Origin of the sequence: Rhodoferax sp. (assembly GCF_023700745.1) — a bacterium.
In the GTDB taxonomy this organism is placed as follows: domain Bacteria; phylum Pseudomonadota; class Gammaproteobacteria; order Burkholderiales; family Burkholderiaceae_C; genus Rhodoferax.
Map to the genome: position 1 here is coordinate 57,387 of NZ_JAMPYG010000009.1, position 56,350 is coordinate 113,736.

Annotated in this window: 53 protein-coding genes, 1 tRNA gene and 1 pseudogene (2 of these 55 only partly in view); 26 read left to right on the forward strand and 29 right to left on the reverse strand. The window is 59.4% G+C overall.

Features of this window, described 5'->3' with window-relative positions; all coding sequences use genetic code 11:
* Both NDJ10_RS08965 and NDJ10_RS08970 read right to left on the reverse strand, forming a co-directional pair.
* A protein-coding gene (locus NDJ10_RS08965; protein ID WP_296161302.1) for a response regulator transcription factor crosses the window boundary here: on the reverse strand, positions 1 to 35 show its beginning. It extends 616 nt beyond the left edge of the window; the window shows 35 of its 651 coding nt (coding positions 1–35); the start codon lies at positions 33 to 35; its stop codon lies beyond the left edge, outside the window.
* On the reverse strand, positions 32 to 1,141 hold the full coding sequence (locus tag NDJ10_RS08970) for a PAS domain S-box protein (protein WP_296161303.1): 1,110 nt from the start codon (positions 1,139 to 1,141) through the stop codon (positions 32 to 34). The genes NDJ10_RS08965 and NDJ10_RS08970 overlap by 4 nt, the downstream gene beginning before the upstream one ends.
* A gap of 262 nt (positions 1,142 to 1,403) precedes the next feature.
* On the opposite strand from NDJ10_RS08970, the gene NDJ10_RS08975 reads away from it, so the two are divergent.
* Positions 1,404 to 1,832, forward strand: a complete 429-nt coding sequence (locus NDJ10_RS08975) for an Hsp20/alpha crystallin family protein (RefSeq protein WP_296161304.1) — start codon at positions 1,404 to 1,406, stop codon at positions 1,830 to 1,832.
* A gap of 13 nt (positions 1,833 to 1,845) precedes the next feature.
* Here the strand turns inward: NDJ10_RS08975 and NDJ10_RS08980 are convergent, their stop codons facing one another.
* The 7 genes from NDJ10_RS08980 to hrpA form a co-directional block, all read right to left on the reverse strand.
* Entirely contained in the window at positions 1,846 to 2,097 is a 252-nt protein-coding gene (locus tag NDJ10_RS08980; protein WP_296161305.1) for an acyl carrier protein, read from the reverse strand.
* A complete protein-coding gene (locus tag NDJ10_RS08985) occupies positions 2,094 to 3,125 on the reverse strand; it encodes a dihydrolipoamide acetyltransferase family protein (RefSeq protein WP_296161306.1) in 1,032 nt (343 codons plus the stop codon). The genes NDJ10_RS08980 and NDJ10_RS08985 overlap by 4 nt, the downstream gene beginning before the upstream one ends.
* Positions 3,122 to 4,105, reverse strand: coding sequence for an alpha-ketoacid dehydrogenase subunit beta (locus tag NDJ10_RS08990; protein WP_363318700.1), 984 nt, complete (start codon positions 4,103 to 4,105; stop codon positions 3,122 to 3,124). The genes NDJ10_RS08985 and NDJ10_RS08990 overlap by 4 nt, the downstream gene beginning before the upstream one ends.
* On the reverse strand, positions 4,105 to 5,130 hold the full coding sequence (pdhA, locus tag NDJ10_RS08995; RefSeq protein WP_296161308.1) for a pyruvate dehydrogenase (acetyl-transferring) E1 component subunit alpha: 1,026 nt from the start codon (positions 5,128 to 5,130) through the stop codon (positions 4,105 to 4,107). Before pdhA ends, NDJ10_RS08990 begins: the two co-directional genes overlap by 1 nt.
* Complete coding sequence (acsA, locus tag NDJ10_RS09000) at positions 5,127 to 6,905, reverse strand: acetate--CoA ligase (RefSeq protein WP_296161310.1); 1,779 nt, start codon at positions 6,903 to 6,905, stop codon at positions 5,127 to 5,129. Before acsA ends, pdhA begins: the two co-directional genes overlap by 4 nt.
* A gap of 14 nt (positions 6,906 to 6,919) precedes the next feature.
* Positions 6,920 to 7,384 (reverse strand): CBS domain-containing protein, encoded by a 465-nt coding sequence (locus tag NDJ10_RS09005; protein ID WP_296161311.1) that lies wholly within the window; start codon positions 7,382 to 7,384, stop codon positions 6,920 to 6,922.
* A gap of 141 nt (positions 7,385 to 7,525) precedes the next feature.
* A complete protein-coding gene (gene hrpA, locus NDJ10_RS09010; protein WP_296161312.1) occupies positions 7,526 to 11,518 on the reverse strand; it encodes an ATP-dependent RNA helicase HrpA in 3,993 nt (1,330 codons plus the stop codon).
* A 60-nt stretch (positions 11,519 to 11,578) separates the two neighbouring features.
* Here hrpA and argA point away from each other — a divergent pair, with 60 nt between their 5' ends.
* Complete coding sequence (gene argA / locus NDJ10_RS09015) at positions 11,579 to 12,928, forward strand: amino-acid N-acetyltransferase (protein WP_296161313.1); 1,350 nt, start codon at positions 11,579 to 11,581, stop codon at positions 12,926 to 12,928.
* Positions 12,929 to 13,023: 95 nt separating this feature from the next.
* On the opposite strand, the gene NDJ10_RS09020 is transcribed toward argA, so the two are convergent.
* Positions 13,024 to 13,536, reverse strand: a complete 513-nt coding sequence (locus NDJ10_RS09020; RefSeq protein WP_296161314.1) for a disulfide bond formation protein B — start codon at positions 13,534 to 13,536, stop codon at positions 13,024 to 13,026.
* 14 nt (positions 13,537 to 13,550) lie between these two features.
* Complete coding sequence (locus NDJ10_RS09025) at positions 13,551 to 13,781, reverse strand: hypothetical protein (RefSeq protein WP_296161316.1); 231 nt, start codon at positions 13,779 to 13,781, stop codon at positions 13,551 to 13,553.
* A gap of 83 nt (positions 13,782 to 13,864) precedes the next feature.
* Between NDJ10_RS09025 and NDJ10_RS09030 the strand changes: the two genes are divergently transcribed.
* Positions 13,865 to 14,137 carry an oxidative damage protection protein gene (locus NDJ10_RS09030; protein ID WP_296161317.1) on the forward strand — a complete coding sequence of 91 codons (273 nt, stop codon included), beginning with the start codon at positions 13,865 to 13,867 and terminating at the stop codon, positions 14,135 to 14,137.
* 93 nt (positions 14,138 to 14,230) lie between these two features.
* A complete protein-coding gene (locus NDJ10_RS09035) occupies positions 14,231 to 15,886 on the forward strand; it encodes an FAD-dependent oxidoreductase (RefSeq protein WP_296161319.1) in 1,656 nt (551 codons plus the stop codon).
* Positions 15,887 to 15,891: 5 nt separating this feature from the next.
* On the opposite strand, the gene ppdK is transcribed toward NDJ10_RS09035, so the two are convergent.
* The 6 genes from ppdK to lptF all read right to left on the reverse strand — a co-directional run bounded on the left by ppdK (position 15,892) and on the right by lptF (position 23,594).
* Complete coding sequence (gene ppdK, locus NDJ10_RS09040) at positions 15,892 to 18,618, reverse strand: pyruvate, phosphate dikinase (protein WP_296161322.1); 2,727 nt, start codon at positions 18,616 to 18,618, stop codon at positions 15,892 to 15,894.
* Between the two features lie 162 nt (positions 18,619 to 18,780).
* A complete protein-coding gene (locus tag NDJ10_RS09045; protein WP_296161325.1) occupies positions 18,781 to 19,932 on the reverse strand; it encodes a pyridoxal phosphate-dependent aminotransferase in 1,152 nt (383 codons plus the stop codon).
* A 63-nt stretch (positions 19,933 to 19,995) separates the two neighbouring features.
* Positions 19,996 to 20,949: a CysB family HTH-type transcriptional regulator gene (locus NDJ10_RS09050; RefSeq protein ID WP_296161329.1), complete on the reverse strand. Its 954-nt coding sequence runs from the start codon at positions 20,947 to 20,949 to the stop codon at positions 19,996 to 19,998.
* Positions 20,946 to 21,332 (reverse strand): CbiX/SirB N-terminal domain-containing protein, encoded by a 387-nt coding sequence (locus tag NDJ10_RS09055; protein ID WP_296161332.1) that lies wholly within the window; start codon positions 21,330 to 21,332, stop codon positions 20,946 to 20,948. The genes NDJ10_RS09050 and NDJ10_RS09055 overlap by 4 nt, the downstream gene beginning before the upstream one ends.
* Positions 21,333 to 21,378: 46 nt before the next feature.
* The gene (gene lptG / locus NDJ10_RS09060) at positions 21,379 to 22,485 is read right to left on the reverse strand and encodes an LPS export ABC transporter permease LptG (protein WP_296161336.1); all 1,107 of its coding nucleotides are present in this window, start codon (positions 22,483 to 22,485) and stop codon (positions 21,379 to 21,381) included.
* Positions 22,482 to 23,594, reverse strand: a complete 1,113-nt coding sequence (lptF, locus tag NDJ10_RS09065) for an LPS export ABC transporter permease LptF (protein WP_296161339.1) — start codon at positions 23,592 to 23,594, stop codon at positions 22,482 to 22,484. The genes lptG and lptF overlap by 4 nt, the downstream gene beginning before the upstream one ends.
* A gap of 24 nt (positions 23,595 to 23,618) precedes the next feature.
* Between lptF and NDJ10_RS09070 the strand changes: the two genes are divergently transcribed.
* The 5 genes from NDJ10_RS09070 (at position 23,619) to NDJ10_RS09090 (ending at position 27,338) form a co-directional block, all read left to right on the forward strand.
* Positions 23,619 to 25,067: a leucyl aminopeptidase gene (locus tag NDJ10_RS09070; RefSeq protein ID WP_296161342.1), complete on the forward strand. Its 1,449-nt coding sequence runs from the start codon at positions 23,619 to 23,621 to the stop codon at positions 25,065 to 25,067.
* Complete coding sequence (locus tag NDJ10_RS09075; protein ID WP_296161344.1) at positions 25,067 to 25,504, forward strand: DNA polymerase III subunit chi; 438 nt, start codon at positions 25,067 to 25,069, stop codon at positions 25,502 to 25,504. Before NDJ10_RS09070 ends, NDJ10_RS09075 begins: the two co-directional genes overlap by 1 nt.
* Positions 25,501 to 25,779, forward strand: a complete 279-nt coding sequence (locus tag NDJ10_RS09080; protein WP_296161345.1) for a hypothetical protein — start codon at positions 25,501 to 25,503, stop codon at positions 25,777 to 25,779. The genes NDJ10_RS09075 and NDJ10_RS09080 overlap by 4 nt, the downstream gene beginning before the upstream one ends.
* 109 nt (positions 25,780 to 25,888) lie before the next feature.
* Positions 25,889 to 27,088: a branched-chain amino acid ABC transporter substrate-binding protein gene (locus NDJ10_RS09085; protein WP_296161348.1), complete on the forward strand. Its 1,200-nt coding sequence runs from the start codon at positions 25,889 to 25,891 to the stop codon at positions 27,086 to 27,088.
* A gap of 160 nt (positions 27,089 to 27,248) precedes the next feature.
* Positions 27,249 to 27,338, forward strand: a tRNA-Ser gene (locus tag NDJ10_RS09090).
* A gap of 36 nt (positions 27,339 to 27,374) precedes the next feature.
* Here NDJ10_RS09090 and NDJ10_RS09095 read toward each other — a convergent pair.
* On the reverse strand, positions 27,375 to 27,662 hold the full coding sequence (locus NDJ10_RS09095) for a DUF1653 domain-containing protein (protein ID WP_296161350.1): 288 nt from the start codon (positions 27,660 to 27,662) through the stop codon (positions 27,375 to 27,377).
* A 129-nt stretch (positions 27,663 to 27,791) separates the two neighbouring features.
* Between NDJ10_RS09095 and NDJ10_RS09100 the strand changes: the two genes are divergently transcribed.
* From NDJ10_RS09100 to NDJ10_RS09130, 7 genes are all read left to right on the forward strand, one after another.
* Positions 27,792 to 29,618 carry a glutamine--tRNA ligase/YqeY domain fusion protein gene (locus NDJ10_RS09100; RefSeq protein ID WP_296161354.1) on the forward strand — a complete coding sequence of 609 codons (1,827 nt, stop codon included), beginning with the start codon at positions 27,792 to 27,794 and terminating at the stop codon, positions 29,616 to 29,618.
* Positions 29,619 to 29,639: 21 nt separating this feature from the next.
* Complete coding sequence (locus NDJ10_RS09105; RefSeq protein WP_296161356.1) at positions 29,640 to 30,437, forward strand: Dam family site-specific DNA-(adenine-N6)-methyltransferase; 798 nt, start codon at positions 29,640 to 29,642, stop codon at positions 30,435 to 30,437.
* Positions 30,438 to 30,447: 10 nt separating this feature from the next.
* Complete coding sequence (locus NDJ10_RS09110; RefSeq protein WP_296161358.1) at positions 30,448 to 31,692, forward strand: metallophosphoesterase; 1,245 nt, start codon at positions 30,448 to 30,450, stop codon at positions 31,690 to 31,692.
* Positions 31,689 to 33,578, forward strand: a complete 1,890-nt coding sequence (locus tag NDJ10_RS09115; protein ID WP_296161360.1) for a hypothetical protein — start codon at positions 31,689 to 31,691, stop codon at positions 33,576 to 33,578. The genes NDJ10_RS09110 and NDJ10_RS09115 overlap by 4 nt, the downstream gene beginning before the upstream one ends.
* The gene (locus tag NDJ10_RS09120; protein WP_296161362.1) at positions 33,575 to 34,510 is read left to right on the forward strand and encodes a hypothetical protein; all 936 of its coding nucleotides are present in this window, start codon (positions 33,575 to 33,577) and stop codon (positions 34,508 to 34,510) included. Before NDJ10_RS09115 ends, NDJ10_RS09120 begins: the two co-directional genes overlap by 4 nt.
* Positions 34,511 to 34,642: 132 nt before the next feature.
* Positions 34,643 to 37,573, forward strand: a complete 2,931-nt coding sequence (locus NDJ10_RS09125) for a DNA methyltransferase (protein ID WP_296161364.1) — start codon at positions 34,643 to 34,645, stop codon at positions 37,571 to 37,573.
* Positions 37,570 to 38,349, forward strand: a complete 780-nt coding sequence (locus NDJ10_RS09130; RefSeq protein WP_296161366.1) for a nuclease-related domain-containing protein — start codon at positions 37,570 to 37,572, stop codon at positions 38,347 to 38,349. Before NDJ10_RS09125 ends, NDJ10_RS09130 begins: the two co-directional genes overlap by 4 nt.
* Before the next feature lie 133 nt (positions 38,350 to 38,482).
* Here NDJ10_RS09130 and NDJ10_RS09135 read toward each other — a convergent pair whose 3' ends face one another.
* Positions 38,483 to 38,947 carry an NYN domain-containing protein gene (locus NDJ10_RS09135; protein ID WP_296161368.1) on the reverse strand — a complete coding sequence of 155 codons (465 nt, stop codon included), beginning with the start codon at positions 38,945 to 38,947 and terminating at the stop codon, positions 38,483 to 38,485.
* 92 nt (positions 38,948 to 39,039) lie between these two features.
* Here NDJ10_RS09135 and NDJ10_RS09140 point away from each other — a divergent pair, with 92 nt between their 5' ends.
* From NDJ10_RS09140 to NDJ10_RS09175, 8 genes and pseudogenes are all read left to right on the forward strand, one after another.
* Complete coding sequence (locus tag NDJ10_RS09140) at positions 39,040 to 39,408, forward strand: YciI family protein (protein ID WP_296161371.1); 369 nt, start codon at positions 39,040 to 39,042, stop codon at positions 39,406 to 39,408.
* 143 nt (positions 39,409 to 39,551) lie between these two features.
* Positions 39,552 to 39,995, forward strand: coding sequence for an SRPBCC domain-containing protein (locus NDJ10_RS09145; protein ID WP_296161373.1), 444 nt, complete (start codon positions 39,552 to 39,554; stop codon positions 39,993 to 39,995).
* A 10-nt stretch (positions 39,996 to 40,005) separates the two neighbouring features.
* Positions 40,006 to 40,443: a VOC family protein gene (locus tag NDJ10_RS09150; protein ID WP_296161375.1), complete on the forward strand. Its 438-nt coding sequence runs from the start codon at positions 40,006 to 40,008 to the stop codon at positions 40,441 to 40,443.
* Between the two features lie 19 nt (positions 40,444 to 40,462).
* Positions 40,463 to 40,885 (forward strand): YciI family protein, encoded by a 423-nt coding sequence (locus NDJ10_RS09155; RefSeq protein ID WP_296161377.1) that lies wholly within the window; start codon positions 40,463 to 40,465, stop codon positions 40,883 to 40,885.
* Between the two features lie 36 nt (positions 40,886 to 40,921).
* Positions 40,922 to 41,332, forward strand: coding sequence for a VOC family protein (locus tag NDJ10_RS09160; RefSeq protein ID WP_296161379.1), 411 nt, complete (start codon positions 40,922 to 40,924; stop codon positions 41,330 to 41,332).
* Positions 41,333 to 41,341: 9 nt separating this feature from the next.
* A pseudogene (locus NDJ10_RS09165) lies at positions 41,342 to 42,598 on the forward strand (RNA polymerase sigma factor); the annotation flags it as partial.
* Between the two features lie 99 nt (positions 42,599 to 42,697).
* On the forward strand, positions 42,698 to 42,967 hold the full coding sequence (locus NDJ10_RS09170) for a MoaD/ThiS family protein (protein WP_296161449.1): 270 nt from the start codon (positions 42,698 to 42,700) through the stop codon (positions 42,965 to 42,967).
* Between the two features lie 41 nt (positions 42,968 to 43,008).
* On the forward strand, positions 43,009 to 44,106 hold the full coding sequence (locus tag NDJ10_RS09175; RefSeq protein ID WP_296161382.1) for an exo-alpha-sialidase: 1,098 nt from the start codon (positions 43,009 to 43,011) through the stop codon (positions 44,104 to 44,106).
* A 130-nt stretch (positions 44,107 to 44,236) separates the two neighbouring features.
* Here NDJ10_RS09175 and NDJ10_RS09180 read toward each other — a convergent pair whose 3' ends face one another.
* Positions 44,237 to 45,160 carry a M14 family metallocarboxypeptidase gene (locus NDJ10_RS09180; RefSeq protein ID WP_296161384.1) on the reverse strand — a complete coding sequence of 308 codons (924 nt, stop codon included), beginning with the start codon at positions 45,158 to 45,160 and terminating at the stop codon, positions 44,237 to 44,239.
* Positions 45,161 to 45,294: 134 nt separating this feature from the next.
* Between NDJ10_RS09180 and NDJ10_RS09185 the strand changes: the two genes are divergently transcribed.
* Together NDJ10_RS09185 and NDJ10_RS09190 are read left to right on the forward strand one after the other, a co-directional pair.
* The gene (locus NDJ10_RS09185) at positions 45,295 to 45,567 is read left to right on the forward strand and encodes a hypothetical protein (RefSeq protein WP_296161386.1); all 273 of its coding nucleotides are present in this window, start codon (positions 45,295 to 45,297) and stop codon (positions 45,565 to 45,567) included.
* Between the two features lie 64 nt (positions 45,568 to 45,631).
* Complete coding sequence (locus tag NDJ10_RS09190) at positions 45,632 to 46,123, forward strand: Rrf2 family transcriptional regulator (protein ID WP_296161388.1); 492 nt, start codon at positions 45,632 to 45,634, stop codon at positions 46,121 to 46,123.
* Here NDJ10_RS09190 and NDJ10_RS09195 read toward each other — a convergent pair.
* The 9 genes from NDJ10_RS09195 to nosZ all read right to left on the reverse strand — a co-directional run.
* The gene (locus NDJ10_RS09195) at positions 46,120 to 47,133 is read right to left on the reverse strand and encodes an FAD:protein FMN transferase (protein ID WP_296161390.1); all 1,014 of its coding nucleotides are present in this window, start codon (positions 47,131 to 47,133) and stop codon (positions 46,120 to 46,122) included. The two genes, NDJ10_RS09190 and NDJ10_RS09195, sit on opposite strands and share 4 nt — an antisense overlap.
* Before the next feature lie 8 nt (positions 47,134 to 47,141).
* Positions 47,142 to 47,537, reverse strand: a complete 396-nt coding sequence (locus NDJ10_RS09200) for a c-type cytochrome (protein ID WP_296161392.1) — start codon at positions 47,535 to 47,537, stop codon at positions 47,142 to 47,144.
* A 115-nt stretch (positions 47,538 to 47,652) separates the two neighbouring features.
* A complete protein-coding gene (locus NDJ10_RS09205; RefSeq protein ID WP_296161394.1) occupies positions 47,653 to 48,261 on the reverse strand; it encodes a nitrous oxide reductase accessory protein NosL in 609 nt (202 codons plus the stop codon).
* Between the two features lie 2 nt (positions 48,262 to 48,263).
* Positions 48,264 to 48,815, reverse strand: coding sequence for a nitrous oxide reductase accessory protein NosL (locus tag NDJ10_RS09210; RefSeq protein ID WP_296161397.1), 552 nt, complete (start codon positions 48,813 to 48,815; stop codon positions 48,264 to 48,266).
* Positions 48,812 to 49,639, reverse strand: coding sequence for an ABC transporter permease subunit (locus NDJ10_RS09215; RefSeq protein ID WP_296161400.1), 828 nt, complete (start codon positions 49,637 to 49,639; stop codon positions 48,812 to 48,814). Before NDJ10_RS09215 ends, NDJ10_RS09210 begins: the two co-directional genes overlap by 4 nt.
* Positions 49,636 to 50,580 carry an ABC transporter ATP-binding protein gene (locus NDJ10_RS09220; RefSeq protein ID WP_296161402.1) on the reverse strand — a complete coding sequence of 315 codons (945 nt, stop codon included), beginning with the start codon at positions 50,578 to 50,580 and terminating at the stop codon, positions 49,636 to 49,638. The genes NDJ10_RS09215 and NDJ10_RS09220 overlap by 4 nt, the downstream gene beginning before the upstream one ends.
* A complete protein-coding gene (locus NDJ10_RS09225) occupies positions 50,561 to 51,808 on the reverse strand; it encodes a nitrous oxide reductase family maturation protein NosD (RefSeq protein WP_296161450.1) in 1,248 nt (415 codons plus the stop codon). Before NDJ10_RS09225 ends, NDJ10_RS09220 begins: the two co-directional genes overlap by 20 nt.
* 29 nt (positions 51,809 to 51,837) lie before the next feature.
* Positions 51,838 to 54,453, reverse strand: a complete 2,616-nt coding sequence (locus NDJ10_RS09230; protein ID WP_296161405.1) for a NosR/NirI family protein — start codon at positions 54,451 to 54,453, stop codon at positions 51,838 to 51,840.
* Between the two features lie 59 nt (positions 54,454 to 54,512).
* Positions 54,513 to 56,350: the 3' portion of a TAT-dependent nitrous-oxide reductase gene (gene nosZ, locus NDJ10_RS09235; RefSeq protein WP_296161408.1), read on the reverse strand. 82 nt of this gene lie beyond the right edge of the window; only the last 1,838 of its 1,920 coding nucleotides appear in the window; its start codon lies off the right edge, out of view — the gene reads right to left on this strand; the stop codon is at positions 54,513 to 54,515.

Genomic DNA, 56,350 nt, shown 5'->3' on the forward strand with positions numbered 1-56,350 from the left:
ATTTGGTGGTCTTCCACCAGATAAACCCGGGTCATGACGCGCACTGCCAGTGAAAAGCCACGCGCGTGCCCGGTTCCTGACCCCGTCCGTAGCTGACGCTGGCACCGACGGCCTGGGCGCGCTCCCGCATGCCCAGAATGCCCAGATGCCCGACCCCCAGACCGACGCCCTCGGGGAGCCCGACACCGTTGTCGATCACGCTGAGGTGCAGCGACAAGGCATTGCCTGACAGGTCCACCGCAATGGCACTGGCTCCGGAATGACGCAGGGCGTTTTCAACCGCCTCGCGCACCACCATGAAAGCGGCATATTCGACTTCGGCCGGCCAGCGCATCAACTCAAGCTTGGGCGGCACATTGATGGAAATATCGATCCGGGGCGCCCCCAGCGCGCGATTGCGCAGTTCATTGTCAAGCGCAACGCTGAGCCCCTGCTCTTCGAGCAAGGGCGGGCGCAGGTCTTGCAAAACCTGTCTGACCTGGGCAATCGCCTGCCCAATGAGCGTGCCCATGCGCTCCTGCAAGTGCTGCCAGTCGGGCGGCGTCTGGGCTGTCTGCAACTCCACCATGGTTTCATGGCACATGCGGATCGCCGCCAGTGTTTGTCCCAATTGGTCATGCAAGATCTGCGCCAGGCGTTTCACCAGCACGCGTTCCTGGGTCATGAGTTTTCGGGTCAGTTCGGCGAGTTGGGCACGCGAATGCTGCAACTGCACTTCGGCCTGGGCGCGCACGGTGACATCGTGCAAGGTGACCAGCAGGCGCGCGCCCTGCGGCAGCTTGACATGGCTGATGAGGCCTTCGAGTTCGATCTCCTGACCATCGGCGCGCAAACCCTTGATGCGCCGCAGACCCATCATGTGCACTTCACCGTCCATCCGGGCAAATCTTTGCATGGCAACCTGATGGTTGGAGCGAAAACGCTCGGGCATCAGCAAGCTCACCGGCGCACCTTGCACACTGGCGCTGCTGCGGCCAAAGATGCGCTCGGCGCCCGGATTGAACGTTTTGATGTGCCCGGCAAAATCGACGCTGATGACGGCATCGGGGACCAGCTTGAGGACGGCATCAAGCATGTCATGCTCACGCCCCTGGCGTGTTTTTTTCAAGCGCAAGGCGCTGGCCTTAGCAAGCGTACTCATTGACTGGACTCCGCCTGGGACAAACCTTGTTACAACTGATGACCATGGTGACCTCCAGCTTCCTGTTGACGGAAATATTACCTGCGAGAACGACCGGACGGAAGAGGCACACTTGCCAATCTGGAGAAATCAACAGACAGACTGCATTCCGATTGAGAATTGTCATCCGAGAGATCAGGACACATCCTATTCTTCAGTTGCGACTCTGACAAATCGTCAGGGTCGGGCAAATTTCATTTTTGAAACTCATGGAGAGTAAATCATGAATAACTTGCGTTCAACTGACCTGGCTTTCAATGACCCGTTTGAATCCATGTTTCGGGGCTTCCTGGCACCGATGCGTTTTGAAAAAAATGGAGATGCCCTTGATATTCGCGTCGACGTGGTCGAAAAGGATGATGCGTTCAAGGTCCATGCCGACCTGCCAGGTGTCAAAAAGGAAGACATCAATGTGCGCATCGACGGCAACCGGGTGCACATCGACGCCGAAGCCCGGCGTGAAAAAGACGTCAAAGAAAAAGATGGCAAAGTGGTACGCAGCGAGCGCTACTACGGCACGGTGTCGCGCGTCTTTACCCTGCCGCAGGAGGTGGACGATACCAAGGCGGTGGCCAAATACGAGGATGGCGTGCTGACCCTGGATCTGCCCAAAAAAGCCAGTACAACATCCAAAAAGCTGGCGATTCAATAAGCCAACCAGGAACCTACCCCATACGGGCCGCCAAGTAGTCCAGCACGTCGTTGAATGACACCAGCCGGGCGTAATCTGCTTCGGGGATGGTCACCCCGAAGCGTTCATGCAGGCTGACCAGAAAATTGAGCCAGTCCATCGAATCCAGGTCCACCTGGCTGCGCAGTGGCCGCGCTGCATCCAGCGCCTCAGGCGCCAGTTCCGGTGCAATGGCACGCAGCAAGTCCAGCACCGTGGCAACAAGCGCTTCCCGGTCAGTGCTCATGCGACAAACTCCTCGCAGCAGTCCAGCGCTTGCGGTTGCTGCAACAGCGCACGCAGCTCGGCCAGAAACAGCGCGCCCTGATGCCCATCCGAGACCCGATGGTCGGCGGCCAGCGTGGCGCACAACACCGGCATGGCGCAGACCCCACCGTCGTCGCGCACCCAGGGCCTTGTTGCAATGCCGCCAAAACCCACCAGCGCCACCTGCGGCGGGTAGATCACGCCAAACACGCTCTCGATGGCCTGGTCGCCCAGATTGGTGATGGTGATGGTGGGGTCGGACATCTCGGAACTGCGCAGCGAACCGGCGCGGGCGCGCCTGACCAGGTCGGCCAGATCGCGCATCAGCTGGTCCAGTGGTTTGCGCTGCACATCATGAATGGCCGGTGCGACCAGGCCGCCACCGCGCAGCGAAATGGCCACCCCGGCATGTACGGCGGCACTCGGACGGAACTGGCCATCGGCATAAAAACCATTGAGCTCTGGCCGGTTTTTGAGGGCCACCGCCACCGCCTTGAACAGTAACACAGCAGGCAATAGGCGCTCGGCGATGGGCCGACCCGCGTTGCGCTGCTGCAACCAGTCCAGGGCGACCTGCAAAGGGATGGTTTCGGCCAGGTAGTAGTGCGGAATGTCACGTTTGGATCGGCTCATGGCCGCGGCAATGGCCTGGCGAATCTCTTTTTGCCGGTCCGGCGCAGCGGGTACCTGCGCCTGGACGGCGATGGTGGGGGCTTGATCGCCCGGTGTGGCAGGCGCCTTTGGCATGGCCGGAGCCGCTGCGGGCACTTCACCCGGCGCAAGCAGCGTGGCCAGCACCGTGCCCACCGGCACCTTGTCGCCTACTGGCACCAGCAGTTCCTGCACCACGCCGTCCTGCCAGATTTCGACATCAATGGCCGCCTTGGAGGTATCGACCACCGCCACCACCTGGCCGCGCTGGACCCGGTCACCCGGCTGCACATGCCAGGCCAGCAACTTGCCCTCGGTCATGTCCGCACCGAGCGACGGCAACTTGAATTCGATCATGTGATCTGCTCCATCACGGTCTGCACCGTCTCCACAATTTTTTCCACCTGCGGCAGCGCCGCCTGTTCGAGGTGCTGGGCATAAGGAATCGGCACTTCCTCACTGCAGACCCGGGCCAGCGGCGCGTCCAGCTCGGCAAAAGCCTGCTCGCTGATACGCGCCATCACTTCGGCAGCCAGGCTGCCCGAGCGCCAGCCCTCGGCCACGACCACCGCGCGGTGGCACTTGCGCACCGAGGCCATCACGGTGGCATCGTCGAGCGGACGCAGCACCCGCAGGTCAATCACCTCAGCCAACACCCCGAGCCTGGCCAGCTCGTCAGCAGCCTGCTGGGTCTTGAACAAACTGCCGCCATACGTGATCAAGCTGATGTCGCTGCCCGCGCGGCGTACACGGGCCCGATCCATGTCGACTTCGCAGCACGCAGGGACTTCGCCCTCGCTGTTGTATAGCTGGGCATGCTCAAAAATCAGCACCGGGTCGGGGTAGGCCAGCGCGGGTTTGAGCATGCCACGCGCATCTTCCACGGTGGCCGGCGCCAGCACGCGCAAGCCCGGCACATGGGCGTACCAGGCCTCGAAACTGTTGGAATGCTGGGCCGCCACCTGGCGCCCGGCCCCGGTGGCCATGCGAAACACCACCGGCACCGAAAACTGGCCGCCCGACATGTGGTGCAGCATGGCGGCGCCGTTGACGATGGGGTCGAGCGCCAGCAGACTGAAGTTGACCGTCATGATCTCGACAATCGGGCGCATGCCGCCCAAAGCAGCGCCAATGCCGGCGCCGACAAAACCCAGCTCAGACAGCGGCGTGTCACGGATGCGTTCAGGGCCAAATTCATCGAGCAAACCCTTGGACACCGCATAAGTGCCGCCATAACGCCCCACATCCTCACCCATCAAAAATACACGCGGGTCGGTTTGCAGCGCCTCGCGCAATGCCTCGCGCAAGGCTTCACGGTAGCTCATGCGTTGGCCCATCATGCGGCTCCTTGTGCTGTCACCACGTCGCGCAGCAGGTCGGCCACCGGTTCCCAGCTGCCGCCTTCGGCAAAAGCCACGGCGCTGTCGACCTCGGCCTGCGCGGCGGCATCAAGGGCCAGGAACTCGTCCTCATTGAGGTCGCCCTGCGCTTTCAGGCGCGCGCTGAAAGTGTGGATCGGGCCACGGGTCTTCCAGGCCTGCACTTCCTGTTTGTCGCGGTAGAGCTCGGGGTCGAACATCGAATGGGCACGAAAACGAAAGGTCTTGAACTCCATGAACACCGGACGGCTGAGTTGCAGCACCTGCTGGGCCGCGCCCAGCACGGCCTTGTGCACCGCCACCACGTCCATGCCATCGACCGGCACCGTGGCCATGCCATAGGACGCCGCCTTGATACACAGATCGGTCTGCGATTCGGAACGCGCCAGCGCCGTGCCCATCGCATATAAATTGTTTTCACAGCAAAACAGCACCGGCAACTGCCACAGTGCGGCCAGGTTCATGGCTTCATGGAAAGCGCCCTCGGCCACCGCACCCTCACCAAAAAAACAGGCGGTCAGGGCACTGCGGCCGCTGAGCTTGTCGGCCAGTGCCAGCCCGGCTGCCAGTGGCAGGCCACCGCCGACGATGGCCTGGCCGCCATAAAAGCGGCTGGCGCGGTCGAACAGGTGCATGGAGCCGCCATGGCCGCGCGAACAGCCCTCCTGCTTGCCAAACATCTCGGCCATGATGGCGTTCATGCCAACACCGCGCAGCAGCGCATGGCCATGCTCGCGGTAGGTGGCCACCACGTTGTCCTGTGGCTGCAAGGCCCGCAGGGCACCGGTGGCCACCGCTTCCTCGCCAATGTAGAGGTGCAAAAAGCCGCGTATCTTTTGCTGCCCGTACAGCTCGATCGTTTTTTCTTCCATGCGCCGGATACGCAGCATGTCGGCCAGCGTGGCCAGCGCAAAGGCCTTGTCCCAGGGCACCGGGCCGGTCGGGGGCGCGGGCAGTTCAGCCAGATTGGTGTTGGTGTTCATCCACCGGCCTCCAGTGTCGAGGTGTCGCCCTCGGGCAGCCCGAGTTCGCGCGCCTTCAGCAGGCGGCGCATGATCTTGCCGCTACGGGTACGCGGCAACACCGCAAGAAAGGCAATTTCCTTGGGGGCCACCGCAGCACCCAGGCGCCTGCGCGCATGAGCCATGATGTCAAGACGCAACGGCTCGGAGGGTTCAAAGCCGGCTTTGAGCGAGACAAAGGCCTTCACCACTTCGCCCAGTAGCGGGTCAGGTTTGCCAATGACCCCGGCCTCGGCCACAGCGGGGTGTTCCATCAGCACACTCTCCACTTCGAACGGACCGATCAGGTGGCCGGCCGACTTGATGACGTCGTCGGCACGGCCAACAAACCAGAAATAGCCGTCTTCGTCGACGCGCGCCAAGTCACCGCTCAGGTACAGCTCGCCGGCAAAGCACTTCTGGTAACGCAGTTCATTGTTGAGGTAGCCACGAAACATCGACGGCCAGCCGCGCTTTAAAGCCAGTTCACCTTCGACGTTGGGGGTCTCAATGATGCGTACACGGGGCAACTCGCCTTCGGCCTCCAGGTGCTCGACGATACAGGCGTCAATGCCGGGCAACGGGCGCCCCATCGAGCCGGGCTTGATGTCAAACGCCGGGGTGTTGGCAATCATGATGCCACCGGTCTCGGTCTGCCACCAGTTGTCGTGAATCGGCAAGCCCAGCACCTCCTGGCCCCACCAGACGGCCTCGGGGTTCAGCGGCTCACCCACGCTGGCAATGAAGCGCAGGCAGGGGAAGCGTTGACGCTGCGCCAGTTCGGGGCCGGCTTTCATCAACATGCGGATCGCCGTGGGCGCGGTGTACCAGACGCTCACATGTTCCTGCGCCAGCAGCGTGTACCAGCGCTGGGCATCGAACTCCTCGCAGTCCACCAGCGTGGTCACCCCTTGCAGCAGCGGCGCAATGATGCCGTAACTGGTGCCGGTCACCCAGCCCGGGTCGGCGGTGCACCAGTAGCGGTCTTGCGGGTGCAGGTCAAGTGCGTAACGTGCACTGGCCTCATGCGCCACCACCGCGCCATGCACATGCAGCGCGCCCTTGGGTGTGCCGGTGGTACCGCTGGTGAAAAACAGCAAGGCAGGGTCGTCCTCGCTGGTCTCAACGGTACTGAAACTGTCGCAAGCGCTGGCCATCAAGGTGGCCAGGTCGAGCGTGTCGGGTTCGTTGGTGACGCCGCCGTCCTGCGCCACCAGCAGCACATGGCGCAGGCTGGGCAGCTGGTGGCGCAGCGGGCGCACCTTGCGCTGGTAGAGGGTGTCTGTGGTCAACAGTACCTGACCCAGGCCGAGTTGAATACGGGTGGCGATCGGCTCCGGGCCAAAGGCCGAAAACAACGGTGTGACCACGGTGCCATTCTTGAGCGCACCGAGCAGACCCACGTAGAGTTCCGGAATGCGTCCGGCCAGCAAAAACAAGCGGTCACCCAGGCCCACGCCCAGACTTTGCAGCACGTTGGCGAAACGGTTGGTCTGCCTTGCCAATTCGGCATAACTCAGCTCAAGCGCCGGCGCGTCGTTTGATAGAAAACGCAGCGCCGTGTGGTAGCGCAGCACACCGGCCGCGTGTCGGTCCACTGCCTCGAAGCCCATGTTGAGTCCGCCGCCCGGCAGGCCCTGCAGCGCCAGACGGGCCTGGCTCCACGAAAAACGGCTGCGCTCGTCCTGGTACGCGCTCCAGTTGGGCAGCAGACCCCGCTTGCCGGGCTCCTTGTGAATGCGCAGTGGCCGTGTCATGGCAGAACCCGCCGTCAAATCGGCTTGGCCATCGGTTCACGTGTCTCACGGTCCCGGGCGCTGCCCAGATCGACGGCCAGCTCGGCCAGCTCACGGGTCAGCAGGGCCAGCACGTCTTCGATGGTCACGATGCCGGCCAGATGCTCCGTGGCGTCCATGATGACCAGCCGCCGCAAGCGGTACTTTCGCATCAACTGCACGGCATCCATGGCGTCCATGTCAGGGCTGGCAGAGACCAGATCGACCGACATGATGTCCCCGGCTGTGAACACCGCCGGATCGAGACCTTCGGACATGAGTTCGAGCACCAGATCGCGGTCGGTGACGATGCCTACCGGCTTGTTTTTATCGCGGGCATCCACCACCACCAGCGCGCCAATGTGGTGCCGGCGCATGAGCTGCGCCACCACCCGTGCCGAGGTTTCCGGCTCGACCACAGCGACCAAGCTGGTCGCAAACTCCTTGAGCTTCATTGCCATGGCGACTCCTGTTCTCAATAGATCCGTGAAGAACTTCAAGAATAGTGATCGCAGCGGACGAGGGGATGCGAATAATCAAGGCAGGCGCGGGAAGCGACTGCGATCCGTGGCGCCGATGAAGCGCCGCGCGATCCGGGCGCACTACACCAGCTGCGTCCAGGCTTTTTCCAGCCGTTTCACACTCACCGGCTGCGGCGTGCGCAGTTCCTGGGCGAAAAAGCTCACGCGCAGTTCTTCGAGCAGCCAGCGGAATTCCTGCAGGCGTTCGTCCACTACGCCCTTGCGCTCGGCCAGCAGGCGAGCGTAACGCTGCTCCAGCGGCTGCAGCTCTTTGAGCCGGGCCAGGTCGCGGGCCGGGTCGGCACGGTATTTGTCGAGCCGCGCCGTGATGGCCTTGAGGTAGCGGGCAAAGTGGTGCAGGCTGGCCCAGGGCGTCACGCTCAAAAAGCGCTTGGGCATCAGGCGCGCCAGTTGCTGGGCGGCGTCCTGGGTGGCCTCCGGCGCGTTTTTGGTGTCCTTGATCTTGCGCGCGGCGAGCGCGTACTCGGCCAGGATGACAGCGGCCAGCCGGGCCACTTCGGTCGCAATCAGGGTCAGGCGGCCGCGCCCCTCGTCGATGCGTTTTCTGAAGGCAAACTCGTCAGCCGGCAGGGGCTCAAGCAAAAAGGCCCGGTCAAGCGCCACCGCAATGATCTGCTCGCGCAGTTCTTCGAGCGTGCCGCCGGTCCCGCTGCCGTCCGGGTTTTTGCCGACCTGCATGTAGGTGACTGCCATCTTTTGCAGGTCAGGCACGTTTTTTTCGAGGTACTTGAGTGCGTCCTTGATTTGCAGGGCAAACAGGCGGCGCAGGCCGGCGCGGTGTTTGGCAGCGGCCACGTCAGGCTCGTCAAAGACCTCGATGGTGACGGCGTCGCCCGCGTCAACCAAGCCGGGGTAGCCAATCAGCGTCTGGCCGCCCTTGCGGATTTCGAGCAGTTCGGGCAATTCGCCAAAGGTCCAAGCGGTATAGCGCTGGCTGGCCACCGAGACCGGCGGAGGGGCCTCAGCGCGCGGCTGCTGACCATGGCGATCCGTGCCTGCGGACTTTGTGGCGGGCTGCGCCTGGCCCGCCACGACGGGAGGCGCGCCAGCGCTGGCCGCGCCCTGCCCCAGCTTGAGCCCGGCCAGCGCCTGGAATGCGCCGCGCGCCCTGGCGCCCAACTCGGCCTTGAGGGCGCCCAGGTTGCGGCCCTGCCCAAGCTGGCGGCCGTGTTCGTCGATCACCCGGAAATTCATGAAAAAGTGCGGACTGAGCATGTCGACCTTGATGTCGGCGCGCGCCACGTCCACGGCGGTGGCGGCGCGCACCTGTTTCAGAACGGCATCAAGCAGCGCGCCGTGGCCAAACAGCTCGGGCGTGTTCAGCGTTTCGGCCATCTTGCGGGCGCTCTCGGGCAGCGGCACCAGGCGCGAACGCGGGCGCTGGTGCAGGGTTTTCAACAGCGCCTGGATCTTGTCCCTGAGCATGCCGGGCACCAGCCATTCACAACGCTCTTCATTGACCTGGTTCAGCACAAACAGCGGCACGGTCACGGTCAGGCCGTCGCGCGCGTCGCCGGGCTCGTGCAGGTACGTGGCCGCGCAATCCACACCGCCCAGGCGAATCACTTTGGGAAAAGACTGGGTGGTGATGCCCGCCGCCTCGTGGCGCATGAGTTCTTCGCGGGTCAACAGCAACAGTTTGCTGTTGCTGGTGGGGGCCGCACCGCGCACCGGCATCGGCATCAGGTACTCGGGCTTTTTGCAGGCGTCGCGGTACCAAGCATCAAAACTGTAACCACTACAGACGTCCGGTGGCAACTGCTGGTCGTAAAAGGCGTAGATCAGTTCATCGTCCACCAGCACGTCCTGGCGGCGCGCCTTGTGCTCCAGGTCTTCCACCTGCGCGATGAGCTTCTGGTTGGCCTGCAAAAACGGCCACTTGCAGTCCCATTGACCGTTCACCAGCGCTTCGCGGATGAAAATTTCGCGCGCACCGACCAGGTCAACCCGGCCGTAATTGACGCGCCTGCCGCTGTAGACCACCAGCCCATAGAGCGTGGCGCGCTCCAGCGCATTGACCTCGGCTGACTTCTTTTCCCAGTGCGGGTCGAGCAGCTGTTTTTTGAGCAAATGGCCACCCACCTGCTCCAGCCACTGCGGCTCAATGGCGGCAATGCCGCGGCCAAACAGGCGCGTGGTCTCGACCAGTTCGGCGGCCACGATCCAGCGACCCGGTTTTTTCACCAGATGGGCACCAGGGTGCGGGTAAAACTTGATGCCGCGCGCGCCCAGGTATTCGCCACCGCTGCCTTCGGTCTCTAGTTTGCAGCCAATGTTGCCCAACAACCCGGCCAGCATCGACAAATGCAATTGTTCATAGCTGGCCGGCAAGGTGTTCAGACGCCACTTGTGCTCGGCCACCACCGTGTGCAATTGCGAGTGGATGTCGCGCCACTCACGCACGCGGCGCATGCTGACGAAGTTTTGGCGCAGCAACTGTTCATATTGACGATTGCTGAGCTTGTGTTGCCCTTCGCCGCCCTTGCTCTCGTTGATCCACTTCCACAACTTCAGGTAGCCGCTGAACTCGCTCTTTTCGTCGTCGAACTTGGCATGCGCCTGGTCGGCCTGCTGCTGCGCGTCCATGGGCCGGTCGCGCACGTCCTGCACGGAAAGCGCCGAGGCAATCACCAGCACCTCGTCCAGCGCCTCCCGCGTTCGCGCTTCCAGGATCATGCGGCCCACACGCGGGTCCAGCGGCAACTTTGCCAATTCCTGGCCGGTGGCGGTCAGCTCGTTGGCGTCGTCCACGGCACCGAGTTCGTTGAGCAACTGGTAGCCGTCGGCAATGGCACGGCCGGAGGGTTTCTCGATGAACGGGAAATCCTCCACCACGCCCAGGTGCAGCGACTTCATGCGCAGGATCACACCCGCGAGCGAGCTGCGCAAAATTTCGGGGTCGGTAAATTTGGGACGGCTGGCAAAGTCTTTTTCGTCATAGAGCCGGATGCAAATGCCGTTGGCCACCCGGCCGCAACGCCCGGCGCGCTGGTTGGCCGAACTCTGGCTGATGGGCTCCACCAGCAATTGCTCGACCTTGCTGCGGAAACTGTAGCGCTTCATGCGCGCCGTGCCCACGTCAATCACGTAGCGGATACCCGGTACCGTGAGGGAGGTTTCGGCCACATTGGTGGCCAGCACGATGCGACGCCCGGTGTGACCGTCAAAAATGCGGTCCTGCTCGGCCTGGCTCAGGCGGGCAAACAACGGCAGCACCTCGGCATTGCGAAAAACAGGCTGGTGACTCAGGTGGCCGCGCAGGTGGTCAGCGGCCTCACGGATTTCGCGCTCGCCCGGCAGGAAGACCAGGATGTCACCACCGTTGTGGGCATCGCGCCAGAGCTCGTCAACGGCATCGGCGATGGCGTTGTTGAGGTCGTAGTCACGCGCCTCTTCAAAGGGCCGGTAACGCTGCTCGACCGGAAACATGCGCCCCGACACCATGATGATGGGTGCTGGACCTTTCCTGCTTGAAAAATGCTCGGCAAAACGCTCGGCGTCAATGGTGGCCGAGGTCACCACCACTTTCAGGTCGGGGCGACGCGGCAAAATTTGGCGCAGGTAGCCAAGCAAAAAGTCGATATTGAGGCTGCGTTCGTGCGCCTCGTCGATGATCAGGGTGTCGTAGGCTTTCAGCAACGGGTCGGTTTGCGTCTCGGCCAGCAAAATACCGTCGGTCATCAATTTCACCGAACTGTCCCGGCTCAGCCGGTCCTGAAAACGCACCTTGAAGCCGACCACGTCGCCCAGCGTGGTGTGTAACTCCTCGGCGATGCGCTTGGCCACGCTGCTGGCGGCAATGCGCCGCGGCTGGGTATGGCCGATGAGCTTGCCGGGCGGGGCACGCGTGCCATCGGGGTGGGTCAGCGGGTAATTGAGTTTGCCGCGCCCCAACGCCAGTGCGATCTTGGGCAACTGGGTGGTTTTGCCCGAGCCGGTTTCGCCACAGACGATGATGACCTGGTGCGCCTGCATGGCGGCCATGATCTCTTCGCGCCGGGCGGAGACCGGCAGCGATTCGGGAAACTCGATTTTCAGAGGTGTAGCAATCAAGGCAATAACTTGGTAGAGAATCGGTGATTATCCCAACCCTTTTCACTTCTGCCTGCCGACATGTCGTCCATCTTCAACTTCACCTTTGTGCCCTGGTTCCGCTCGGTGGCGCCTTACATCCACAAGTTCAGACACCAGACCTTTGTGGTGGGCGTGTGTGGCGAGGCAATTGCGGCTGGCAAACTGCCCAATCTGGCGCAGGACCTGGCACTGATCCAGAGCATGGGCGTCAAGGTGGTGCTGGTGCATGGCTTTCGTCCGCAAGTCAACGAACAACTCCAAGCCAAGGGCCACACGCCGCGTTATTCCAGAGGCATCCGCATCACCGACGAGGTGTCGCTGGATTGTGCGCAGGAAGCCGCCGGCCAGTTGCGCTACGAGATTGAAGCGGCCTTCAGCCAGGGCCTGCCCAATACGCCCATGGCCGGTGCCACCGTGCGGGTGATTTCAGGCAACTTTTTGACAGCGCGCCCGGTCGGCATTGTGGATGGCGTGGATTTTCAGCACTCGGGCGTGGTGCGCAAGATTGATACCGCAGGCATCATGCGCTCGCTCGACATGGGTGCGCTGGTGCTGATGTCGCCGTTCGGCTTTTCGCCCACCGGCGAGGCTTTCAACCTGACCATGGAAGAAGTCGCCACCTCGGTGGCCATCGCACTGCAAGCCGACAAACTGATATTTGTCACAGAGGTGGCAGGCATTCCCACCCACATCGGACAGCCGGTGAGCGAAGACAACCCGATCGATACCGAGTTGCCGCTGGCTGCCGCAGAAAAGCTGCTGGCTGATTTGCCCAGTGCCAACACCCCCGCCGACACGGCGTTTTACTTGCAGCACTGCGTCAAGGCCTGCAAAGGCGGCGTCGAACGTAGCCACATCATCCCGTTTGCGGTTGATGGCTCGATCTTGTTGGAGGTCTATGTGCACGATGGCATTGGCACCATGGTGGTCGATGAAAAGCTGGAAAGCCTGCGTGAAGCCTCGGTCGACGACGTTGGCGGTATCCTGCAATTGATTGAGCCGTTCGAGAAAGACGGCACCCTGGTCAAGCGCAGTCGCACCGAAATAGAGCGTGATGTCGGCCTGTACACCGTGATCGAACACGACGGTGTGATTTTTGCCTGCGCCGCGCTCTACGCCTACCCCGAGGCGCGCACCGGCGAGATGGCCGCGCTCACCGTGTCGCCCCAGGTGCAAAGCCAGGGCGACGGCGAACGTGTGCTCAAACGCATCGAGCAGCGCGCCAAACTGGCTGGTCTCGACAGCATTTTTGTCCTGACCACACGCACCATGCACTGGTTCCTGAAACGCGGGTTTGTCCAGGTCGATGCCGACTGGCTGCCTGAAGCCCGCAAGCGCAAGTACAACTGGGACCGCAAAAGCCAGGTGCTGGTCAAGAAAATCACCTGAACTGGCTGCGTCAAAGCGATGAATCTTTCGGCGCCTTGCCTATTTAATAGGCTTGCGGGTCAGACCACTCACGCAGCGACGTGCTCTGACCCGAACTAATTAAGACGCTTGCGCCAGATCATCAGGCTGGCCAGCCCGAACACCAGGCAAAAGATCAGAAAAGCCCAGTTGGCGATGGAGCCTCCCAAAAATGTCCAGTCAATGGCTGAACAGTCGCCACTGCCCTTGAAGATCATGGGAATGGCACGGTTGAGAGGGAAGTTTTCAATCATGCCGTAAAAGTCACGGCCACAGGTGGCCACCTGGGGCGGATACCACTGCAGCCAGCTTTGTCGTGCCGCCACAAAAGCACCAAAACCGGCTGCCAGCAGCAGTACAAAGGAGCCCCAAAAGTGGACGCGCCTGGCGCTGCTCGCACTGAGCAAACCGGCGATGATGGCGACTGAGAAAAGCGCGTAGCGCTGGACGATGCACATCGGGCAGGGCTCCAGCCCCTGGCTGTGCTGCAAATACAAGCCAAAGGCGAGCATGGCCAGGCAAACCAGGCTTAAAAATGCAAAAACGCGCCGAGGCGCGTTTTCCAGAATCACCAGGAATCCGTTCGTCATGCGTTCAAACCCTGTTACTTGGACGCTTCGTCGAGTGCCTTGCAAGAGGGCGAACAAACCGCCTGAGACTTGCCCAGAATTTTCTTGGAAACCATCTGGGATCGTGCGCGGTGCTTGCCACACAGGAAACACGACATGGTCGCGGCACCAAATGAGGTAGCGGCAGTGAAAGGCGAACCCGACACTTTGGATTTGTAACGCAGGCCATCGGCCACGATTTTGGTTTTGGTATCTGCTTTTGACATATGCTGGATTTTAACGCAGGTGCGCACTTGATGAAAAACCTTGCTACAGTTACACGCTTTGACTCCATCCTTGAAAGATTGTTATGGCGCGCACTGTGAATTGCATCAAATTGGGTACTGAAGCCGAAGGGCTCGACTTTCCTCCCTATCCGGGGGAATTGGGCAAGCGCATCTGGCAAAGCGTCAGCAAGCAAGCCTGGGCCGACTGGCTCAAGCACCAGACCATGCTGGTCAACGAAAACCGCCTGAATTTGGCCGACGCGCGTGCCCGTCAATACCTGGCCCGGCAAATGGAAAACCACTTTTTTGGCAATGGTGCCGATGCCGCCCAAGGCTATGTGCCACCCAAGGAATAACCCTAAACCATGGCGGTTAACCCAGAAAAACCGCAGCCAACAAACCTCCGCAAAAACCCTGCGCATGCGTGGCAAGGGCTGGCTTGCTGGCGCATGCTGGACACGCAGTTTGAGCAGGGCACACGCTTTTTAAAAACCTGGCAAGCTTGGCGCACAGACCCACAGCGTTCGCGCCTGTTGCACTATGTCGCGTTGACGCAATCTCTCCCCACCGGCCCGGAACTGTCCAGCGCCGTCGGAAATAATCCGGCGCTGATCCCATTAGCGCAAGCGCTTGCCGGCCAATGGTTAGGGCTGCTGCCAGGTTTTCACCGTTTTTTGCTGAACCAGGGCCAGGTCGTGCTGACGCTGTGCGTGGGCGACACCCTCGCCTTGCTACGCCAGCAACAGTTTGAGGCGGACACGGTGGCACTGAGTCTGGACCACGCTGACGCAGCTTCGCTTTGGACCCTCAAGGCGCTGGCGCGCTGCTGTCGCCGTGGCACCCACCTGACGGTGCGGGCGCCGCAGGTGCGCGCCCTGTCAGATATTGCGCGGAATTTATCTCAATGCGGCTTTGAGATACGGCTGCCAGAGGCCGCCACTGCCAGCCCGGCGCCAGTCACGCTTGAAGCCAGCTTCAGCCCGCGCTGGACCCTGAAAAACAGCCGGCAAAACGCCATCGAAACCGCTTTACCCCTGGGCAGCTGTGCCGTCATCGGCGCGGGCCTGGCCGGGACCGGTGTGGCAGCAGCACTGGCGCGGCGTGGCTGGCAGGTCACCGTGCTGGACCGGGCCGAGGCCCCGGCCGCAGGCGCCTCCGGCCTGCCGGTCGGCCTGGTAGTGCCGCATGTCTCGGCGGACGACTGCGCCTTGTCTCAGCTGTCGCGCAGCGGCGTGCACCTGATGCTGCAGCAGGCCCGCAGCCTGCTGGTGGCAGGCCAGGACTGGTCGCCGACCGGTGTGCTGGAACGTGATGTTGCTGACAGCCACATCAGCCAGAAAGACATCTGGCACTCGCAAGGGGCCTGGCTCAAACCCGCGCAACTGGTGCGGGCCTGGCTCAGTCAGCCTGGGGTTTCTTTCATGGGCAATGCAGAAGTTCGCCAACTGCGTGCGCGCAATGGCACCTGGGAATTGCTGGATGCGCAGGAACAGGTCCTGTGCCGTGCCGAGCGTGTGGTGCTGGCCAATGCCTGCGGTGCGACAACGCTGCTACAGCGCTTACAACAGGACGAGCCGCTGCGCGCTCGGGACTTGGCCCGGCTTCCCGCCATGCATGGCATGCGCGGCCTGTTGAGCTGGGCCTTGCACGACGACACCAGCGCGGCAGTTTTCCCGCCCCACCCGGTCAATGGCTCAGGCAGTCTGGTGCCCCGGATTCCCATCGACGGCGGAACCGCGTGGTTCATGGGTTCGTCGTACCAGCCGGCCAATCAAACCGAGCGCCCCGACCAGGACAACCACCGCAGCAATTGGCAGCATTTGCAGCCCTTGCTGCCTGAACTGGCCCAGCAGTTACAGCAGAGATTCGAGTCGGGCGAACTCCGAAGCTGGAAAAACACCCGCTGCGTCACCGCCGATCGCTTGCCTGTCGTTGGCCCCCTTGAGGCGTCGGATGCGTCCGGCTTATGGATCTGTGCCGGGCTGGGCTCGCGCGGCTTGAGCTTCTCGGTGCTGTGCGCCGAGCTGCTCGCCGCGCGCTGGGGCGCCGAACCCTGGCCGGTAGCGGCGCGCCTGGCCAAAGCCTTGAACGCCTTGCGCAGCTGAAGCCTTTATGACGTAAGTGCCGCCTGGGCCGCCGCCAGCCGCGCAATCGGCACCCGGTAGGGCGAGCAGCTCACATAATCCAGGCCCGCCTGGTGAAAAAATGCTACCGAAACCGGGTCGCCGCCATGCTCACCGCACACACCCACTTCGAGATCCGGGCGTGCGCTGCGACCTTTTTCAACCGCCATCTGAACCAGCACGCCAACACCTTTCTGGTCGATGGAGCGAAACGGGTCATGCTCGTAAATACCCCGCTTGAGGTACTCGGGCAGGAACTTGCCGGCATCATCGCGTGAAAAACCCAGTGTCATCTGTGTCAGGTCATTGGTGCCAAACGAGAAAAATTCGGCCTCCCGGGCAATGCTATCGGCCATCAGTGCGCCGCGCGGTGTTTCGATCATGGAGCCCAACAGGTAGTCAAGTGTTTCGCCGCGCTCGGCAAACACGGTAGCTGCGGTGCGCCGAATCACGTCGGACTGGGCATTGAACTCGCGCACCGTCCCCACCAGCGGCACCATGATCTCGGTCTTGACGCGGATGCCCGCGGCACGCACGTTGAGCGCCGCTTCAAAGACGGCACGAGCCTGCATTTCGGTAATTTCGGGGTAGCTGATGCCGAGGCGGCAGCCGCGGTGCCCCATCATCGGGTTGAATTCATGCAGTTCTTCCACGCGCATCCTGATTTTGCCCAGTGACACGCCCATCTCCGTGGCCATGGCGCGCTGGTTGGCTTCGTCATGCGGTAAAAACTCATGCAGCGGTGGGTCCAACAGGCGGATGGTGACCGGCAGGTCGTGCATTTCCCGGAACAGGCCCTCGAAGTCGCCGCGCTGCATGGGCAGCAGCTTGGCCAGGGCCTTACGTCGACCCGCCTCGTTGTCGGCCAGAATCATTTCGCGCACCGCCAGAATACGCGCACCCTCAAAAAACATGTGCTCGGTACGGCACAGGCCAATGCCGGCGGCGCCAAAATTGCGCGCCACCCGGGCCTCGTCAGGGGTATCGGCATTGGCGCGGATGTCCAGGCGCTTGTACTGGTCGGTCAAAGCCATGAGCTTGCCAAAATCGCCGCTCAACTCGGCGTCTTTGGTGGCGATCTTCCCGGCATACACCTCGCCGGCAGAACCATCCAGCGAGATCCAGTCGCCCTCGTGGTAAACCGCTTCGCCGATGCTCATGGTGCGGGCCTTCAGGTCCACATGCACCGCACCCGCGCCCGACACACAGCACTTGCCCATGCCACGTGCCACCACTGCCGCGTGTGATGTCATGCCACCACGCGCCGTCAAAATACCCCTGGCCACACTCATGCCACGCAGGTCTTCCGGCGAGGTTTCCTGGCGCACCAAAATCACGTCTTTGCCGACCTTGGCCCAGGTTTCAGCTTCATCTGCATGAAACACGATCTGCCCCGTGGCAGCACCGGGCGAGGCCGGCAGACCGCGCGCCAAAATCTCCGCCGCCTTGCGTGCTCCGGAGTCAAATATCGGGTGCAGCAGCTCGTTGAGGCGCTCGGGGGCGACGCGCTGCAACGCCGTTTTCTCGTCAATCATGCCTTGCTGCAACATCTCCATGGCAATACGCACCATGGCCGACCCGGTGCGCTTGCCATTGCGGGTTTGCAGCATCCAGAGCTTGCCTTGTTGAATGGTGAATTCGATGTCCTGCATGTCCCGGAAGTGGTTTTCCAGCGTGGTCTCGGCATGCAACAGCTGCTGGTAAATGTCGGGCATCAGCTCTTCCAGCGACGGGTAGTGCAGGCGGCGTTCTTCTTCGGTCACCAGCGCCAGTTCGGCCCAGCGCCGCGACCCGACCAGCGACACCTGCTGCGGTGTGCGGATGCCGGCCACCACGTCTTCGCCCTGAGCGTTGACCAGAAACTCGCCGTTAAAAAGGTCCTCGCCGGTGCCGGCATCGCGCGAGAAAGCCACGCCGGTGGCGCTGTGGTCACCCAGGTTGCCAAACACCATGACCTGCACGTTCACCGCCGTGCCCCAGGAGGCGGGAATGTCATTGAGCTCGCGGTAGACACAGGCGCGCTCGTTGTTCCAGCTCTCGAACACCGCCCAGACCGCACCCCAAAGCTGTTCCCACGGGTCAGTGGGAAAGTCGCGGCCAATGCGCGCCCGAATCAGCGACTTGAAGCGCTGCACCAGTTCCTTGAGGTCATCGGCGTCCAGCTCGGTGTCCTGCTTCACGCCTTTTTGCGCCTTCACCATGTCGATGATGACTTCGAACGGGTCGTGGTCTTCCTTGGACACGGGTTTCAGGCCCATCACCACGTCGCCATACATCTGCACAAAGCGGCGGTAGGAGTCCCAGGCAAAGCGGGCATCATTGGTCTTGCGCGCCAGGCCCAAAACGGCCTCGTCGTTCAGCCCCAGGTTCAGAATGGTGTCCATCATGCCGGGCATGGAGGCGCGCGCGCCGGAGCGCACCGACAACAGCAGGGGGTCGCTGGCGTCGCCAAAGGTCTTGCCCATCTCCAACTCAAGAAACTTCACGCCCGCCAGCACTTCACCCTGGATCAGCTCAAAAACGGCCTCGCGGCCCTGTTCGGTAAAGGCGGTGCAGGCTTCGGTGCTGATGGTGAAGCCCGAAGGCACCGTGATCCCCAAGCGGCACATTTCGGCCAGGTTGGCGCCCTTGCCACCGAGAAGGTTTTTCATGGCGGCAGCGCCTTCGGTGCGGCTGCTGCCAAACACGTAGACAAATTTCTCAGGAGTTTTCATGGTCAATCCTCGTTCAACGTACTGCCGACATGATGACCATCCCCTACCCGGCGCACCTTGATGAACCGCAAGCTTTATGTCAAACCCATACCGAACAAACCCGGCGTTAAACACCGCCTGATGGCGGATGGTCATGCCCCTCGCGTCGGACTCACCACCCGCTTACAAGCGCTGCAACTTTTCCAGCGCCAATTGCAAAGTGGCAGTTTTTTTGCCAAAACAAAACCGTACCACTTGCTGGTCGAAGCCATCGCCATAAAAAGCCGACAACGGAATGGCGGCCACACCGATCTCGGTGGTCAACCATTTGCAGAAATCAGCTTCTCCCATGTCATTGATCGCCGATGTGTCCACGCACTGGAAATAGGTGCCTTCACAGGGCAACAGCTTGAACCTGCTGTCTTTCAGCCCGGAGCGGAACAGGTCGCGTTTTTCCTGGTAGAAGGCAGGCAGATTCAGGTAGGCGTCCTGATGGTCCATGTAGGCCGCCAGACCGTACTGCACCGGGGTGTTGACGGTGAACACATTGAACTGGTGTACCTTGCGGAATTCATGCGTGAACGCCGCCGGGGCCGCCACATAACCCACTTTCCAGCCGGTCACATGGTAGGTCTTGCCAAAACTCGAGACCACAAAGGCACGCTCGGCCAGGCCCGGAAACAGGGCCGCACTCTGGTGCTTCTGGTCGTCAAAAACCATGTGCTCATACACCTCGTCGCTGATCAGCAGCACGTTGGTGGGCGCCAGCAAAGCCTCCAGCTGACGCATCTCTGCCGCCGTCCAGACCGTGCCACTGGGGTTGTGCGGTGAGTTGACGATGATGGCCCGTGTTTTGGGTGTGATGGCCGCCGCAATTTTCTGGAAATCCGGGCGGAAGCTGCCAGGGGTCAAGGGCACGCGCACCGTCACACCACCGGCCAGCTCGATGTTGGGCACATAACTGTCGTAGCAAGGCTCCAGCACAATCACTTCGTCGCCGGGGTGCACTACCGCCAGAATGATCGTCAGAATGGCCTGCGTGGCGCCAGCCGTGATGGTGATCTCGGTGGCTGCGTTGTATTGGCGGTGGTAAAGCGCAGCGATCTTGGCCGCCACGGCTTCGCGCAGCACGGGCACGCCAATCATCGGTGGATACTGGTTTTTCCCCTGCTGCATGGCCTGGGTGACGGCATCGACCAACTTGGGGTCGCAGTCAAAATCCGGAAAACCCTGGCCCAGATTGACCGCATTTCTTTCTGTGGCCAAGGCCGACATGACGGTAAAAATGGTGGTGCCGACGTTGGGGAGTTTGCTGTGGAGGGTAATGGAACTCATGGTGTTAAGTGGTTGAGGACAGAGCAAATTTGCTTCGCAAATCTTGGTCTGTCCGGCAAGGTTTCACAATTCATAATCATTGACTTGTCCGGTCATGGCGCGGGCGACCAGATTGCGGGTGAGGCGTGAACTGAGCAGTTCGGCAAATTGATAAACAAAATTGCGCAGGTAAGCACCACGCTTGAAGGCGACACGAGCCACGTTCTGCCCAAACAACTGACCAGCCGGCCGGACCACCAGATCGGCGTTGACACCACCTTCCACCAGATCACGCATCGACATTTCGGCGGCGATGCCCACGCCCAGCCCGAGCTTGACATAGGTCTTGATCACGTCCGAATCAATCGCTTCGAGCGCAATGCGGGGTTCTAGCTTGCGCGTGGCAAAGGCATGGTCGATTTTGGTGCGACCGGTGTAGGACGGGTGGTAGGTGATCAGCGGCTCATGGGCAATGTCTTCCAACGTCAGATGCTCCTTGGTGCACAGCGGATGCCCGACCGGCAGCACCAGCACATGTTGCCATTCATAACAAGGCAAACTCACAAGTTCGTCAAAACCATCGAGCGACTCGGTGGCGATGCCGATTTCGGCCACCTCGTCCATCAACATCTGCGCGACCTGGGTGGGTGAGCCCTGATGCAAACTGACGTTGACCTTGGGGTAGGCCAGACGCAACTTGGCCACCGGTTCGGGCAACACATAACGCGCCTGGGTGTGGGTGGTGGCGATCGACAGGGTGCCGCTGTCCTCGGAACTGAACTCATCACCAATGCGCTTGAGGTTGGTGACTTCGCGCATGATCAGCTCAATGCTCTTGAGCACCTGCTGGCCGGGCTCGGTGATACGTTTCAGGCGCTTGCCATGGCGCGCGAAAATCTCGATGCCAAGTTCTTCTTCAAGCTCGATGATGGCCTTGGACACCCCGGGTTGGGAGGTGTGCAGGGCCTTGGCCGTCTCGGTGAGATTGAGGTTACGCCGGACGGCCTCCTGGACAAAGCGGAATTGGTGCAAGTTCATGCCGTTACCCTGTCCTTTGCCGTTGTACCGGACAGGGCAATCTGCGCCAGAAAATCAACGACACGGGCGTCTTCACCCACCGAGGGCTGCAACAAAAACCGCACTGTCGGGTAGTCATTCTGAAGCGCTTTCACCAGCATCGGCAAATCCTCTCGGGCATGGCGGCCGACCCCCAGAAACATGGGAACGATGGTGATGCTGCTGGCGCCCAATGCGACCAGTTCGGCCGTGGTGCTGGCCAGGTCAGGTGCGGTAATCTCCAGAAAGGCACAGCGAACGCAGCACTGCGGGTCAATCGTCAGCATGCGCTGCGCAACCCGATCCATCGGGACACGCCAGAGCGGATCACGCGAACCATGTCCAAACAGGATCGTTGCTTGCATAGGTCAATGGTCTTCAGTAAAAAAGATAAAAATAATCGCCGGTTTCTCAGCGCCTGAGCACCAGCCAGCCAAAAGCCATCAGCGACACCACTGAATAAATCATGCCAGGCATGGCCGCTGTCAGCCAGGGCTGCCAGTTTTGCAAATTCCCAATATAACCAAAGACGTTATTGAGCAAAAAGAAACTGATGCCTGCCATGACGCCACCAAACACATAGGTGGTGATACTGCCCGAGCGAAAGTGCAGATAAGCAAAAGGCAAAGCCAGCACCACCATGACCAGGCAACTCAAGGGGTAAAAAACCTTTTTCCAGAACTCGATTTCGTAGCGCTGCGCAGCCTGCGCATTGCTTTGCAAATGCTGAATGTATTGAAACAGGTCAATGGTGCGCATGCGCTCAGGCTTGAGCAGCGCGGCTGACACCATCTCGGCGCTGAGGTGATTCGGCCAGCGCAACGTCTCCATTTGGGTACGGTCAATGCCGACTGTGGTAGCCCCGGCAGGCGGGAACTCGGTGCGACTGACTTGCGTTAATTGCCAAGACTCATCGTCTGACACCGAAGCTGATTGGGCCCGCATCATCGACGACAGAAAACCACGGTTGTCAAACTCGAAAATCCGGATATCGTGCAATACCCCATCTGACGCGAGTTGCCCCACATTGACGGCGTACTGACCGTAATCCTGTCTTTCCTTGAGCCAGGCCCCCGTCTGTCCGACCGTTATGCGGCCGGTATAGCGAGCCTTGAGCAACTGGGCGGTCCGGTCTGCGATGGGTGAAATGTAATCGCCCAGGGCAAAAGTGAACATGACAAAACCCAGCCCCAAAATCAGCAGGGACCTGAGGGCGCGCCACGGACCCAGCCCACTGGTGCGCAAAATGGTGAATTCGGAACTCTGCGCCAGTCGCGCCATGACAAAAATCGTGCCAATCAACACCGCGATGGGCATGAGTTCGTAGAGATGCGTGGGGATAAGCAGGGACACATAGGTCAGCGCGTGTGTCAGCGTGTAACCTGTTGCCGTGTAGCGCCCCAGGGATTCGATTTCCTCGACCAGATCGAAGAAAAAAAACAGGGACAGGAAACCCAGGATGACAAAAGCCCCCGCATAGAGGATTTCCCAATAAACCAGCCGACGGATGGTTTTCATGGCAACGCCGCTCCGCGACGCAAATGCAGCAAAACCAACAGTTCGCGCCACTGCAAGTTGTAATGGATCCTGGCGAGCAACAGCAGCGCCAATACGAAAACGCTGCCATGCAGACCCAGCATCACAGGTGTAAAAGTGAGCCTGCCGGACGAAATCATGTTTTGACCGAAACCGAGCAGGTTGTAATAGAGTACAAAAGTAAACAAGGCAAAAACCAGGTTGCTACTGCGCCCCATGCGCGGATTGACGCTCGACACCGTAACCCCGATGATCACGAAGTTGAACGAAGCCAGGATCAGGCCCAGTCGCCACGACATTTCTGCCCAATGCACAGGCGTCAGGTCCTTGAGCAGCTCAGCCGTGGTGCGGGTTTTGACCGGCACATAGTTCATCTCGGCGAGGGTTTCCTGGCTGATCTGGATCCCGTATTGCTCAAACTCGCTGAGCTTGATGTCTTGCGAACCTGTGGTGCGCTCCAGTCGCTGGCCGTTGTTGAGCATCAAAAAGCGCCCTTCCGGCCGATTTTCAACACGTCCACTGCGCGCCGAGGTGACGGTTTCCTTGCCCCCGTCTGTGGTGGCGATAAAGACATTCGCACCCACCTGATTCCCTGACGCTTCTTTTTCAACAAAAAATACCCGCGATCCGTCAGCGGATTCCTGGAACCGGCCCGCTTCAACACGTTCCAGATCGCCGCGCTGCTGGTATTGGTTTTTGAGTTCTTCAATGCGCAAATTGGTCCAGGGCAGGATCAGCAAGGCCAGACCTGCCACCACGGCAAACACCGGCCAGGCAAACCGGAACAAGGGCTTAATCAGGGAAAACAGGCCCTGCCCGCTCGACTGCCAGATCACCATTTCGCTGTCACAGAACATCCGTGTCAGGGTTGAAATAATGGCAATGAACAGGCCCAGCGTCAACAGCGTGGGCAGGTAAGCCAGCACGGTGTAGCCCATGACCAAAAATACGTCTGAGGGGTTGAAACTGCCGCGCGAGGCCAGGCCCAGGGTGCGGATCAAGGTCATGGTCATAACCACCGTGACCAGCACAATCAGGGTCGCACCAAAACTTCGGGACAGCTCTTTGCGTAAGGATGAATGGAATAACATTGCGTCAATAGGAAAGGCTGAATTATGAACTTTGAACTGCTGGATTTGGATGCTGCGCAAGCTGGCCATGAAAAATGTGATGTTTTGCTGATGCTGCTCTCAAGCAGTTTCAAGGCGGGTAGAAGTCCTTTATCTTCGCTGATCAGCAAGGCCCTGAAGGCCGGCGACCTGGCAGACAAGCCCGGCAGTCTGCTCGACATCTACCGCCCCGCCGGACTGGCTTGCGCTCGACTGGTGTTGGTGCAGCTGGGTGATGGCAAGCCGAGCAACGTGCGCAAAGGCGTGACAGCTGCCATCGCCCTGCTCAAATCAGCCAAACCCAGGCAAATCACCTTGTGCTTTGACCAGGCCCCTGATGGCCAGGCGCTTCACGTGGCATTGACCAGCCTGGCTGCGACCAGTTATGTCTATGCCACCACTGTAAGCAAGGCCGAGGTGCGCACGATAGCGTTGGTCAAGGTCGGCGTCCCCAACAGCACCGACATGGCCGCGCCCTTTGCACAAAGCGTGGCCACCGTGCGGGGCATTGAACTGGCCAAGGAATGGGCCAATCGCCCGGCCAATCACGCCACACCCAGCCATCTGGCGCGTGCCGCCCAGGCACTGGCCAAATCGCCGCGTATCAAATGTGAGGTCATGAACCTCAAAGACGTCGAAAAGCTCGGCATGGGCGCCTTTTTGGCGGTTGCCAAAGGTTCAGCCGAGCCCCTGAAATTCATTGAATTGCACTACAAGGGCGCGCCTAAAAGCCAGCCGCCGGTGGTGCTGGTGGGCAAGGGCATCACCTTTGACAGCGGCGGCATTTCCATCAAGCCTGCCGCCGAAATGGATGAGATGAAATACGACATGAGCGGTGCCGCCAGTGTGTTGGGAGTCTTCAAGGCACTGGCCGAATTGCAGCCCGGCATCAACGTCGTCGGCCTGATTCCCGCTTGCGAAAATTTGCCCGGCAGCCGCGCGGTCAAACCGGGGGATGTCGTGACCAGCATGAGCGGCCAAACCATCGAAATTCTCAACACCGATGCCGAGGGCCGGCTGGTGCTGTGCGATGCCCTGACCTACGCCGAACGCTTCAAACCGCAGGCCGTGCTCGACATTGCCACGCTCACCGGCGCCTGCGTGATTGCCCTGGGCGGCGTGCGCAGCGGCTTTTTCTCAAACGACGCAGCGATGACGGCGGCTATGGCACAAGCCAGCGAGTCCTCGCAGGACCTGTGCTGGCCCATGCCGCTTGATGACGACTACGCCGAGGGCCTGAAAACGAACTATGCCGATGTGGCCAATGTCGCTGGGCGTCCCGGTGGTGCCATTACTGCAGCCAAATTTTTGCAACGCTTCACCGGCAAGTACCCTTGGGGGCATCTGGATATCGCCGGTTCTGCCTGGAAAAGCGGTGCCGCCAAAGGCGCCACCGGCCGTCCCGTGGGCTTACTGTTGCACTATGTGTTGTCTTTGCAAACTCGTGTCGCCTGATGCCTGTGACCAAGGTAGAGTTCCACACCCAGGCACCTGACCGGCTGCTGTATGCCAGCCGCCTGCTGCGCAAGGCCGCGGCCAGTGGCGCGCAGGTAGGGGTGACTGCAGATGAAACCACACTGCGGCAGTTTGACCAGCTCCTCTGGACATTTTCAGGCACCGATTTTGTGCCCCACTGTTTTCAGGACGCGCCAATGCAAGTGCTTGCAAACTCACCCATTGTGCTCAGTCAAAATCCGCAAACCCTTGCGCGCTCGATCCTGCTCAACCTGGGCTCCGATGTACCCGTAGATTTTGAGCAGTTCGCGCGCATCATTGAAATCGTGAGCGAAGACGCCGATGACAAACGTCAGGCACGCAATCGCTGGAAGCGCTACGCCAGCTCGGCTTGTGAATTAAGCAACCACGTTCTGCAAGCCACAGCGCCGCGATGAACACACCCACACGCCAGCCGCCCAGATTTGTCCCCACCCTGACCGAGGTGGTGGATGCGCCCGATCTGCGTCAGACCAGAACGCCTCCCCATCTCGAAGTTGAGCCCCTGATTGCAGCAATTTGTCAACAATTCCAACCCCTGCTGGCACAACATTTGCATGAAATCAATGCCCGCATGCAAAGTGACATTGAGTTGCTGGTGCGCCAGGCTGTAATGGATGCTTTAAAGACCCAAAACCAACCCGGCCCGACCGCTGCACCTGTCAAAATTTGAGATTGATGCACCATATTGGTGACTTCCCTATGGCGCGGAACATCAAACTAGGCTATCGTGCACAGTTGGAATTTGTTACTGCAATTTTCTTTTTAAAAATGGAGTTTTTATGCACATTAAAAGTACCTTGACCCTGATCGCTGCTGCCACCCTGCTTGTTGCTTGCGGTAAAAAAGAAGAAGCTGCACCCGCCCCTGCTGCTGCCCCGGCAGCCGCACCCGCACCCGCACCCGCTGGCAATGTTGTCAAAATTGGTCACGTTGGCCCGACCAGCGGCGCCATTGCCCACCTGGGCAAAGACAACGAAAACGGCGCGCGCCTGGCCATCGACGAACTCAATGCCAAGGGTGTCATGCTGGGCGGTCAAAAAGTAACTTTCGAGCTACTGGCTGAAGACGATGCTGCCGATCCAAAACAAGGTACTGCTGTCGCGCAAAAATTGGCTGACGCCAAAGTGGCCGGTGTGGTGGGTCACCTGAACTCAGGCACCACCATTCCTGCCTCCAAGATTTACAGCGATGCAGGCATTCCCCAAATTTCGCCCTCGTCAACCAACCCCAAGTACACCCGTCAAGGCTTCAAGACCACCTTCCGTATGGTGGCTGACGACACCCAGCTGGGTGGCACACTGGGCAAATATGCGGTGACGACCCTCAAAGGCAAGGCCATTGCCGTGATTGATGACCGTACCGCTTATGGCCAGGGCGTTGCAGAAGAGTTTGCCAAGGCAGTTGAAGCCGCTGGCGGCAAAGTGGTCGCCAAGGAGTTCACCACCGACAAGGCAACCGACTTCACCTCCATCCTGACCACCATCAAAGCCAAGAAACCCGATGTGGTGTTCTTCGGCGGTATGGACGCAGTGGCCGGTCCCATGCTCAAGCAAATGAAAGCCCTGGCCATGAAGCCCAAGTTCATGGGTGGCGACGGCATCTGCACCACTGAACTGGTCAAGCTCGGCGGCGACGCCATTGCCGACAACCAGGTTTACTGTGCTGAAGCCGGTGGCGTTGATGGCGAAGCCAAGGTTGGCATGGATGAATTCAAGGTCAAGTACCAGGCCAAGTTCAACACCGACGTGAAGCTCTATGCACCGTACGTCTATGACGCCGTCAACGTCATGGTGGCGGCCATGGTCAAGGCTGACTCGGCTGATCCTGCCAAATACCTGCCCATGCTGGCGACCACGGCAGATTTCAAAGGCGTGTCTGGTCCAGTGGCATTTGACGAAAAAGGCGACATCAAAAATGGTGCTTTGACCCTCAAGACCATTCGCGCTGGCCAACTGGAAACCCTGTCTGTGCTGCGCTAAGACGCGAGCCAGGCCGCGCTGACACCATGGCGTGTCAGCCAGCAAGGGAAGCAAACCTGGGTTTGCTTCCCTTTTTTAATGCTTATTGTGTGTCGCCTGTAAATTTCTATCGCCACCAAGCCCGAAACCATCCGTCCGGGCAGGTAGAATCCCGTGCTCTGGAGCGGTGGATGAGTGGTTTAAGTCACACGCCTGGAAAGCGTGCGAGGGGTAAAACCCTCCGGGGGTTCGAATCCCCCCTGCTCCGCCAGAACAAACCCCCAAGTGATTAATTTACTTGGGGGTTTCAAAAGCCCTTGCTTCCCTGTGGAGCCGGGGCTTTTTCATGGGCATCTGCAATTGGCACAAACCGCATGACCAGGCCCTCGGCCGTGGCGATCTGGTCATGGAATTCCGCCAACGGGCGCATCCAGGTCACGTCCTGGCTGTCACCCTGGAGCGGCTTGTACAGTACACCCGGCTGCAGGGTCGCCTCGATCAGGCAGCTACCAACAACGGTGTAATGCCCACCTTTGTAGTGCCGAAGCTGTGTGCCGGGCGGGAAAGGCTGGGGATGTGCTGGCTTTGATGGCATCGGAACTCCTGGATTGCTTTGAGATGGCTTGTGAAACCTTGCGGGACAGACCGCAGTAGACCAACTCTGTCCTCAACAGATTCAATGGCAGGTCTCACTTTATACCTGCTGCCGCCTAAAATCTGTGTCATGAGCCTGCCTACCCCCACCCAAAACAAGCCTGCTGCCAGCGCAGCGGCTACCGACGTCGTCAAACCCAGCAATTTTTTGCGTCAGATCATCGAATCCGACCTGGCCAACGGCACCTATGCCAGCCGCAAATGGGGTGGCAGCCCCGGAGATGCCGCACACCATGCGGCCGGCCAGCCCGACCCCGCCAAAGTCCGCACCCGCTTTCCGCCCGAACCCAACGGCTACCTGCACATTGGCCACGCCAAAAGCATCTGCCTCAACTTTGGCCTGGCGCGTGACTACGGCGGCGTGTGCCACCTGCGCTTTGACGACACCAACCCCGAAAAAGAAGACACCGAGTACGTCAACAGCATCATCGACGCGGTGAAATGGCTCGGCTTTGAGTGGAACGGCGCCGCCAATGCCGCGCCTTACCAGGCCAGCGACTACTTCGACTTCATGTACCGCGCGGCGGAATACCTGATCGAGGCCGGCCACGCCTATGTGGACGAGCAAACCGCCGAAGAAATGCGCCTGAACCGCGGCGACTTCGGCAAGCCCGGCATCAACAGCCCTTTCCGCGCCCGCACCCCGGCCGAGAACCTGCGTCTCTTCCGTGAGATGCGCGACGGCCAGCATGAAGATGGCGCCATGGTGCTGCGCGCCAAAATTGACATGGCCAGCCCCAACATCAACCTGCGCGACCCGGCCATTTACCGCATCCGCCGCGCCACCCACCACAACACCGGCGACAAATGGTGCATCTACCCGATGTACACCTACGCGCACCCGATTGAGGACGCGCTGGAGCAGATCACCCACAGCATCTGCACGCTCGAATTTGAAGACCAGCGTCCGTTTTACGACTGGTTGATGGAACGGCTCATCGAGGGCGGCCTGCTCGCCAGCCCACCACCGCACCAGTACGAATTTGCCCGGCTGAACCTAACCTATGTCATCACCAGCAAACGCAAGCTCGCGCAACTGGTGTACGACCACAAAGTGAGCGGCTGGGACGACCCGCGCATGCCCACCATCGTCGGCCTGCGCCGGCGTGGCTACACCCCGGCCAGCCTGCAACTGTTTGCCGAGCGCATTGGCGTGACCAAGAGCGACAGCTGGATCGACTACAGCACGCTGGAAGGCTGCCTGCGCGAAGACCTCGAACTCAAGGCGCACCGCGGCATGGCCGTGCTGAACCCGGTCAAGCTGGTCATGAGCAACTGGGACGAAGTTATGGGCGCCGGCCACCTGGAGCCCTGCAGCCAGCCTGCCCTGCCCCATGCCGCCGAAGGAATGGAAGTGCCCACCCGCCGCTTTAGCATCGGCAAAGAGGTGTGGATTGACCGCGAAGACTTCGAAGAAGTGCCACCCAAGGGCTACAAGCGTTTGTTCCCCGGCAACAAGGTGCGGCTGAAAGGTGGCTACGTGATCGAATGCACCGGCTGCAACAAAGATGCGAGCGGACAGATTACCGAAGTGCTGGCCACCGTGGTGCCCGACACCAAGAGCGGCACGCCCGGCAGCGAAACCGTCAAGGTCAAGGCCGCCATCACCTGGGTCGGCGTGGCCAACGGCGTCAACGCCGAAGTGCGCCTGTACGACCGCCTATTCAGCGATGCCCATCCCGACGCAGGCGGCAAGGACTTCATCGAGAGCCTGAACCCGAACAGCCTGAAGGTGGTGACTGCAATCGTGGAGCCTTCGTTGGCGAACGCGTTGCCGGATCAGAAGTTTCAGTTTGAGCGGCACGGGTACTTTGTGGCGGATCGGGTGGATCACGTGCAAGGAACAAAGCCAGTGTTTAACTTGGCGGTGGGGTTGAAGGATAGTTGGGGGAAGTGACCGCCCATTTCTATATTCACTATGGCATTCTTACGATGGGCTGGAAGTAAAAAGCAAATTCTTGGAACGGTGTCCCAGGCTTGGTATGCATCTGGTGCAACTGGGCGATATATTGAATCGTTCTCAGGATCTGCAGCCCTGTTCTTCTACATTTCTCCACCGAAATCGATCCTCATAGACTGCAACCCGCATCTTCAAGAATGCATGTCAGTCTTAAAGAGAAGACCAATAGCCGTTTCCACGCTATTGCAACGATACTCCGGTGACGAAGCAGAGTATTACAAAGTTAGATCCACAGACCCTTGCCTACTGTCACCCGAAGAACGATCTGCAAGATTCATTTACCTAAATCGATTCTGCTTCAATGGCTTATATAGAACCAACTCCAAAGGTTGGTTTAATGTCCCTTATGGCGGACACAAAAGTGGCGAATTGCCGAATGCAGACAAGTTGAAATATTATTCAGATATCCTAAGAAACACCACAATTGTTTGCGGAGACTTCTATACACAAACAAAAAAATACGTCGAATCAGGAGATTTCGTATATCTAGATCCGCCATACGCCAAAACAAATGCAAGCCTCGATTTTCAGTATGGACCAAATGAATTTGGCATGAATGATTTAGATCGCCTCAATGAATTAATAAAAATTATTCATAGCAGAGGAGCGTACTTTGTTGTTTCATATGCAAAATGCGAAGAAATAGAAATGCTATCTGAAGATTGGTATCAGTATCCTGTGGAGGTTAGACGCACAATCGCAGCGTCGCCACAAAAGCGTCAGGCAGCACCAGAGCTTCTAATCACAAATCTTTAGGCGACAAATCGTGAAGCTACTTGTAATCAGTGACTTGCATATCGGTGATCATGCTCGGTCCGCCGATTTATGTCCGCACACTCTGACGCCAGAACAATTGATAGGACGAGATCAGAATTTCATTGGAGATTTTGAGACATTCATCAATAACACGAAAACACTTTCAAACGGTGTTGATGCAATATTGATCACCGGCGACATAAGTAACCGAGCACACGTTGCCGAATTCACTTTAGCCGGCAAGCTATTTAGCAGAATTGCGAAACTCTTAAACACAACCGAAGACAACGTCTTTTTCGTACCTGGAAATCACGATGTCCATTGGCCGGTGATGAAGTTAGAGCCCAAGGAATACTGGAAGCAACATCGATATGGACCGATCTTGGACTCTGGTGTTTTTTTCCGGTCTCGGTCTGAGGCCGCATCAACTGGGAATATGTTTAAGGAACCATATTTCCAAGTTTGGACGAACGAGCAAATGTGTGTTGTTGGAATAAACACCGCCTCTCATGACAATCCCCACGAAGCCCACCACCATGGCTTAGTTCCACAACAGGCTATTGATGTGCTATGTACACACTTGAGTGGCGTTGAAGGACTTCAAAACAAATTGAAGATTTGCCTAATGCACCATCATCCCATTATTTATTCTGATGTGATAGCGAATTTTGCAGATCTCAGCTCAGCTGCGAACGCTGAAAATTTAATGTCAATGCTAGCTAAATTTAGCTTTGATATGGTGATTCATGGTCATAAACATAACCCAAGATTGAACTATCAAACAATCAACAACGCACACCCCTGTTTGATATTTGGGGCAGGAAGCTTCTCATCGCTTCTAGATCCAGTGAATTTCAATGGTATACCAAATTTATTTCATGTTATAGAAGTTAATGGACGGGATCAAAAAACAAACGGCATCCATGGAAAAGTAGTTAGCTGGGCATATGATGGGCAGACTTGGAGTGAGAAAATTCATAATTCAAAACTCCCACATGTAGAGGTATTTGGTGCTGCAGTAACTCAACATGAGGTTATTGAAAGTTTTAAGAATATCATTGAATCCGAGTTTAAATCAATCAATGTCCTTAAATGGCCTCAGATAATTGCGATTGCACCAATTTTGGACAGAGTCAATGTAAATCTAGTTTGGAGTTGTCTAGAAACCGCTGCGAAAGACTTGGGGCACGAACCAGTGGGTGCCGTGTCTCTTGCTAAAGAAAGATGGGTTGTTTTGAGAAACGACAAATTATGAGCAAGATTAATAATTCCTTGGTCAGAAACACAGTGGCACAAGAAAAGGTTAGTGCAAAAGGTATGCATCGACGCGCACAACCCGCTATATCGGCGGACTGGTCGGCCTTTGCCCTCGACAATGGCAAGCAGATGCAGTTAGAGGAGATAGTCCGTTCGTTCGTTCCTTCTGAAGCTTTCAAGGATCTCTTTAACTCCAAGAATCAAATTTTGTTGGGTTCACGTGGTTCTGGAAAGACGACCTGGGTGAGAATGCTAGCGCATGATCATGTGATGTATGCCTCGAGAATTGCCGAACCAAGAATGCAATATGCACGGGAAGCACTTTCTCGAAATTTGATAGGTATATATGTTCCCGCTAGCGCGGCATTCTCAGGAGCGCTAAAGAACAAAGATTGGTCTTCAGAAAAGGAAGCTGAAGAGCAATTTGTTTGGAGACTAAATCTCCACTGCTGCGCAGCTCTAACTCACATTATTGAAAGTTGTGCCGAGCGTTTCCTGACGGAAGAGTACACAAAGCTTAAGGCAGTCGCAGATGTTTGTAAGAAACTCTCATTCGACTGGACGCAAGGAAAGCGGACTTGCAACACCATTGGTGAACTGCGTTCACTGCTTACTGAAATTGAGTTATCGCATCAAGCGGCTTTGCGAGCCCATAGGGTACGCCACGGGGGAAGATCCGGAGAAATAGCACCCTTGGACTTTTTTGATAATGATGCACTACTACCTCTACGTCACGCAATAGAAATAATAAAAAACATCATACATATTCCAGATTCAGCAGTTTGGATGGTTTGTGTTGACGAAGTGGAATACCTAACTGTACTTCATCACCGCATCCTAAATACCATTATGCGGGCATCAAGTGGAAATATCGTCTTGAAGTTGGCAACAATGCCATTTGCTCATTTGACTCTCGCAACAAACGTCGAAGATCCTATTCGCGAGGGTCATGATTTTCAGTATGTGGTCGTCAACCAAGACCCTGTGGATTCGCGAGGAGTATCGGTTGACGGAGGTTTTATGCGCTTCGCTCAGGACATATTTCGCCACAGATTTGCAAATCGCAATATTGATCTGGACGGTATATCGCTGAGCAGGCTATTGGGTAGCTCGCCGCTCTTCATAGACACACAAAAAAATGAAGCAGCCTTTATGGAGCAGCTGCGAAAGTATGGAAATACATCAACTATTGAGCGTGCTGAGCGATTGAAAGGTACCAAGAAGTTTGGCAGCGAAATATATAGAAAATTGGCTGGAGCCATCACATTGAGAACTGCACTTGATGAGAAGAAAGGTAATTCTAAATTAACCGTATACAGCGGAGAACAAATGGTGGTACGTTGCTGTGATGGTAATCCACGACGCCTAGTTCGAGTGATTAATTTGCTAGTTCAGCGTGCGGTTAGGTTGGATGGAAAGATTCATCTACCTATAGATCCAGCAATTCAGAATGAAGTTTTGGAAGAAACAGCCAGAGATGTACTCGCAAGAACGCCCAGTGAACCTCCTTTTGGCGATCTTACGGCTAAGTACATAAATGCCATTGGAGCCTATATGGGATGGTTGTTTTCCAGTTCACAAAGAAGGTTGGGGAGTGACCAAGTTACTTCAGTAACGATAAAAGCAGCTGATGGCGAAGATGCCCAACACTTTATTAAGCAGGCTATTCAACTCTCGCTCATGACACCTAGTAATAACGTGCCAATGAAAACTCCTGATCAAGTCTGTGAAGGCGACTTTCACTTAGCGTTTTTATTTGCCCCACTATTTAAAATATTACCCAGAAGAAATGAAGTAGTGCGACTACCAAAGGTTCTAATGCACGCAAGGGAAATTCAGACTAAGCGAATAATTGTCAACCAAGGTATTTTGGACTTGCAATGAATATAACACTCATTGAATCAGTCGCATCGGATTGTGTAGATTGGGAATCCTACGATCTAATTATTTTGGCCTCCGGCTTCGAAGAGCGAAGTATTCATATCGCGAAATCACTACCCAAGTCTGTTCACAGTTGTGTACATGTTTTCGGATTTTCAAATGAATTAAAAACTCTTAGCCGTGAAAGCAATGACGTCGTATTTCGAAGAATCATCGGTGATAGCATCTTTGTTAGCAATAACAAAGGTGAGTGTGAACGTGAATTTTGCAGAGTTTTTTCTACCGCTGCTCAAGGTAAGTCGAAATTGCGTGTTTTTGTCGACTACTCAACAATGAGTCGCGATTGGTATGGATACATACTAACTTGGGCGAAGTATCAAAACGTCTGCACAACTGTGGAACTAGATTTTGCATACTCACATGGAATTTACGCAAGCTCATTTTGCCCTCTTCAAATAAGTGAAATAGTTTGTGTGCCTGGTTTTGAAGGCGGTGGCGCTGGATCACGCGTTACAACTGCTTTATATGGCTTAGGCTTTGATAGCGCAGCGACCTTAACCGTAAATGAACTAATTGAACCGGATCGAGTTGTTTGCTTCTTAGCCAGAGGCGGCATTTCCGATCCTCATGCGGACATCGTTTTGCGTGAAAACAGAGAGATGGTGGAAAGTTCGCGCTCCAGCGTCCTTGAATTGCCCATATCAGATATTCGACGATCTACGTCGCTACTGTTGGAGAAGTTATCAAGTATGAATGAGGCTTCGGAGGAGATTCTTCTGGTTCCCATGGGTCCCAAAACTCACGTTCTAGCTTGTCTGCTCGCGTGTCATATCTTGCCAAAAATCGCTTGCTTGCATGCGAAGGGAACAAGAAACCTACCTGTTCAGGTTTCCGCTGCGGGCCCCGTCTCAATTTCTCGTGTGGTGTATTGCTAGGGATCGATCCACCCCAAATTGAGGTTGTAACTGTTAAGAGAAGCACCGTTCGGCGCAGTTAAGCGTTCCCAACGCCTGATAATCTGTGCGACCTGAAGTGGTAGCTCTTGTAATCTAAAAATAGGCTGGCCCATGCCCCTCTCCTGGAACGAAATCAAATCCCGCGCGCTCACCTTCAGCCGCACCTGGGCTGACGCGGCGAGTGAAGACTCCGAGGCAAAACCCTTCTGGATCGATTTTTTCGAGATCTTTGGCATCACCGACAAGCGCGTGGCCACCTTTGAGCACGCCGTCAAAAAACTGCCCGGCCTGAACGGAGGGAAGGCCAAAACCGACGGTTTTGTTGATCTGTTCTGGCCTGGCATGCTGCTGGTGGAGCAAAAGTCGCGCGGCAAAAATCTGGATGCGGCGCTCACGCAGGCGCTGTCCTACTTTCCCGGCATCGCCGAGCGCGATTTGCCGCAGTTGGTCATCGTCTGTGACTTTGCCCGTTTTTGCGTGCACCGGCTCAGCACCAATGAGACTTTTGAATTTGCCCTGAAAGACCTGCACAAACACATCAAGCTGTTTGGCTTTGTGGCGGGTTACAAGGTGCAGACCATCCAGCCGCAAAACCCGGTCAACATCAAGGCCGCCGAGCGCATGGGACGCCTGCACGACGCCCTCAAGGCCAGCGGCTACAGTGACCACCCGCTCGAAGTGCTTTTGGTGCGCCTGCTGTTTTGCCTGTTTGCCGACGACACCGGCATTTTTCAACCCGCACAGTCGTTTCGCACCTTTGTTGAAGAGCGCACCGCCGCCGATGGCTCCGACCTGGGTTCGCGCCTGGGGCAGTTGTTCCAGATTTTGAACACCGCCGAAGACAAGCGCAGCAAGGCGCTCGACGAGCAAGTGGCGGCTTTCCCCTATGTGAACGGCAAGCTGTTTGAAGAGCCGCTGCCCATGGCCGACTTCAACGCCGCCATGCGCGAGGCGCTGCTGGACGCCTGCGCGCTCGACTGGTCGGCCATCAGCCCGGCTATTTTTGGCAGCCTGTTCCAGAGCATCATGGACGACAAGGCCCGGCGCAACCTGGGCGCGCATTACACCAGCGAGGAGAACATCCTCAAACTCATCAAGCCGCTGTTTCTGGACGAGCTGTGGGCCGAGTTTGACAAGGTCAAAAACAACCGCCATCGGCTGTTTGAGTTTCACAAAAAACTGCGCACCCTCACCTTTTTTGACCCAGCCTGCGGTTGTGGCAATTTTCTGGTCATCAGCTACCGCGAGTTGCGAGAACTGGAGCTGGCCGTGCTGCGCGCCAGCAACACCTCGGGGCAGCAGACGCTGGACATTCATGGCCTGATTGGCATCAACGTCGATCAGTTTTACGGCATCGAGATTGAGGAGTTTCCGGCCCAGATTGCGCAGGTGGCGCTGTGGCTGATGGACCACCAGATGAACCTGCGGGTGAGCGAGGAGTTTGGCCTGTACTTTGCCCGCATTCCGCTGCGCACCTCGCCGCACATCGTGCATGGCAATGCGCTGCGTCTGGACTGGAACGAGGTCATTCCGGCTGAGCGTTGCAGTTTTGTGCTGGGGAATCCACCGTTTGTCGGCGCCAAGTTCATGGATGAGGCCCAGCGCGAAGACACCCAACTGGTCTTTGCGGGTGTTGAAAATGCGGGCTTGCTGGATTTTGTGGCGGCCTGGTATGTGAAGGCGGCGCATTACCTGCGTGATGATGTGCCGGCGAGTACGGGCTGGCCGGCGGGCGCTCATGAACCTTCGGTTTTTAAAATCGCGCCCACCGGCCAGCCCGCACTCACCTCTGGTCATGAACGTGCGAACCTCCGCTGCGCCTTCGTTTCCACCAACAGCATCACGCAAGGCGAACAGGTCGGCGTGTTGTGGGGCTGGCTGCTGGCGCAGGGTGTGCACATCCATTTTGCGCACCGCACGTTTAGCTGGAGCAACGAGGCACGCGGCAAGGCAGCGGTGCATTGCGTGATTGTTGGCTTTGGCTTGGAAGACCGGCCGGCCAAGGTGATTTACGAGTACGACGACATCAAGGGCGAACCGCATGCGGTGGCTGCGGCGAATATCAATCCGTATTTAGTTGACACAACTGATGTCGTACTACCCCGACGTTCCTCACCCATTTGTGCCGTACCAACTATCAGCAAAGGAAATCAACCAACTGACGGCGGGCATCTGATCCTGAGTGCGACGGAACGTAGTGATTTTCTTTCGCAACATCCAGATGCCGCTCCCTTGGTAAAGCGGTTAATCGGAGCTCGTGAATTTCTGCACGGTGAGAATCGTTATTGTTTGTGGCTGGTAAACGTTCCACCTAATGTGATACGACGCTACCCTTTTGTGATGCAACGCATTGAGAAATGTCGGAAATTTCGCGCAGAGGAAGGTATTGCAAGCGACACAATTGCATTGGCTGCGACCCCGTCTCTTTTTCGTGAAACCAGAAATCCATCGCACTATGTCGTTGTACCAAGTGTTTCATCAGAACGCAGAGCCTACATCCCATTTGGTTTCGAAACTGCTGACACAATCGCGACCAATTTGTGCCTAGTTATTGACGATGCCGATTTGTACCACTTCGGCATCCTCTCCAGCACCATGCACAACGCGTGGGTGCGCACCACCTGCGGGCGTCTGAAAAGCGACTACCGCTACTCCAAAGACATCGTCTACAACAACTTCCCCTGGCCCGACCTGCCGCCAGGTTCAGAGACAAATCAGGCTACAACCCCCGTCCACAAAGCGCAGACAGCCATCAAAACCGCAGCGCAAGCGGTGCTCGACGCCCGGGCTCAGTTCCAGACCGGCGCACAACCGGCGTCGCTGGCCGACCTGTACGACCCGCTCACCATGCCGCCGGTCTTGCTCAAAGCCCACCTAAGATTGGATACAGCCGTGGACGCGGCCTACGCGCTCAGCGGTGGCAAGAAGAGCTGGAAAAACGACGCCGAGCGTGTGGCGTTTTTGTTTGAGCTGTACCAAAAGTACACCAGCCTGCTGCCTGCCACAACTCCCAAAAACAAACGCAAAGCAAAGACTGCATGAGCACCCTCAAGAAGCGTTCACCCCTGGACCGGGCACCGCCACTGCGCGCACCGGGGCAATCGCTAACCGAGCAATTGCAGGACGAGTTTTACGATCATGTTGTTGCGCCAGGGACCCTTGCTTTGATAATGCTCCTCATGGCCGGGCTGGAGTGGTTTCGTTATTTCACGGCTGCCAAACCCAATCCCGTGATTTACACGGTAGTGGCTGTCCTGGCCGTGGCGTACGCAACTGTCAAGATTTGGCGGGCTAAAAAACGCTTGGCGCAAATCAGGCTTGGGCGCGATGGTGAGCGTGCTGTGGCTGAGCATCTTGAATGGCTGCGGCGAAAGGATTTCGTGGTGTTTCATGACGTACCCAATGGCGACGCGAATGTGGATCATGTGGTGATAGGGCCGCAGGGTGTGTTCACCATAGAAACCAAAACTCATTCAAAACCGGTGCGGGGCGAATGCAAGGTGACGATGGTAGCAGGCGAAGTTTTCGCCAATGGGCATCGCATTGATCGCAACCCATTGGTACAAGCCAAAGCGCAGGCACGATGGTTAGGCAACTTCCTGCGCGAAAACCAGTTTGAACCTTTTGTTTGGCCGGTGGTTGTTTTTCCAGGCTGGTTTGTTGAGTCGTTTGACAATCAAGCTGAGGGCATTTGGGTGCTGGAGACCAAGGCGCTTGCGAAGTTCCTCGAAAACGAACCCGTGCGGCATTCTCTGGACGACGTTAAGGCCATGGCCGCAGCTTTGCGCAGTTACGTGCGAGCACAGTCAGCCCAGTAAAAGTGCTTCAATTTTGGTAGCCGCTAACGCATATTCAACGATTGTTGATGGTTAATTTAACCAAAGTTTCTAGGTCTTAGTCACACCAACCGCCCTCCGCCGCACATGCAAGTGCGTCTGCACCGAATCCCCCTCACCCGACTTCACTTCTTTCACCTCCAGATACGCCGCCTGCTGGCGGTGTGACCAGTTCGCCGAGTTTGGCCACGCCGTAGTTGCGCGGGTCAAAAGAGGTGTGGCTGCGGTTGATCTGGCTGCCCAGGGCAGATAGCGTGGACCAGCCGTCTTCGCGAGCGATGGCATTTAATGCGTTCAGGATCATCGGCTTGAGCTTGGGCAGCTCGGCCAACGGCTCCTTGCCGGGCTTGGCTTCTTCGGGCTCGGTGCGCAAAATTTCGGTGTAGATGAACTTGTCACACGCGGCCACAAAGGGCTCGGGCGTTTTGCGTTCGCCAAAGCCGTAGACCACCAGCCCCGCTTCGCGAATGCGGGTGGCCAGCCGGGTAAAGTCGCTGTCGCGCGACACTAGGCAAAAGCCGTCCACCCTGCCAATGTGCAACACGTCTTGCGTTGCGCCAACACAAGCAAGTTTGGCCACAAGCGTTGTCGCGGCTAAAACAATTCCAAACCAACCACAAAACGCCTGAACTGTGTAGCATGGCACCCTTTGCACCTTGAGAGAGGTCCGCCATGTCCACCTACATGCTCCTGATCATTGAGCCACCCGCCCAGCGCGCCACCCGCTCCGAAGCGCAGGGGCGTGAGGTTTACTCCCGCATGCAAGGTTTTGGCGAAGGCCTGCGCGAGCAGGGCAAGCTGCTGGCGGTGGAGTCGCTGGCCTCGCAAGCCAGCGCGGTGCGGGTAAGTCGGGTGGACGGCCACAGCCGTGTGCTGGACGGCCCCTTTTCCGAAGCCAAGGAAATGGTGGGCGGTTTTTTCCTGATCGATTGCGCCACCCAAACCGAGGCTGTCGTCATCGCCCAGCAATGCCCGGCGGCCGAATGGGCCACGGTCGAGGTGCGCTCACTCGCGCCCTGTTTCGACGACAGCCGGGCTTGATCTGACCATTAGGGTTTGTCCCTAGACGCGTTCTGTCGAAAACGCCCAAGCTGTTTCGTCGTACCTACAGAAGCCACTGAACCGACTTCACGTGAGGCACGGCAAACCCGCCGCCGCCCGAGTTGACCACTTTGGAGTGCTCCATGAAAACCCAGCATTTCGACATCCTGATCCAGGCCCCGCCCAAGCAGGTATGGGCCACCATGCTGCAGTCGCCCACCTACGAGCTATGGACCACCGCCTTCTGCGAAGGTTCGCGTTTTGAAGGCTCTTGGGACGAGGGCCAGAAGATCCGTTTTCTCAACCCTCAAGGCCTGGGCATGGTGGCCGAAATCGCGGCGAACCGGCCGGGGCAGTTCGTCTCAATCCGGCATCTGGGCATGATCGACCAAGGTGTGGAAGACACCACCAGCGACGCGGCGGGCGCCTGGGCGCCGTGCTTTGAAAACTACACCTTCACCGACGAGGCGGGCGGCACCCGCTTGCGTGTTGACTGCGACGACTGCGGCGCTGGCGAGGACTGGATGGTGCAGACTTGGCCCAAAGCCTTGCAGACCCTGAAGACCCTTTGTGAAACCCCAAGCTGAGGAGATCGCCATGACCACCACCATTCCCATGTGTGCCGTTGTGCATTTTGAAATGCCCTACAAAGACCGCGAGCGCGCCGCGCGCTTTTACACCGACGCCTTCGGCTGGTCCCACCAGATGCTCGGCCCCGAGATGGGCGACTACCTGCTGGTCAGCACCGCCCCGCCCGGCGCACGACCGGCCATGCCACCCGATGCGGCGCTCGGCTCGATCAACGGTGGCCTGTTTCCGTTCAAACCGGACTGGCCGATGCAGCACCCGTCGGTGGTGATTGGCGTCGAAGACATCCGCGCGGCCATGCAACGCGTCCAGGCGGCGGGCGGTGAGGTGATGGGCGAACCCATGGCGATTCCTGGCGTGGGCGAGTACGTGTGCTTTGTGGACACCGAAGGCAACCGCAACAGCATGATCCAGCCAGACATGGAACCGCCGGCCTGCAACACCTGAGCCACCAAGGAGAACTCCCATGCGATTCATGATCATCGTCAAGTCCTGCCCCGCGTTCGAGGCCGAGGTCACACCAGCGGCTCCCGAAGAACTGATGGCCGAGATGGCTGCCTACCACGAAGAACTGATGCGCGCCGGCGTGCTGCTTGACGGCAGTGGCCTGCACCCCAGTCGCACCGGTTGGCGCGTGCACTATGGCCCCGAGGGCAAACGCATCGTGGACGGCCCGTTTGCCGAAGCCAAGGAACTCATCGCCGGCTACACCCTGATCCAGGTGCGCACCCGCGAAGAAGCCCTGGAATGGAGCCGGCGTTTTCCCAACCCAGCCGGGCGTGGCATGGAGGCGGTGATCGAGCTGCGCCAACTCATCGAACTCGACGAGTTTCCGCCCAGCCCGGCGCTGGACAAGTTCAAGCAGATGGACGCCCACCAGAAAACCTGAGCCTCTCACACGAACCAACAACCAGGAGAATCCACCGTGTTCCGACAAATCTTCATCAACTTGGCCGTCAAGGACATGGCCCGTACACAGACCTTCTTCACGGCCTTGGGCCTCACGTTTAACCAGCGCTTCACCAACGAGAAAGGCGCTTGCCTGGAGATCGGTGAAAACTTCTACGCCATGCTGCTGGTCGAGCCCTTCTTTCAGGGCTTCACCAAAAAGCCGGTCAGCGATGCCAACCAGACCACCGAAGTGATCTTGGCACTGTCGGTTGACAGCCGTGCCGAGGCTGAAGAGGTGATCGCTAAGGCCGTGGCCGCTGGTGCCACCACGCCAAATCCGCCGCAGGACCACGGTTTCATGTACCAGCACGGCTTTGCTGACCTGGACGGCCACCAGTGGGAGGTGTTCTGGATGGACGACGCAGCAGCGCCCGCGCAGATGTAATCTACTCACGTGCATTGCGCCGTCCACGACACCATTGCCGCCGTTTGGCGCATCGAGTCAGCGCACATCGTCGCTGCAGTGGCGCGGCGTGTGCGCGACCTCGGTGTGGCCGAAGAACTGGCGCAGGACACGCTGGTGGCCGCGCTGGAACACTGGCCCCGGGACGGCGTGCCGAATAACCCCGGTGCCTGGCTCATGACCACGGCGATCAACCGCGCACTCGATTGGCTGCGCCACCGCCAGATGGCCCACGCGCGGCTTGGCGACATTGCCAGCGACCTCGAAGCGATAGAGGCCCATGTGGTGCCCGACTTCACCGACGCGCTGGACACGGCCCGCGCGCACGCCGCCATTGGCGACGACCTGTTGCGCCTGATCTTCACCGCCTGCCACCCGGTGCTCTCCAGCGACGCACGCGTGGCGCTCACGCTCAAGCTGCTTGGTGGCCTCACCACGCATGAAATCGCGCGCGCCTACCTGGTGCCAGAGGCCACCATTGCGCAGCGCATCGTGCGCGCCAAACGCGCTCTGGCCGACGCAAAAGTGCCTTTTGAGGTGCCACAGGGTGAGCAGCTGAACGCACGCCTGGGCTCGGTGCTGGAAGTGGTCTACCTGGTTTTCAACGAAGGCTACACCGCCACCAGTGGTGCCGACTGGATGCGCCCCGAACTCTGCTTGGAGGCCCTGCGCCTGGGCCGCATATTGGCCGAACTGGTACCGCAGCAGGCCCAGGCGCATGGCCTGGTCGCGTTGATGGAATTGCAGGCTTCACGCACGCCGACGCGCATCGACATGCAAGGCAACCCGGTGCTGCTCAACCAGCAGAACCGCGCGCGCTGGGATCACTTGTTGATCCGCCGGGGCATGGCCGCGCTGGCGCGCGCCCAAAGTTTGGGGCAAGCACCAAGCAGTTACCAGCTACAAGCCGCCATTGCCGCCTGCCATGCCCGCGCACCGACGGCGCAAGAGACCGACTGGGCGCATATTGCCGCGCTTTACGCCCTGCTCATGCGTGTGGCCCCCTCACCGGTGGTTGAGCTCAACCGCGCGGTGGCCGTGTCCATGCACCAAGGTCCGGCGGCAGGTCTTGCCATTGTCGAAACCTTGCTGCAAGACAAGGCCTTTCAGCACTACCACCTGCTGCATGCGGTGCACGGTGATCTGCTGCAAAAACTGGGGCACCGGAATGAAGCACGGGCAGCGCTGCGCCGGGCTGCGGCGCTGACGGGGAACGAGAAAGAGCGTGCCTTGCTGGTGCAGCGGGCACAGGAGCAGGACGGGTCAGTTGCGGCCATTGGGCAGCGCAACTGGCTTGCAAATCCTGTGCGGCGTGGTGATACTGCACCTTCTGTTCGAAAGGGCCCCATGGTGACTGTGGAATTTGCGGCCAGCCTGCGCCGCCATGTGGACTGTGCACCGCAAGACGTGGCGGCGGGCAGCCTGCGCGCGGTGCTTGAGGCGGCTCTGGCGGCGGCCCCCGAGTTGAGACATTACGTGTTGGATGACCAGGACAACATCCGCAAACATGTGGCTGTGTTTGTCAACAAGACCATGGTGCGGGACCGCCAGAACCTCACCCAAGCGCTGACCAGCGGCGACAGGGTGCTGGTGGTTCAGGCCCTGACTGGCGGCTAGCCTTTCATCAATCAAACAGCACAAACCCAAGGAGATCGAACATGCAAACCTTACTCGTCGCCAGCCGAAAAGGCCTGTTTGTGGTCCGTGGTCAGGGCACGCTATGGGAGATCACCGGCCACCACTTTGCGGGCGACCCGGTGTCGCAGGTGATGGTGGACCCACGCAACGGCCACTGGTATGCCGCGCTGCGCCTGGGGCACTTTGGCGTGAAGCTGCGCAAAAGCTCCGACCAGGGTGCCAACTGGGCAGAGGTGACTTCGCCCGCTTTCCCACCCAAGCCGCAGATGGGCCCACTGGCCGCAGACACCACACCGTGGAATGTGGAAATGATCTGGAGCTTGGCCGCGGGCAGCACCGATCAGCCAGACACGTTGTGGGCGGGTTGTATGCCCGCGGGCTTGTTCAAGTCAGAAGACGCTGGCCAAAGTTGGGCGCTGAACACCGCGCTGTGGGAAAACCCCAAACGCCTTGACTGGCTTGGCGGGGGCAATGACTTTCCCGGCATGCACTCGGTGCTGGTGGACCCGCGCAATCCGGATCACATCACAGTGGCCGTGTCCTGCGGTGGGGTCTGGCAAACCACAGACGGCGGCCAGTCATGGCTGTTGACTGCCGACGGCATGAAGGCCGACTACCTGCCCCCCGACATCGAACAAGACCCCAACGCCCAGGACCCGCACCGCATGGTGCAGTGTGCGGCGCAACCCGATGTGTTGTGGGTGCAGCACCACTGCGGGTTGTACCGCTCCACCACCGCCGGTCACTTCTGGGAGGGCATTCCCGCGCCCGCGCCATCGGGCTTTGGTTTTGCTGTGGCCTGTGATCCGCTGGACCCGCTGCGCGCCTGGTTTGTACCGGCGCAAGCCGACACGCACCGCTACGCTGTGGACGGCAAGATGGTGGTGAACCGCACCGATGACGGAGGCGCCACCTTCAAGACCTTTACCCGGGGTCTGCCGCAGGCCCATGCCTACCACCTGGTCTACCGCCACTGCCTGGAGCTGGCACCTGACCGCAACACCCTGGCCATGTCGTCCACCACCGGCGGCCTGTGGATCAGCCCCGATGCAGGCGAGCAGTGGCATTGCGTCTCACGGGACCTGCCGCCAGTGGCAGCGCTGGACTGGTTGCCGTAAGGCTGAAGCCAAGCACCGTGTGGCACCGCGCGCTGTCCCCATCGAGCACACGGTGAGTTGCGGCTAGTCGCGGCCCACAAAGCCCACCACGTCAGCCCTGCCACGTCCCAGGCACCAGGCGCGTTCGAGGTCAAAGTTCTGTCTGGCACACAAAGTCCAGCCCCGCGCACACCGCTGCCACCTGCGCGGCAATGCATTGTTCTGGTGTAGCGCGGGGGCTGTCGGGGTAGACCTCGGTGGTAGTGGTGAAGCGCGCGCCGGTGATGCCGGCACACAGACCCAGTTCCTTCATGGCGTAGTGGATGACGCCATGCGCCACCAGGGGTGAACTGATGATGCCGCCCGAGTCATCCGCCGGGGCAATGTGGGTGACGCGCGCCACCGCCTCGATCATGGCCTGCTGGAACGCAGGTTGGGGGTTGGCCACGTCGTCCACCAGGTAAAAGCCGTCGGGAATGGTGCAAGGCACAAAAGGCTTGCCATCGCGCGCGGCCACGGCGGGGCGGTATTCCGACGCGTCGGTGTCGGTGGTTTCGTGCAGGTCGATGTGAGCCACAAACTGCCCGCGCAAAGGCGCCACCAGGCGCATCAAGGCTGCGCACTCCTGTACCGGGCTGGCCTCAAAAAACGAGCGGTTGGGGTCGATGGCGTCAAAGTTCCAGCGCTGGATGTGTTCATACGCCCAAGGACTCACGCACGGTGCCACCAGCAGGTTCAACCTGCCTGCATAGGCGTGGGCATATTCAGCTGCAAAGCGCAGCGCGCCGTGCACGCCACTGGTTTCGTAGCCGTGCACACCGCCGGTGACCAGAACGGTGGGCAGGTGCGGCTGCCAGTTTCGGCTGCGGATGGCCAGCAGGGGAAAACGTTCGTCCGCATAAGCCACCTCACCGTAGCTTGATACGTCAAAACGCTCGCCCAAGCGCTCCATGCTGCTGAGCACATCGTCGGCGTAGCTGCGCTGGCGCACCTGGCGCGCACGCCATTGGGCCAGCTCTGCCGCGCCCCAGGCAAGGCCAGCGGTACCAATAGAATAAAAATGTGAATCGCTCATAGGATGTTTGCCGGGTTGAATGAGGTTTGAAAGTAACAGGATGATTATCCAGGTGGCGCAAGCTGGCCGGGCTACACTGACCACCCGACGCTGTAAGCAGCCATATCTGGCTGCCAGCCCCAACAGCCAAGCCCATGCATACCCAGGACATTCTCCATTTCAAAGACCCGGCGCCTGTCCTCACCCTCACCTGCGTCAACGCCAACGTGTACAGCGTGCACCTGGCCGATGGAAGCCACGTTGGCAATCTCAAGCAGATTGGCGCGTTCTGGAAATTCAAGGCGGTGGGCTATGACGCAACCGGTGGCGTGGAACCCGGTGGCGGACCGTTCACGCATCGGCACAACACGGTGCTGTCAACACCCGATGTACTGGAGCTCAATGCCAGGCTTTGCCATAGCAATTGACCTGCCACGGCTTGTTGCCCTGGCTTTGTGAGTAACATCAAGCGCTTACAAAAAGTTTCAATTTATGCGACTCACCCAACGGACCGATTACACCTTGCGTGTGCTGATGTACTGCGCTGCCTGCGAGGGGCGTGCCAAACTGCCCACGGTCAGCGAGATTGCCGAAGCGCATGGTATTTCCCGCAGCCATTTGATGAAAATCGTGATGGACCTGGCCAGCCTTGGCTGGCTGGAAACCACACGTGGTCGCGGCGGTGGACTGCGTTTGCTGAAGGCGCCTGGCAGCCTGAGCCTGGGTGAGATCGTGCGCCAGACCGAATCCGACATGGACATGGTCGAGTGTTTTGACAAACACCTCAACACCTGTCGGCTCGATGGGTTTTGCCGACTCAAGGGCATCGTGAAAAAGGCATCACGCGGCTTTATCGAAGCACTCAACGCCTATACCGTGGCTGACTTGCTGGAGCCGACATCGGCGGCCCGGACCTTTAAAGGGCAATTGCCTCACCTGATCCCTTTGAAAAAGCTCCAAAAAGAGGCCGTCCCCCTGCCCTAAGCTGACAGTTTCAACTGCTCGCGCATGCCCGCAGACATCCAGGTTCGGGCCTGCGCATCGACCATCAGGGACTCGACACCTGGCAGCCCGGAAAGCAAACGCTGGCCCCTGGCGGCACCCATCAGCATGGCCGTGGCACCCCAGCCGTTGACTGCTTGTGGGGTGCGCGCCAGCATCGCCACCCCGCGGACGCCCTGCGTGGGAAGACCGGTGTGGGGATCGAGGATATGGTGATAGCGTTTGCCTTCGTAGATGAACGCACGCTCGTAATCACCGGAAGAAGCCACCACACCATCACTGAGTTCCAACGTGCCCAGCAGCCGCTCCGGCGCACGCGGGTCGCGCAGACCAATGCGCCAGTCGCGCCCCAGCAGTTGCCCCGTAACCAGCACGTCGCCACCGCCATTGAGCATGGCGCCGTCCAGACCATGGGCCTGCAGCACCCGCATGCCGGCCTGCAGAATAGGCAGCTTCGCCACGCCGCCAAGGTCAACCTTGACGCCGGGTCGCTGCAAACGGGCCTGGCGTTTGACGGGATCAAGCACCAGGTAGCGATGGTTGACCATTGAACGTTCGTGCCGCAATTGGGCGGCGCTGGGCAGCCGGGGGTTGGCAGGGTCAAAAGACCAGCCCTGGTAGCCGCCTACCGTGATGTCAAAGGCCCCGTTGCTGCGTTGTGACAAATCCAGGCCGCGCCGGAGCACCGCCAGGGTTTCTGGCGAGACGTCGACCGCCGCCAGGCCGGCGCTTCGGTTCAAGGCCGAAATTTCGCTGTCAGGGCGGTAGCGGCTCATCAGACGCTCCAACCGGGCCATTTCAGCAAAGGCCTGCGCCGTTGCCTGGCTTGCCTGGCTGCCCTGGGCCACGATGTCGACTCTTGTGCCAAGCAAGTCGCGCGACGCACGTTGTACATGCGGGCTGGCCAGCGCCGGACGAACAAACATGCCGGTCGCCAGCAGACCGAGTCCGGTCAGGCAGCGACGGCGGCCAGGCAAGGAAGGCGTCATCATGGCAAGGCTCAGCGTGACAAGGACACCATGTGATCAACCGCGGCCTTGACTTCGTCCACGGTCAGGTTGGCACCACCACCCTTGGCCGGCATCATGCCCTTGGCACCGGTGAAGCCCTCGATCGCGTGCTTGTAGAGCACATCATTGCCCTGGGCAATGCGCGGGCCCCAGTCGGCCTTGTCACCCGGCTTGGGCGCGCCGGCCACGTTGGCAGCATGGCACAGTGAGCAGACGCTGCCATAGACTTTCTTGCCAACCACATTTTCTGCCACTTGAGCCGGTGCTGCGACGGGGGCGGCAACTGGCGCTGCTGGCGCGGCAACCGGGGCGCTGGCTTCTTTTTCGCCACAGGCTGCGAGCGTGGCCGCAAAACCGAGGGCCAGGAGGAGTTTGGTGTATTTCATGGGTTTTCCTGTCAAGAACAAAGTGAGGTTAAGGTAAAAATCTGATTGTGATTTTAATATACAAAATAAATGAATCTTTGATCAATTTATTCAAAATCGAACAGCCAATGCATAGTCAGCCGTCGGGATGGGCGTGCGGCGCCAGCTTTTGCAATCCCGGCGGAAGGGATTGGCGCAATGCCACCGCCGACGTCAATGCGCCGCCACGCAGCTTCACTAGTGCCAGGGCGTTGGCCTCGGAGGCATACGCGGGCAAATTACCGGCCCGCATCGGCCCCGGCAAAGTGGAGCCGTGGACATAAATCGCCTGGTCGGCACCGAGCCAATCGCCTGTGGCCTGGTCGCTCACATACAGCGCCACAATGTCCGCTGCCGCGCGCCCCGGCGTGTAACGTTCAACACGCTGCAAATAATGGAACAGGCTCAGTGGCGAGTCCAGGTACTGCACGGCGCCGTCAGAAAAGATCACCTGCGCTGCCCAGCGCCGATTGCGGGCCGGAAACATGCCGCAGACCGGGCAACGTGCCTCGGCCGGTACCTCACGGGCCGCCGTTGGCGCCACGCCGGAAGCCGGGTCGTAGGCAAAGGTGGGGGCGACGATGCAGACATCGTCGATGGCTTCATCGGCGCGCGCTGCATTCGGGCGCCATGCCAGCCAGCCCACGCTGGCCGTGGCCGCGAGTCCACCCAAAGTGGTCACCAGGATCAGATGACGGCGGCGCATGCTCACATCCGGGTGTCGTGCAAAGCGCCGCCGCTCAGGTCCACCATCTCGGGCTTGATGTCGGCAAAGCGCAGCAAGCGCCCGCCATAGGTCTGGACAAAGCTCTGCGCTGCGGTTTCTTCTGCAAAACTGGCCGCGGTAGGGCCCATGGAGCCGTGGCGTTTGCTGCCAAGCACAAACCAGGCGTTGCGGGCCACGATCCACTGCCCCTGCGGGCGGTCCCAGTCGGCCTTGCCCATGTCTTGCACATAGGCCGCGCGTACGGCACGCACCTGTTCCGGTGCGAGCAGCATCGACAGCAGTTCCACCGTGTCACAAAACCAGTGAACCTGCTTGTCATCTGCATACTGGATCTGACCTTTGGGGCCAGGGAAATCTGCCAGCAACATGCCATCCAGCGAGCAACTGGCCATGTGGTCCATGTCGGTGGGTGGCTGGTCGCCTGAAGCGGCCGGGTCATTGGGCTTGCAGCCCACCAGGCTGAGCGCAGCGAGGCCGGCACAGCCGCACAGCAGGCGGCGCCGATTGAGCGTGAAATGGGTCAACAGTGTCATGGTCGGAACCTCCAGGAAGCAAGGGCAAGCGGCCCGACAATCCAGACCAGCATGGCCCCGCCCATCAACCAGGTTTGGCCCAGTGCGGGTGGCACGATGCTGGCCAGGCCGTAAAGCCTGCGCACGTCGTCGAGCGAAAAAACGTTAAGAATGCGAAAGATGTCGGCTGGATTGAGCAGCAGCAGGTAGGCAAACGCATCGCCGCCCAGTTCGCCTGCGCTGTAGACGAGCAGGCCGAGCAGCAGCAGGTCGAACACCAGCACCAGCGCAAACCAGAGCGCAATGGCCAGCCCGGAAGCCCGGGTGCGGTCACGCGCCAGCACCGACAGCAGCATGGCCAGGCTCAGGAACGCCAGGCCCAGCAAGACCGAACTCACGACAAAACCGAGGTAGTGGTACAGGCCGGCAAAACTGAAGCGCTGGAACAACAACAGTGCGACCAAGGCAAAACCCGCCACGGTCGAAAGTGTCAAGGCGCCGGCCAAACCGAGGAATTTGCCCAGCAACAGTTCGAGCCGGGTGATTGGCAGCGCCAGCAGCAAATCCAGCGAACCGCGCTCGCGTTCACCCACGATGGCGTCAAAGCCCAGCAGCAGCGCAATCAGGGGGATCAGGTAGATCACCAGGCTGACCAGGCTGGCGATGGTCAGCTCGATCGAGCGTGGCCCAATTTGCCCTTGCACTGCGGCACCAAAATAGGTGATCAACAGCGAAAACACCGTAAACACCAGGGCCACCGCGAGCACCCAGCGGTTACGAAAACGGTCGCGGAATTCCTTGCCGGCCAGTGACAGCACCTGGCGCAGTTGCAGTGTGGCGTTCATGCTTTTTCCCTCAATCCAAAATACACATCCTCCAGCGAGGGCTCCAGAATCTGCAGGTCATGCAAACCCGCTGGGGCCAGCAGGCCCAGCAAGTGCATCTTGTGCTCGCGGGCGCAGTGCACCTCAAGGGTGTCGGGTGACGTCTGCTGGATCGAAAGCACGGCGTGATTTGCATCGCGTTGCAGCGTCGTCGCCAGTTCGGTCAACCCGGCAGCGGCGCCCGTCACACAGAGCCGGATCGGCATACGGGAGTGCTCGCGCAGCTCAGCCACGCTGCCTTGCGCCTGGATGCGGCCGTTGCTCAACATGGCCAGCGCGTCAACACGCTGCTGCAGCTCTGCCAGCACATGGGAGCTGATGACAATAGTGACGCCCTGGGCGCGCAAGCTGTCAAGCTGGTCGTAGAAGTCCCGGATGGCGCTGGGGTCCAGGCCGGTCGTGGGTTCGTCCAGCAGCAGCAATTGCGGGCTGCCGAGCAGCGCCTGGGCAAACCCCAGGCGCTGACGCATGCCTTTTGAATACTCCCGCACCGGCCGCCGGCCAGCCGACGCCAGGCCAACACGCGTCAGCAAGGGGGCGCACTGCGTTTTTGGAGCGCCCTTGAGCTGGGCAAAAAATTCGAGTGTTTCCAGGCCCGAGAGGTTGTCGTACAGCACCAGGTTTTCAGGCAGGTAACCGATCACACGCCGGGCGGCACGAAAGTCGGGGCCACCCACGGCAATTCCGTTGACGAGAATCTGGCCCTGGCTCGGTGTGATCAGCCCCAGCACCAGCTTGAACAGCGTGCTCTTGCCCGCGCCGTTATGGCCAATCAGGCCGAACAATTGGCCCCTGGGTACCGTCAGGTCGACCCGGTCCAGTGCCAGCAGCAGGTGCCCACGCTGGCCGTAGTGCTTGCTCACGCCGCTGAGGTTCAGGGCTTCATCGGAATTGCTTGTCACGCCATTCGCTCCAGTTTTTGTTGAAGGGCACCATGGCCGGATAGGGGTCGACCACGCTGGGTACGCGCAGCACGGGGAATTGCTGGCCCAGCAGGCGCAACGCCTGGATCGCCGGGCTGCCCAGCAGCAGCTTGACGATCGGGTGGCGGTATTGCAGGCGGTCCACCAGGTCATTGGCCTCGTAAGGCAGGTCGCCCACACCGTTGCCGTCGCGGTCCCAGCCCAGGTAGTTGCTCCAGTGGTTGCCCTGCCCCGGCTGTTTGCCGCCCCAGCTTTCATCCCTGGCACCGATATAACGCACCTGTTCGCGGTTGGCAATGAAGTCGTTGCCTTCCACCTTGTTGCGGGTTGAGCCGGCCGACAGATGCACCCCGACATGGTTGTCCACCACCAGGTTGCCGCGCAGGGTGGCGAACTCCACGTCGTAAATGAAGAAGCCCCGGTTGTTGCCGGCCACGACGTTGTTCTCAACCACCGAGTCCTGCAGCGTGCGCAACATGATGCCGTGGTCCGAATTGCCCCAGGTGCGGTTGTTCCGCACCACCTGGTTGCGCACTTCCATCAGGGCCAGGCCGCCCCGGTTGTAGTAGCTGTCGTTGTCTTCCCACAGGTTGTGGTAGGAGTTCATGTAGTGGGTGCCATAGCGGCTGTGGTGCAGCTTGTTGCCGCGGAATTCAGCGTGGTGGGAAACGTCGACATACAGCGCGTCGCGCACAAAGCTGATGTCGTTGCCAAGGATGCGAGCACCCTGGGTGTTGTAGAGCTGGATGCCGTTGCCGCGCTGCGACGAGTTGAAGTCGCGCAGGCCCGTGATGCGGTTGTTTTCAATGCGGACGTCGTTGACCTTCTCGATCCACAGGCCAAACAGGTTGTACACCAGCACACAGTCGCGCACCACCGCCCGGTGCGCGCCGGGCTGGAGATAGATGCCGGCATGCTGGTGAAGCAGTTCGGTGCCTGAATCGCGCACGATCAGGCCCTCGATGACCACATCGGGCGAGGTCACGCGAATGGTGTCGCCGCGCTGGCCACCACTGAGCGTCGGACGATTGAGACCGCGCAACGTCAGCGGTTTTTCGATACGCAGGTTCTGCGCATAAAAACCGCGCTCGACCTCTACCACGTCACCGCCAGCAGCCCGGTTGATCACGGCCTGCAAGTCCTGCCCGGGCTGCACCCGCCAGACCGCGGCCCACAGCGGGGTGCAGCACAGCAACAGGCAGGCCAGGGCAAACCGGCGCAGATCAGACTTCACATTCAAGACAGCAACCCCAGAGCTTTCAGAGCCAGGAACAGGGTGGCACCGATCAGCAGGTTCTTGAAACCGACATAGCTGAGCATGTCCATCCAGTTGGCCTCGCGGTAGCGGGCCTGCCACCAGGGGCCGTCCTTGACGTAGCGCTTGCCGCGCATGCGGATCAGCACTTCATAGACGCTCCAGCCGAACCACCAGCCGATGATGGCGCTCTCGGACAGGCGCCCGCTGGCGGTCAGCAGCCAGGCCACGCTGACGGCAATTGCCAGCGAAAAACCGGCCACCTGCAAGGCGCGCTGGTTTTTCCAGCCGTCGCGGCTCCAGGGCCAGATGTGGTCACGCAATTCGGCCAGCAACCAGCCCAGGCCACGGTGTCCGGCAGCGTAGCGCGGGACGGCGGGTGCCGTGGGCATGCGGGGGTCAGGACCCTGCGCGGCCCTGGCGCTGATGGCGGGCACCGCATCGATCGGGATGAAATAGCCGTCACGACCGATCGGTGTGATCAGCAGGCCGTCGCTCTCGCGGCGCTTGCGTTCCTTGGCCAGCGGGGGGCAGCCCTTCTGGTCGGTGTACAGCACCATGCAGTCCAGGCAGTGCAGGCACTCGCGGTGGTCGATGCGGCCGTTGGCGTCGATCGCCTGGGCGCCACAACCGACCGCGCAGGCCTTGCAGCTGTTGCAGTCCTGTTTGCGCCTGAGCCCGAACCAGCGGAAGGTACTGGGCATCGCCAGTGCCGCGCCCAACGGGCAGATGTACTTGCAGTACGGCCGCTCAATAAACAGCGACAAGCCAAGCAATACCGCCACAAACAGGCCATAAGGCCAGCTGCGGTTCATCACGCCCACCAGAAAGGTGGTCTTGAAAGGCTCGACTTCGGACAGCACTTCGGCCAGCCCCATCGAGAACATTGAGACGCTCAGCAAGCCAAAGAAGATCGCGTACTTGAGCCATTTCAGTTTGTCGTGCAGCGCTTGCGGCACCGGCTTTTGCCAGCGTTTGAGGCCCAGCACGCGGCCCACCTTGAAAATGGCCTCAGACAGCGAGCCAAACGGGCACATCCAGCCGCAGAACAGTCCGCGCCCGAACAGGAACACCGTGACGATGATGAAGATCCAGAACAAAAAGATGAACGGGTCCGACAAAAACAGCGACCAGGTCCACTGGAACAGCAGCGCGTGGAACCAGGTGAGCACCTGGGTGATGGAGGGTTGCGCCATCACGCCGAAACCCACGAACACGATGCTCAGGGCCCAGGCACTGTATTTGAAGCCATTGACCGGCCACTTGTTTTTGTGCGTCGACAGCCGGGTCAGGCGCTCACGCAGGGCATAGACCACGCTCACCGCGAGCAGTAAAAATGCAAACAGGCCGATCTCGAGCGCGCGTGTTTTCCAGATGCGCACCCACGGGGCATCGGGTTCAAGCACCACGGGCCGGCCGCCTTCGAGCAATTCGTCAGCCAGCCAGTATTTGGCTTCAAAATTGGCAAAACTGCGGTGGCCGGTGGCCCGGTCGACCCGGTTGCCAAGGAAGGCCAGCTTCCAGGGGTAAGCCGCCGAGAAAGAACCGGCGCGGATGATGAAAATGCCCGATTCGGTGCTGCTGGGTGCACCCGCCGCCTCAAGGCCGTACAGGTTCAGGTAGTCGAGGTCGCGAAAGGTAAAGGATTCCGCGCCCTGCTTGACCTGCACCCGGTCATAAATGCCACCCCGCACAAAGCCCGAACCCTTGAAGGATTCCTGACCCGCAGTGCGGATGACAAAAAAGGCGTGGTCGCCCTGGTTGAGGCGCGAGCGCAGGTTCTCGCTGCCCTGCTTGCCCAGCAGGCTCATGCTGAGGTCGGGGTGATTGAGGTCGCCAAACCAGAGTTCGATAAAGGGGTCGCTGCCGTCCAGGCCGACCTGTTTGGGCATCACTTTCAGTTGTTTGACGGCGCCGAGCTGGACCAGGTCAGCCCAACTGTAGGCCCGCTTACTTTCTGCGTAGCGTGCAGGCGCACGCACAGTGGGTTCGATGATGCCCACCTGGCGTGCCACCGCCGAGCCGGACAGTTGCATCACCTGGTTTTGTGCGATCACCGTGACGGTGGCGCCCGAAATCGCGTCCAGGCCCAGCACGTTTTCATCAGGGCGGGAGGGGCCAACCTCGATCTGGTCCTTGACCGATTTGCCGAGGTACTGGTTGTTGAAGTCGATCAGTGCCTTTTCCGGGATGCCCAGCAACAAAATGGGTTCGGAGTGCTTGAGCACCTTGACGCCGACATAGCGCCCTTGCATATCCATGCCGATCAGGGTCACCACCGGCTTGCCGGAATAGGCAGGTGTGTCGGTGATGTCGGTAGACAACATCACGTAGCCAAGCAATTTTTTGCTGGCGGGGCTCTGGGGGTCGGCTGCGCCGTAGGCCTCTACATAGGGCGGTTGTCCTTTGCGGCTGGAGAAACTGGTAGCGCCCGGAAACACCTCCTGACACGGCACCAGCGCGCACAGGTCTGCCGCCGTGGCAAGTTCTGCGGGCAGCTTGGCCTCGTAGGCTTGCGCACGCGCCTGGTTGGCCCAAAGGCTCAGGACCATGAAAAACGCGGCCAGCGGCAGCGCAAGGAATCTGGGTAATGACATGAATGGGATCCTTGGGCCGCTGGCCTGCCCGTACAGGGACAGACCAGCGGTTGTGAGGCTTAGGCCTCGACGATCATGCGCGTGCGCATCTCCAGGTGCAGGGCGTGACAGAAGTGCGTGCAATAGCACCAGAACACGCCTGGCTGGTCGGCGATGAAGGTCACCGAGGCCGTTTCCTGCGGATTGACAATGAAGTTGACGTTGTAGTTCGGGATCGCAAAGCCGTGCGTCAAGTCTTCAATCTTGTCCAGGTTGGTCAGGATCAGCGTGACCTGGTCGCCCTTCTTCACCTTGAACTCACGCAGGCTGAATGCCGGCGCTTGCGAGGTCATCTTGATCGTCACCTTTTTGCCCTGACGGAAGACACCGGATTCTTTCGGATCCTTGACCGCGTTCGGGAAGTCGTCGAGGGCGTAGACCTGCTTGGGTTTGACCAGGTCGCGCTTGAAGATGATGAAGTCGTGCGGTTCGCCGCGCACCGGGTGGTCAGCCATCAGCACCATCTTGTCGCCCGAGATGTCGATCAGCTGCTCGTTTTCAGCGTGCAGCGGACCCACTGGCAGGAAGCGGTCCTTGGAGAACTTGCAACCCACCGCCAGGTACTTGCCGTCGGCGGCGATGGTCTCAGACTGGCTGGCGTTCAAGTGACCCGGCTGGTACTGAACGTCGATGCGGTCGACCACATACTTGGCGGTCTTGTCGCCGTTGTGGAACTTGATGGCCGCCTCGATGTTCCATTTGACCACCTGGCTGTCCAGGAACAAGGTCGTGTAGGCATTGCCACGGCCGTCAAACGCGGTGTGCAGCGGGCCCAGGCCCAGTTCGACTTCGGCGACGATGACCGAATCAAGCTTTTCAAGCTTGCCATCGAACCAGTCCAGCACCTTGGCGAGTTCCAGCACCGTGCCGGTGGGCGACAGCTTGCCGGCGCAAATGAAGTATTTCTGATCTGGCGATGCATTCACGCCATGCGGGTTTTTGGGCACCGAGACATAAGCGGTCAGCGCAGTCTTCGGATCCTTGTTGGCCTCGCGGGAGCCATCCACCACCGGCACTTTGGACTGGCCAATGGTCTTGAATTTGCCGGCCTTGACCGCCGCTTCGATGCGGGCAATGTTGAAAAAGAGGCAGGCGTCGCGCTCGGCAGACATCATGTCCTCGTAGTGCGCACCCATCTCGACGTTGTACTGGTTGGTCGCAGCCAGCTTGCCGTCGTAGGAGGTGGCCACCAGGTCGCAGTTGCCGTCAATCAGCACCTGCCAACGGACTTCCATGGTCTCGGCATCAACACAGCTGAACAGTGAGCGGTATTTGGTGGCGTCCTCGGAGCCCGTGTTGGGCAGAGGGATGGAGAACTCACCACCGCAAAACACGCGGGTGGTGTAGTTGATGGCCGGATCCACCGGGTCACGCTTGTCCGGGAAGATGCCGTGGAAGCCCTGCACGTTGGGCAGCTGGGTGATCTTGTCGCAGATGAAATAGTCCAGCCGAACGCGCGCGATACGTGAGTTGATCTTGTCGTTGATCCAGGAGTAACGCCCGTCGTAGTTGCCGTCCTTGTAGGAAGCGTGGGTGTGGTGTGAGTCGCCCACGGTGTAGCGCAGCGAGCCATCGGCCTTGGTGCCCATGATGGCCTTGGATTCGTTGGTGATGCCCCAACCGACCAGTGCGTCCGGCACGAAGCAGGGGATGCGCAACAGTTCGCGACCCGAGGGCAGGCCCAGCACGCGCATGTCGCCGGTGTGGCCGCCACTCCAGATGCCGTAATAGGTGTCGAGTTCACCGGGTTTGAGGTGGGCCGACGCACCGCCATGGCTGCCTGATGGTGCAGGCGTTGCCGCCGGCGCCGCCGTTTCCGGCTTTTTGTCGGCACAGGCGACAGTACCGAGAGAGAGCC

What these genes read in the sequence shown, in the direction of transcription:
- NDJ10_RS09030 (WP_296161317.1), top strand. Translation starts at nt 13,865, where the DNA reads ATGGCGCGCACTGTGAATTGCATCAAATTGGGTACTGAAGCCGAAGGG.
- NDJ10_RS09170 (WP_296161449.1), top strand. Translation starts at nt 42,698, where the DNA reads ATGGTGACTGTGGAATTTGCGGCCAGCCTGCGCCGCCATGTGGACTGT.
- NDJ10_RS08970 (WP_296161303.1), bottom strand. Translation starts at nt 1,141, where the DNA reads ATGAGTACGCTTGCTAAGGCCAGCGCCTTGCGCTTGAAAAAAACACGC.
- NDJ10_RS09045 (WP_296161325.1), bottom strand. Translation starts at nt 19,932, where the DNA reads ATGAGTTCCATTACCCTCCACAGCAAACTCCCCAACGTCGGCACCACC.
- NDJ10_RS09155 (WP_296161377.1), top strand. Translation starts at nt 40,463, where the DNA reads ATGCGATTCATGATCATCGTCAAGTCCTGCCCCGCGTTCGAGGCCGAG.
- NDJ10_RS09185 (WP_296161386.1), top strand. Translation starts at nt 45,295, where the DNA reads ATGCATACCCAGGACATTCTCCATTTCAAAGACCCGGCGCCTGTCCTC.
- NDJ10_RS09120 (WP_296161362.1), top strand. Translation starts at nt 33,575, where the DNA reads ATGAATATAACACTCATTGAATCAGTCGCATCGGATTGTGTAGATTGG.
- NDJ10_RS09140 (WP_296161371.1), top strand. Translation starts at nt 39,040, where the DNA reads ATGTCCACCTACATGCTCCTGATCATTGAGCCACCCGCCCAGCGCGCC.
- NDJ10_RS09175 (WP_296161382.1), top strand. Translation starts at nt 43,009, where the DNA reads ATGCAAACCTTACTCGTCGCCAGCCGAAAAGGCCTGTTTGTGGTCCGT.
- NDJ10_RS09080 (WP_296161345.1), top strand. Translation starts at nt 25,501, where the DNA reads ATGAACACACCCACACGCCAGCCGCCCAGATTTGTCCCCACCCTGACC.
- NDJ10_RS09125 (WP_296161364.1), top strand. Translation starts at nt 34,643, where the DNA reads ATGCCCCTCTCCTGGAACGAAATCAAATCCCGCGCGCTCACCTTCAGC.
- NDJ10_RS09070 (WP_296161342.1), top strand. Translation starts at nt 23,619, where the DNA reads ATGAACTTTGAACTGCTGGATTTGGATGCTGCGCAAGCTGGCCATGAA.
- NDJ10_RS09190 (WP_296161388.1), top strand. Translation starts at nt 45,632, where the DNA reads ATGCGACTCACCCAACGGACCGATTACACCTTGCGTGTGCTGATGTAC.
- NDJ10_RS09230 (WP_296161405.1), bottom strand. Translation starts at nt 54,453, where the DNA reads ATGTCATTACCCAGATTCCTTGCGCTGCCGCTGGCCGCGTTTTTCATG.
- NDJ10_RS09095 (WP_296161350.1), bottom strand. Translation starts at nt 27,662, where the DNA reads ATGCCATCAAAGCCAGCACATCCCCAGCCTTTCCCGCCCGGCACACAG.
- lptG (WP_296161336.1), bottom strand. Translation starts at nt 22,485, where the DNA reads ATGAAAACCATCCGTCGGCTGGTTTATTGGGAAATCCTCTATGCGGGG.
- ppdK (WP_296161322.1), bottom strand. Translation starts at nt 18,618, where the DNA reads ATGAAAACTCCTGAGAAATTTGTCTACGTGTTTGGCAGCAGCCGCACC.
- NDJ10_RS08980 (WP_296161305.1), bottom strand. Translation starts at nt 2,097, where the DNA reads ATGAGCACTGACCGGGAAGCGCTTGTTGCCACGGTGCTGGACTTGCTG.
- NDJ10_RS09075 (WP_296161344.1), top strand. Translation starts at nt 25,067, where the DNA reads ATGCCTGTGACCAAGGTAGAGTTCCACACCCAGGCACCTGACCGGCTG.
- NDJ10_RS09085 (WP_296161348.1), top strand. Translation starts at nt 25,889, where the DNA reads ATGCACATTAAAAGTACCTTGACCCTGATCGCTGCTGCCACCCTGCTT.
- pdhA (WP_296161308.1), bottom strand. Translation starts at nt 5,130, where the DNA reads ATGAACACCAACACCAATCTGGCTGAACTGCCCGCGCCCCCGACCGGC.
- NDJ10_RS09050 (WP_296161329.1), bottom strand. Translation starts at nt 20,949, where the DNA reads ATGAACTTGCACCAATTCCGCTTTGTCCAGGAGGCCGTCCGGCGTAAC.
- NDJ10_RS09210 (WP_296161397.1), bottom strand. Translation starts at nt 48,815, where the DNA reads ATGACACTGTTGACCCATTTCACGCTCAATCGGCGCCGCCTGCTGTGC.
- argA (WP_296161313.1), top strand. Translation starts at nt 11,579, where the DNA reads ATGTCGTCCATCTTCAACTTCACCTTTGTGCCCTGGTTCCGCTCGGTG.
- NDJ10_RS09195 (WP_296161390.1), bottom strand. Translation starts at nt 47,133, where the DNA reads ATGATGACGCCTTCCTTGCCTGGCCGCCGTCGCTGCCTGACCGGACTC.
- NDJ10_RS09205 (WP_296161394.1), bottom strand. Translation starts at nt 48,261, where the DNA reads ATGCGCCGCCGTCATCTGATCCTGGTGACCACTTTGGGTGGACTCGCG.
- NDJ10_RS09200 (WP_296161392.1), bottom strand. Translation starts at nt 47,537, where the DNA reads ATGAAATACACCAAACTCCTCCTGGCCCTCGGTTTTGCGGCCACGCTC.
- NDJ10_RS09180 (WP_296161384.1), bottom strand. Translation starts at nt 45,160, where the DNA reads ATGAGCGATTCACATTTTTATTCTATTGGTACCGCTGGCCTTGCCTGG.
- NDJ10_RS09115 (WP_296161360.1), top strand. Translation starts at nt 31,689, where the DNA reads ATGAGCAAGATTAATAATTCCTTGGTCAGAAACACAGTGGCACAAGAA.
- NDJ10_RS08975 (WP_296161304.1), top strand. Translation starts at nt 1,404, where the DNA reads ATGAATAACTTGCGTTCAACTGACCTGGCTTTCAATGACCCGTTTGAA.
- acsA (WP_296161310.1), bottom strand. Translation starts at nt 6,905, where the DNA reads ATGACACGGCCACTGCGCATTCACAAGGAGCCCGGCAAGCGGGGTCTG.
- NDJ10_RS08985 (WP_296161306.1), bottom strand. Translation starts at nt 3,125, where the DNA reads ATGATCGAATTCAAGTTGCCGTCGCTCGGTGCGGACATGACCGAGGGC.
- NDJ10_RS09145 (WP_296161373.1), top strand. Translation starts at nt 39,552, where the DNA reads ATGAAAACCCAGCATTTCGACATCCTGATCCAGGCCCCGCCCAAGCAG.
- NDJ10_RS09130 (WP_296161366.1), top strand. Translation starts at nt 37,570, where the DNA reads ATGAGCACCCTCAAGAAGCGTTCACCCCTGGACCGGGCACCGCCACTG.
- NDJ10_RS09105 (WP_296161356.1), top strand. Translation starts at nt 29,640, where the DNA reads ATGGCATTCTTACGATGGGCTGGAAGTAAAAAGCAAATTCTTGGAACG.
- NDJ10_RS08990 (WP_363318700.1), bottom strand. Translation starts at nt 4,105, where the DNA reads ATGGGCCAACGCATGAGCTACCGTGAAGCCTTGCGCGAGGCATTGCGC.
- NDJ10_RS09005 (WP_296161311.1), bottom strand. Translation starts at nt 7,384, where the DNA reads ATGGCAATGAAGCTCAAGGAGTTTGCGACCAGCTTGGTCGCTGTGGTC.
- NDJ10_RS09055 (WP_296161332.1), bottom strand. Translation starts at nt 21,332, where the DNA reads ATGCAAGCAACGATCCTGTTTGGACATGGTTCGCGTGATCCGCTCTGG.
- NDJ10_RS09025 (WP_296161316.1), bottom strand. Translation starts at nt 13,781, where the DNA reads ATGTCAAAAGCAGATACCAAAACCAAAATCGTGGCCGATGGCCTGCGT.
- NDJ10_RS09100 (WP_296161354.1), top strand. Translation starts at nt 27,792, where the DNA reads ATGAGCCTGCCTACCCCCACCCAAAACAAGCCTGCTGCCAGCGCAGCG.
- lptF (WP_296161339.1), bottom strand. Translation starts at nt 23,594, where the DNA reads ATGTTATTCCATTCATCCTTACGCAAAGAGCTGTCCCGAAGTTTTGGT.
- NDJ10_RS09020 (WP_296161314.1), bottom strand. Translation starts at nt 13,536, where the DNA reads ATGACGAACGGATTCCTGGTGATTCTGGAAAACGCGCCTCGGCGCGTT.
- NDJ10_RS09150 (WP_296161375.1), top strand. Translation starts at nt 40,006, where the DNA reads ATGACCACCACCATTCCCATGTGTGCCGTTGTGCATTTTGAAATGCCC.
- NDJ10_RS09215 (WP_296161400.1), bottom strand. Translation starts at nt 49,639, where the DNA reads ATGAACGCCACACTGCAACTGCGCCAGGTGCTGTCACTGGCCGGCAAG.
- NDJ10_RS09035 (WP_296161319.1), top strand. Translation starts at nt 14,231, where the DNA reads ATGCTGGACACGCAGTTTGAGCAGGGCACACGCTTTTTAAAAACCTGG.